General features: G+C 55.4%; 52 protein-coding genes (1 of these 52 cut by a window edge). 16 read left to right on the top strand and 36 right to left on the bottom strand.

The window, feature by feature from the left end:
- Positions 1-8: 8 nt before the first annotated feature.
- Positions 9-635 carry a TetR/AcrR family transcriptional regulator gene (locus A936_RS12545; protein ID WP_008458299.1) on the bottom strand — a complete coding sequence of 209 codons (627 nt, stop codon included), beginning with the start codon at positions 633-635 and terminating at the stop codon, positions 9-11.
- 59 nt (positions 636-694) lie between these two features.
- Here A936_RS12545 and A936_RS12550 point away from each other — a divergent pair, with 59 nt between their 5' ends.
- Positions 695-1,726 (top strand): MDR family NADP-dependent oxidoreductase, encoded by a 1,032-nt coding sequence (locus A936_RS12550; protein WP_008458300.1) that lies wholly within the window; start codon positions 695-697, stop codon positions 1,724-1,726.
- Positions 1,727-1,939: 213 nt separating this feature from the next.
- Here A936_RS12550 and trpS read toward each other — a convergent pair whose 3' ends face one another.
- Positions 1,940-2,959 (bottom strand): tryptophan--tRNA ligase, encoded by a 1,020-nt coding sequence (gene trpS, locus A936_RS12555; protein ID WP_008458302.1) that lies wholly within the window; start codon positions 2,957-2,959, stop codon positions 1,940-1,942.
- A 276-nt stretch (positions 2,960-3,235) separates the two neighbouring features.
- On the opposite strand from trpS, the gene A936_RS12560 reads away from it, so the two are divergent.
- Positions 3,236-3,907 (top strand): HAD-IB family hydrolase, encoded by a 672-nt coding sequence (locus A936_RS12560; protein WP_008458304.1) that lies wholly within the window; start codon positions 3,236-3,238, stop codon positions 3,905-3,907.
- Between the two features lie 46 nt (positions 3,908-3,953).
- Here A936_RS12560 and A936_RS12565 read toward each other — a convergent pair whose 3' ends face one another.
- The 5 genes from A936_RS12565 to A936_RS12585 all read right to left on the bottom strand — a co-directional run bounded on the left by A936_RS12565 (position 3,954) and on the right by A936_RS12585 (position 8,051).
- Complete coding sequence (locus tag A936_RS12565; RefSeq protein ID WP_008458305.1) at positions 3,954-4,994, bottom strand: TerC/Alx family metal homeostasis membrane protein; 1,041 nt, start codon at positions 4,992-4,994, stop codon at positions 3,954-3,956.
- A 129-nt stretch (positions 4,995-5,123) separates the two neighbouring features.
- A complete protein-coding gene (locus tag A936_RS12570; protein WP_008458308.1) occupies positions 5,124-5,894 on the bottom strand; it encodes an anti-sigma factor family protein in 771 nt (256 codons plus the stop codon).
- On the bottom strand, positions 5,891-6,403 hold the full coding sequence (locus tag A936_RS12575; protein WP_008458310.1) for an RNA polymerase sigma factor: 513 nt from the start codon (positions 6,401-6,403) through the stop codon (positions 5,891-5,893). The genes A936_RS12570 and A936_RS12575 overlap by 4 nt, the downstream gene beginning before the upstream one ends.
- Positions 6,404-6,423: 20 nt before the next feature.
- On the bottom strand, positions 6,424-6,966 hold the full coding sequence (locus tag A936_RS12580) for a cytochrome b (protein ID WP_008458312.1): 543 nt from the start codon (positions 6,964-6,966) through the stop codon (positions 6,424-6,426).
- Positions 6,963-8,051, bottom strand: coding sequence for a catalase family peroxidase (locus tag A936_RS12585; protein ID WP_442892848.1), 1,089 nt, complete (start codon positions 8,049-8,051; stop codon positions 6,963-6,965). The genes A936_RS12580 and A936_RS12585 overlap by 4 nt, the downstream gene beginning before the upstream one ends.
- A gap of 577 nt (positions 8,052-8,628) precedes the next feature.
- Here A936_RS12585 and A936_RS12590 point away from each other — a divergent pair.
- Positions 8,629-10,194, top strand: a complete 1,566-nt coding sequence (locus tag A936_RS12590; protein WP_008458316.1) for a methyl-accepting chemotaxis protein — start codon at positions 8,629-8,631, stop codon at positions 10,192-10,194.
- A gap of 37 nt (positions 10,195-10,231) precedes the next feature.
- Here A936_RS12590 and A936_RS12595 read toward each other — a convergent pair whose 3' ends face one another.
- Together A936_RS12595 and A936_RS12600 are read right to left on the bottom strand one after the other, a co-directional pair.
- Positions 10,232-10,948 carry a hypothetical protein gene (locus A936_RS12595; RefSeq protein ID WP_008458319.1) on the bottom strand — a complete coding sequence of 239 codons (717 nt, stop codon included), beginning with the start codon at positions 10,946-10,948 and terminating at the stop codon, positions 10,232-10,234.
- 131 nt (positions 10,949-11,079) lie between these two features.
- Complete coding sequence (locus tag A936_RS12600) at positions 11,080-11,496, bottom strand: hypothetical protein (RefSeq protein ID WP_008458321.1); 417 nt, start codon at positions 11,494-11,496, stop codon at positions 11,080-11,082.
- Positions 11,497-11,778: 282 nt separating this feature from the next.
- Here A936_RS12600 and mutS point away from each other — a divergent pair, with 282 nt between their 5' ends.
- Positions 11,779-14,340 (top strand): DNA mismatch repair protein MutS, encoded by a 2,562-nt coding sequence (gene mutS / locus A936_RS12605; RefSeq protein ID WP_008458323.1) that lies wholly within the window; start codon positions 11,779-11,781, stop codon positions 14,338-14,340.
- 68 nt (positions 14,341-14,408) lie between these two features.
- On the opposite strand, the gene rpoS is transcribed toward mutS, so the two are convergent.
- From rpoS to cysD, 12 genes are all read right to left on the bottom strand, one after another.
- Positions 14,409-15,401: an RNA polymerase sigma factor RpoS gene (gene rpoS / locus A936_RS12610; RefSeq protein WP_008458325.1), complete on the bottom strand. Its 993-nt coding sequence runs from the start codon at positions 15,399-15,401 to the stop codon at positions 14,409-14,411.
- Positions 15,402-15,457: 56 nt separating this feature from the next.
- On the bottom strand, positions 15,458-16,591 hold the full coding sequence (gene nlpD, locus A936_RS12615) for a murein hydrolase activator NlpD (protein ID WP_034809052.1): 1,134 nt from the start codon (positions 16,589-16,591) through the stop codon (positions 15,458-15,460).
- Positions 16,592-16,721: 130 nt separating this feature from the next.
- A complete protein-coding gene (locus A936_RS12620; RefSeq protein ID WP_008458329.1) occupies positions 16,722-17,348 on the bottom strand; it encodes a protein-L-isoaspartate(D-aspartate) O-methyltransferase in 627 nt (208 codons plus the stop codon).
- Positions 17,342-18,103, bottom strand: a complete 762-nt coding sequence (gene surE, locus A936_RS12625) for a 5'/3'-nucleotidase SurE (protein ID WP_008458330.1) — start codon at positions 18,101-18,103, stop codon at positions 17,342-17,344. Before surE ends, A936_RS12620 begins: the two co-directional genes overlap by 7 nt.
- Entirely contained in the window at positions 18,084-19,130 is a 1,047-nt protein-coding gene (gene truD, locus A936_RS12630) for a tRNA pseudouridine(13) synthase TruD (protein WP_008458331.1), read from the bottom strand. The genes surE and truD overlap by 20 nt, the downstream gene beginning before the upstream one ends.
- Positions 19,130-19,609 (bottom strand): 2-C-methyl-D-erythritol 2,4-cyclodiphosphate synthase, encoded by a 480-nt coding sequence (gene ispF / locus A936_RS12635; RefSeq protein ID WP_008458332.1) that lies wholly within the window; start codon positions 19,607-19,609, stop codon positions 19,130-19,132. Before ispF ends, truD begins: the two co-directional genes overlap by 1 nt.
- Positions 19,609-20,319, bottom strand: coding sequence for a 2-C-methyl-D-erythritol 4-phosphate cytidylyltransferase (ispD, locus tag A936_RS12640; RefSeq protein WP_008458335.1), 711 nt, complete (start codon positions 20,317-20,319; stop codon positions 19,609-19,611). Before ispD ends, ispF begins: the two co-directional genes overlap by 1 nt.
- A 19-nt stretch (positions 20,320-20,338) precedes the next feature.
- Positions 20,339-20,665 (bottom strand): cell division protein FtsB, encoded by a 327-nt coding sequence (ftsB, locus tag A936_RS12645; protein ID WP_008458337.1) that lies wholly within the window; start codon positions 20,663-20,665, stop codon positions 20,339-20,341.
- Positions 20,666-20,850: 185 nt separating this feature from the next.
- Positions 20,851-21,174: a DUF3561 family protein gene (locus A936_RS12650; RefSeq protein ID WP_008458338.1), complete on the bottom strand. Its 324-nt coding sequence runs from the start codon at positions 21,172-21,174 to the stop codon at positions 20,851-20,853.
- A 50-nt stretch (positions 21,175-21,224) separates the two neighbouring features.
- Positions 21,225-21,830, bottom strand: coding sequence for an adenylyl-sulfate kinase (cysC, locus tag A936_RS12655; protein ID WP_008458340.1), 606 nt, complete (start codon positions 21,828-21,830; stop codon positions 21,225-21,227).
- Positions 21,830-23,257 carry a sulfate adenylyltransferase subunit CysN gene (gene cysN / locus A936_RS12660; protein WP_008458343.1) on the bottom strand — a complete coding sequence of 476 codons (1,428 nt, stop codon included), beginning with the start codon at positions 23,255-23,257 and terminating at the stop codon, positions 21,830-21,832. The genes cysC and cysN overlap by 1 nt, the downstream gene beginning before the upstream one ends.
- An 11-nt stretch (positions 23,258-23,268) precedes the next feature.
- Positions 23,269-24,177 carry a sulfate adenylyltransferase subunit CysD gene (cysD, locus tag A936_RS12665; RefSeq protein WP_008458345.1) on the bottom strand — a complete coding sequence of 303 codons (909 nt, stop codon included), beginning with the start codon at positions 24,175-24,177 and terminating at the stop codon, positions 23,269-23,271.
- A gap of 278 nt (positions 24,178-24,455) precedes the next feature.
- Between cysD and A936_RS12670 the strand changes: the two genes are divergently transcribed.
- Positions 24,456-25,496 carry an aminopeptidase gene (locus A936_RS12670; RefSeq protein ID WP_008458347.1) on the top strand — a complete coding sequence of 347 codons (1,041 nt, stop codon included), beginning with the start codon at positions 24,456-24,458 and terminating at the stop codon, positions 25,494-25,496.
- Positions 25,497-25,527: 31 nt separating this feature from the next.
- Here the strand turns inward: A936_RS12670 and cysH are convergent, their stop codons facing one another.
- From cysH to cysJ, 3 genes are all read right to left on the bottom strand, one after another.
- Entirely contained in the window at positions 25,528-26,259 is a 732-nt protein-coding gene (cysH, locus tag A936_RS12675) for a phosphoadenosine phosphosulfate reductase (RefSeq protein ID WP_008458349.1), read from the bottom strand.
- A 133-nt stretch (positions 26,260-26,392) separates the two neighbouring features.
- Positions 26,393-28,105 carry an assimilatory sulfite reductase (NADPH) hemoprotein subunit gene (cysI, locus tag A936_RS12680; protein ID WP_008458350.1) on the bottom strand — a complete coding sequence of 571 codons (1,713 nt, stop codon included), beginning with the start codon at positions 28,103-28,105 and terminating at the stop codon, positions 26,393-26,395.
- Positions 28,105-29,910, bottom strand: coding sequence for an NADPH-dependent assimilatory sulfite reductase flavoprotein subunit (gene cysJ / locus A936_RS12685; RefSeq protein WP_008458353.1), 1,806 nt, complete (start codon positions 29,908-29,910; stop codon positions 28,105-28,107). The genes cysI and cysJ overlap by 1 nt, the downstream gene beginning before the upstream one ends.
- Positions 29,911-30,212: 302 nt before the next feature.
- Here cysJ and queD point away from each other — a divergent pair, with 302 nt between their 5' ends.
- The 4 genes from queD (at position 30,213) to A936_RS12705 (ending at position 32,822) form a co-directional block, all read left to right on the top strand.
- Positions 30,213-30,578: a 6-carboxytetrahydropterin synthase QueD gene (gene queD, locus A936_RS12690; protein ID WP_162473299.1), complete on the top strand. Its 366-nt coding sequence runs from the start codon at positions 30,213-30,215 to the stop codon at positions 30,576-30,578.
- Between the two features lie 111 nt (positions 30,579-30,689).
- Complete coding sequence (locus A936_RS12695; protein ID WP_008458356.1) at positions 30,690-31,964, top strand: FAD-dependent oxidoreductase; 1,275 nt, start codon at positions 30,690-30,692, stop codon at positions 31,962-31,964.
- Complete coding sequence (locus A936_RS12700; RefSeq protein WP_008458357.1) at positions 31,961-32,233, top strand: ferredoxin family protein; 273 nt, start codon at positions 31,961-31,963, stop codon at positions 32,231-32,233. Before A936_RS12695 ends, A936_RS12700 begins: the two co-directional genes overlap by 4 nt.
- A gap of 13 nt (positions 32,234-32,246) precedes the next feature.
- Entirely contained in the window at positions 32,247-32,822 is a 576-nt protein-coding gene (locus A936_RS12705; protein ID WP_008458359.1) for a glycerol-3-phosphate responsive antiterminator, read from the top strand.
- On the opposite strand, the gene A936_RS12710 is transcribed toward A936_RS12705, so the two are convergent.
- From A936_RS12710 to A936_RS12730, 5 genes are all read right to left on the bottom strand, one after another.
- The gene (locus A936_RS12710) at positions 32,806-33,672 is read right to left on the bottom strand and encodes an electron transfer flavoprotein subunit alpha/FixB family protein (RefSeq protein WP_008458361.1); all 867 of its coding nucleotides are present in this window, start codon (positions 33,670-33,672) and stop codon (positions 32,806-32,808) included. The two genes, A936_RS12705 and A936_RS12710, sit on opposite strands and share 17 nt — an antisense overlap.
- Positions 33,669-34,448 (bottom strand): electron transfer flavoprotein subunit beta/FixA family protein, encoded by a 780-nt coding sequence (locus tag A936_RS12715; RefSeq protein ID WP_008458363.1) that lies wholly within the window; start codon positions 34,446-34,448, stop codon positions 33,669-33,671. Before A936_RS12715 ends, A936_RS12710 begins: the two co-directional genes overlap by 4 nt.
- The gene (locus A936_RS12720; RefSeq protein ID WP_008458365.1) at positions 34,426-35,781 is read right to left on the bottom strand and encodes an MFS transporter; all 1,356 of its coding nucleotides are present in this window, start codon (positions 35,779-35,781) and stop codon (positions 34,426-34,428) included. The genes A936_RS12715 and A936_RS12720 overlap by 23 nt, the downstream gene beginning before the upstream one ends.
- A gap of 70 nt (positions 35,782-35,851) precedes the next feature.
- The gene (locus A936_RS12725) at positions 35,852-37,306 is read right to left on the bottom strand and encodes an FAD-binding oxidoreductase (protein ID WP_008458367.1); all 1,455 of its coding nucleotides are present in this window, start codon (positions 37,304-37,306) and stop codon (positions 35,852-35,854) included.
- 70 nt (positions 37,307-37,376) lie between these two features.
- Positions 37,377-38,162 carry an SDR family oxidoreductase gene (locus tag A936_RS12730; RefSeq protein WP_008458368.1) on the bottom strand — a complete coding sequence of 262 codons (786 nt, stop codon included), beginning with the start codon at positions 38,160-38,162 and terminating at the stop codon, positions 37,377-37,379.
- Positions 38,163-38,511: 349 nt separating this feature from the next.
- Between A936_RS12730 and A936_RS12735 the strand changes: the two genes are divergently transcribed.
- Both A936_RS12735 and A936_RS12740 read left to right on the top strand, forming a co-directional pair.
- Positions 38,512-39,810: an MFS transporter gene (locus tag A936_RS12735; protein ID WP_034809055.1), complete on the top strand. Its 1,299-nt coding sequence runs from the start codon at positions 38,512-38,514 to the stop codon at positions 39,808-39,810.
- 26 nt (positions 39,811-39,836) lie between these two features.
- Positions 39,837-41,315 carry an FGGY-family carbohydrate kinase gene (locus tag A936_RS12740; RefSeq protein WP_008458372.1) on the top strand — a complete coding sequence of 493 codons (1,479 nt, stop codon included), beginning with the start codon at positions 39,837-39,839 and terminating at the stop codon, positions 41,313-41,315.
- A 45-nt stretch (positions 41,316-41,360) separates the two neighbouring features.
- Here the strand turns inward: A936_RS12740 and queE are convergent, their stop codons facing one another.
- Positions 41,361-42,032, bottom strand: coding sequence for a 7-carboxy-7-deazaguanine synthase QueE (queE, locus tag A936_RS12745; protein ID WP_008458374.1), 672 nt, complete (start codon positions 42,030-42,032; stop codon positions 41,361-41,363).
- A gap of 261 nt (positions 42,033-42,293) precedes the next feature.
- Between queE and A936_RS12750 the strand changes: the two genes are divergently transcribed.
- The 3 genes from A936_RS12750 to A936_RS12760 are packed head-to-tail and all read left to right on the top strand — an operon-like array spanning position 42,294 to position 44,583.
- Positions 42,294-43,007 (top strand): nucleoside recognition domain-containing protein, encoded by a 714-nt coding sequence (locus A936_RS12750; protein ID WP_008458376.1) that lies wholly within the window; start codon positions 42,294-42,296, stop codon positions 43,005-43,007.
- Entirely contained in the window at positions 43,000-43,467 is a 468-nt protein-coding gene (locus tag A936_RS12755) for a YjiG family protein (RefSeq protein ID WP_008458378.1), read from the top strand. The genes A936_RS12750 and A936_RS12755 overlap by 8 nt, the downstream gene beginning before the upstream one ends.
- Before the next feature lie 3 nt (positions 43,468-43,470).
- Complete coding sequence (locus A936_RS12760; protein WP_008458380.1) at positions 43,471-44,583, top strand: M20 family metallopeptidase; 1,113 nt, start codon at positions 43,471-43,473, stop codon at positions 44,581-44,583.
- 139 nt (positions 44,584-44,722) lie between these two features.
- Here the strand turns inward: A936_RS12760 and eno are convergent, their stop codons facing one another.
- The 5 genes from eno to rlmD all read right to left on the bottom strand — a co-directional run bounded on the left by eno (position 44,723) and on the right by rlmD (position 52,466).
- Positions 44,723-46,027 (bottom strand): phosphopyruvate hydratase, encoded by a 1,305-nt coding sequence (gene eno / locus A936_RS12765; protein ID WP_008458382.1) that lies wholly within the window; start codon positions 46,025-46,027, stop codon positions 44,723-44,725.
- Between the two features lie 87 nt (positions 46,028-46,114).
- The gene (pyrG, locus tag A936_RS12770) at positions 46,115-47,752 is read right to left on the bottom strand and encodes a glutamine hydrolyzing CTP synthase (protein WP_008458383.1); all 1,638 of its coding nucleotides are present in this window, start codon (positions 47,750-47,752) and stop codon (positions 46,115-46,117) included.
- Positions 47,753-47,977: 225 nt separating this feature from the next.
- Entirely contained in the window at positions 47,978-48,769 is a 792-nt protein-coding gene (gene mazG, locus A936_RS12775; protein WP_008458385.1) for a nucleoside triphosphate pyrophosphohydrolase, read from the bottom strand.
- Between the two features lie 100 nt (positions 48,770-48,869).
- Positions 48,870-51,101 carry a GTP diphosphokinase gene (gene relA / locus A936_RS12780; RefSeq protein WP_008458386.1) on the bottom strand — a complete coding sequence of 744 codons (2,232 nt, stop codon included), beginning with the start codon at positions 51,099-51,101 and terminating at the stop codon, positions 48,870-48,872.
- Between the two features lie 51 nt (positions 51,102-51,152).
- Positions 51,153-52,466 (bottom strand): 23S rRNA (uracil(1939)-C(5))-methyltransferase RlmD, encoded by a 1,314-nt coding sequence (gene rlmD, locus A936_RS12785; protein ID WP_008458389.1) that lies wholly within the window; start codon positions 52,464-52,466, stop codon positions 51,153-51,155.
- Positions 52,467-52,527: 61 nt separating this feature from the next.
- Here rlmD and barA point away from each other — a divergent pair, with 61 nt between their 5' ends.
- The gene (barA, locus tag A936_RS12790; protein ID WP_008458390.1) at positions 52,528-55,284 is read left to right on the top strand and encodes a two-component sensor histidine kinase BarA; all 2,757 of its coding nucleotides are present in this window, start codon (positions 52,528-52,530) and stop codon (positions 55,282-55,284) included.
- 56 nt (positions 55,285-55,340) lie between these two features.
- On the opposite strand, the gene A936_RS12795 is transcribed toward barA, so the two are convergent.
- A complete protein-coding gene (locus A936_RS12795; RefSeq protein WP_008458392.1) occupies positions 55,341-55,913 on the bottom strand; it encodes a TetR/AcrR family transcriptional regulator in 573 nt (190 codons plus the stop codon).
- Between the two features lie 182 nt (positions 55,914-56,095).
- Between A936_RS12795 and A936_RS12800 the strand changes: the two genes are divergently transcribed.
- Positions 56,096-56,938 carry the 5' portion of an MBL fold metallo-hydrolase gene (locus A936_RS12800; RefSeq protein ID WP_008458394.1) on the top strand. The gene runs 285 nt beyond the window's last position, so 843 of the gene's 1,128 nt are visible here — the first part of the coding sequence; the start codon lies at positions 56,096-56,098; its stop codon lies beyond the right edge, outside the window.

Below are 56,938 nucleotides of genomic sequence, written 5' to 3' on the forward strand. Positions count from 1 at the left end.
GCGTGTGTTTATGCTGTCTGCCCTCTTAAGTACCCAAAAAGCAACTGAACCAATTCCCGCTTCAGCGCCGATGAACCGGTCAATCCGCGCAAGGCCGCCTGATGCACAATCCCTTCAATAGCAGCGGATAATGTCCACGCCGCTGTCTGAATATCATCGGCATTCCGTCGCGCCCCATACCGGGAAACAAGGGCGAGGTAGTACTCGTTATACTTTTTTTCAAATTCGGCGTGAGCCGAAATAGCCTCGTCGCTCCGGGGAGCTTCTTCCATCAGGGCCCGATGTAGAGCGGGATGTGCCCCATGTACCGACAGCATGCCTTCGATCAGCAGGTTGAAGCTCTGGTTCACATCCTCGGTATTTTCACTGGCAGCCTGCAGGACGTTGATAACATCGCTGAAATGCTTCTTTCTAATGGCCTCTACGAGTACAAGCTTGTTGGGAAAGTATTGGTAAAGCGACCCGATGCTGACACCCGCAAACTCGGCCACTTCATTGGTGGTGAAGTATCGCCAGCCTTTTTCACCTAAAACCTGAGTCGCAGCCTCGACGATCGCGCTCACTGTCGCCTGAGAACGCTTCTGCTTTGGGAGCTTCCGCATCCCGTTATCGCACGGCTGAATGCGAGTAGACATCACTGTGCCTCCAACTCAAAATGTGAACTCCAGGCTCACATTATACAAGGATTGGTCAGGTGCATCCTCTGCCAGCCACAAGCCGTGAACTCCGGCTCAAGGTCAGACCCACCAGCCGCCCAAAGGTTTCTGACTTTGAGATAGTCGAAGTGGCTTTACCCGTTGCACAAAACGATGAGGTTCTGGTCAGGAACCGTTATTCGCGCGTCTCCGCCTCGCTGCGCATGATGATCAGCGAGGGCGCCGAAGCCATCCCTGGCGTACCGTTTCCGGCGCTGAAGCCGGGCGACACTCTGGCGGAGGAAACGCTCGGCGAGGTCCTTTCTTCTCCCCCGGGGAGTGAACTCAGGCCGGGCGATCGGGTTCGGCATTTCATGGGCTGGCGCGAGTATGCCGCCGTCCCGCTCGCGGAGTGCGTCCGTGTTGATAGCCGAGTTTATCCGGACGTCGCGAGCCTTTCGCATGGCTCGACGGCTTATGCGGCATTGACGCGAGGCGTTGAAATCAGGCCCGGTGATATCGTCCTTATCACCAGCGCGGCCGGCGCAATAGGCTCTATGGCCGGGCAGATCGCCCGACAGCTTGGCGCTGGACGAGTGATTGGCAGCACAAGCTCCAGGCAAAAAGCCGAACGGCTTGTTAAGGAATTAGGTTACGACGCGGCGGTGATTCGGGGCCGCGGCAGCGACGTGGCACAGCTGCGTGAAGTCGCTCCGGAAGGCATTGATGTCGTGCTCGATTGCGTAGGCGGGGAACAACTGCAGTCAGCCATCGTGGCTGCACGCCCAGGTGCCCGAATTGCGATCGTCGGGGCTCTGTCGGGCCAGCTCGCTGATGCAGGAACGGGACGGGAAGCCCCCGTCGAGCTCGATTCAGTCCAGATCCTCCTGAAAAAGATCACGATACGCGGATACAGCGCTGACGACGACCCGGATGCTCACGCGGAATGGGATACGAGATTTGCAGAATGGCTTCAAACAGGGGATATCGTGTTTCCACATGTCATCGTCAATGGGATAGAGCGGGCGCCAGAGGCCATTCAGGCTATTGCGGAGGGCAGATACTTCGGCACCGTGTTTGTCGAGTTTTAGGGCTTGTCATCATGTTGCCGTAAGCATACCTGCCTGGATGCCACGTGCTATTTAAGCTTTGTGGTTTTTCAGCCCTGCAGGTACGCTTCACTGCCAGATTCTTCAAAAATTATGAGAGCGCGGGCGGTTGTATTCCACCAGCCCTTGCTCTGTCAGGCTTCACCGGCTGGCTGACTAAAGCGTCGATGTTCGCCGTCTCGCGCCCTTCTGCCGTTAAAATAGCACCGGCAGCCCCAGCGCACGTTTCACTTCGTCCGCCGTTTGCTGCGTCAGCGCTCGCGCTTTCTCACTCCCGGCTTTCAACACCTCTTGCAAATAAGGCTTATCTTCGATAAAGCGATTTCGCCGCTCTCTGATCGGCGCCAGCAGGTTTTGCAGACAGGTTTCCAGCTCGTTTTTACACTGCCGATCCCCCAGCCCACCGCGCTGATAGTGCTCTTTCATCGCCTCAACGTTCTCTTTGTCTTCATGGAAAGCATCCAGATAGGTAAACACCACATTGCCTTCAATTTTTCCCGGATCGTTGACGCGCAGATGATCCGGGTCGGTAAACATGGCGCTCACGGCCTGATGAATCTGCTGTTCGCTGGCGGAAAGGGTGAGCGTATTGCCCAGGGATTTTGACATCTTAGCGTTACCGTCAATGCCCGGCAGACGGCTGACCGGGCTGAGCAACGCTTTGCAGGGGGTTAATATCGGCGTCGGCGTCAGGCTATTCATCTTGTGCACAATTTCATTGGCCTGTTCGATCATCGGCAGCTGATCGTCCCCCACCGGCACCAGGCTGGCTTTAAATGCGGTAATATCCGCGGCCTGGCTTATCGGATAGACAAGAAAACCAGAAGGCAAAGAGCGAGCAAACCCCTTCTGGGCTATCTCGCTTTTTACCGTCGGGTTTCTTTCCAGCCGGGCGACGGTCACGATGTTCATATACAACATGGTGAGTTCGGCCAGCGCTGGCAGAGAGGATTGCAGGCAGATTGTGGTTTTCTGCGGATCAATGCCAACCGCCAGGTAGTCCGCCATCACCTGCAGAATGTTTTCGGCGACTTTCTCCGGGCGGCTGCCGTTGTCGGTTAGCCCCTGAAGGTCGGCGACCAAAATGTGCTGCTGGTGCTCATCCTGAAGCTGAACGCGTTTACGCAGTGAGCCGACGTAGTGCCCAAGGTGAAGCTGGCCGGTTGGACGGTCGCCGGTAAGAATGGTTTGCTGTAAAGCGTGTGAACTGCTCATAACTGCCTCCTGAGGCTGATAAATCTTGCCGGAGGGCGAACAGTTAAACGAAATAGCCGCCTTCCGGCGGCTATTAGAAAAGGGTGAACGAATTCCTGCCGCCTCTAAAGAGACAGCCACCAGCGGATAACGATAAGTGCGGTGTGATTTATGTTCATTCGGCTACCCTATCACATTTCGCGATGGTTTCCGTAGCGGGATTTAAAAGTTTATAATTTCCCCATCGTTCGCAAGATGCCCTCGCGACGAACAGATAAAAAGGAAAGTTGGGAATCTATGGTTGTTATGAATGATCCTTCGCCAGGCGTCCTGTCGGTTTTTGATTTTGACGGCACGCTGACCCATAGCGATAGCTTTGTCCCGTTCCTGCGGTTTGCCTTTGGGCGCAAAACCTTCGCGCGCAAGATGATGCGTATGGTCATTCCGACGCTCAAATGCCTGCGCCGGAAACTGACCCGCGATGAATTAAAAGAAATCCTGATTTCAACCTTCTTAACCGGCGTGAATGAGCAGTGGGTTAAGGATAAAGCCGAAGTGTATTGCGCGAAAAACTTCGAAAAAATGATGCGCCCGCGTGGGCTGATGGCGGTTGCCGCTGAGCTGCGTTCTGGCGCTGAAGTTACGCTGTGCTCTGCGTCTCCGGCCATCGTGCTGCTGCCGTTCGCCGAACGTCTGGGCGTGAAGCTCATCGGCACTCAGCTTGAAGTGGTGGACGGCGTGTTAACCGGCCGCATTAACGGCCATAACTGCCGCTGCGATCAAAAGATTCAGCGTCTGGAACAGATTTATGGCCCGCTTAACCAGCTGCACTTGCGCGCCTGGGGGGATTCAAGAGGGGATTATGAGCTGCTGACCGCAGCCAGGGATTACCACTGGCGCCACTTCCACCGCGCCAAATCTCGTCGTCGCTCACCTATCGAAAGATTACGCCTCGACAAACATCTCTGAGTCTCGTCATCAGGACGCCCTCGCCCGAAGGCGTCCTTCATCCTGTTCAGTTCTTACTGTCGCTTGATTCCGCTTTCGCCGGGAACATCACGCTGAGGATGATGCCCACTGCCAGCACGCCCAACACAACGTACAGGCTGGCGGTGGCCGAGATGCTGTACCCGTGGTGCCAGATATGTTCGCTGGCGTTAAGCCCGAGCTTAACGGCGATAAAGAACAGCAGCACCACCACCGCTTTTTCCAGGTGAACGAGATACTGTTTTAACGCTTCCAGCACAAAATACAGGGTACGCAAGCCAAGTATCGCAAACATCATTGCGCTGTAGACGATCAGCGGTTCACGGCTGACGGCAATAATGGCCGGGACAGAATCAAAAGCGAACATCACGTCAGACAGTTCAACCACCGCCACGCAAAGCATCAGCGGCGTAGCATACAGCGTGGCTTTTTTTACTCGCCCAACGGTGATGGCCTGGTTTTCTGGCTTCGCCAGCTCGTGGTCAACCTCAGCCTGGTTAAGCAGGAATTTGCGCCCGGCAAGCTTTGGCCAAAGAGGGAAAAAGCGTTTTACCAGCCGATAAGCCAGATGCTGAGAGTAGTCCTCAACTTCGTCCTCTCCATCGTTGCCTTTGAGCATCATCACCGCCGTCCACGCCACAATCAGCGCAAACACGATTTCAACATAAGGTCCCAGCGACAACAGCCCGGTGCCGATGGCCACAAAAATGCCTCTGAAAACAATCGCGCCGATAACGCCCCAGTACAACACGCGGTGCCGGTAGCGATCCGGAATGCCGAACCAGGCAAAAATCGCCATCATCACAAACAGGTTATCGACGGAAAGCACCTTCTCAAGCGCGTAGCCGGTGACAAACAGGCTGGCGACTTCTGCGCCGTGATGAAGATATAAAAAACCGGCAAAAAGCATTGCCACTGCAACCCAGAACACCGACCACAATGCGGCACTTTTCAGCGAGATGGGCTCGTCTTTGCGGTGCATAAAGAGGTCGATAAAAATGGCACCCACCGAAAGCGCAAGAAATACCGCTACCGTTTCGGTCGGGAAGCCAATATGTGTAGATATCATGTTTTATCCTTCAGGAATGACGGAGGCAGCTTCGGGGGATCCGAGTGCCGCCTCACTCCATTCAGGATAAGACCTTCAGGCAAAAATGGTATATTTTTTCTGACATTGGCGCATAAACCGACGCCTGCATTAAATTGCTCGCGCATCCCCCGCGTACTGCGCTACCGCCTGTTGTAACCTCGCCGTCTGGCTGTCATTGGCCGGGCTTATCATCGCGTAGTTATAGCGGCGATCGCTCCAGTACTGCGCGGTCAGGTTATCGGCCTGTCGCTCCCCTTTCCCCAGCGTAAACATGCCGGAGGGCCGGATATAATACGCCACGCGCGTGCCCTGAGCGTCCCGGTAGACCACCAGCGCCGCCGGCCCCTGCTCGGTTACCATTAAACGCCCGCCCACCAGCGTAAAACCGTAATTATCGAGGTCTGGTGCCAGCGCCCCGTTAATAAAGTAGCGACTCATCCAGTTATTCACCTCCGCGCGATCGCTGGCCACAACGTCCAGCGCTTTCACGCTGCCACTGTTCACCAGACGATAGGCCTGCACGGCATCTTCCATCGGCAGAATTTGCCGCAGAACTTCGCTGGCATGCAGCTGCCACCCGGCCACGCCGCCCATGCCGACGGAGAACAGCAGGCTAAAAGCAACGGCTAACCGCCACCGGCGAGTGCGCTGGATTTGCTGCCGCGCCCGCTGTACTTCCGAAGCAGGGGCAGAAACCTGTGGCACAAATTCGTCCAGCGAAAGACGTAAACGCCGGGCATCGGCCTGCCATTTTTTGACCTGTGCGGCCTGCTCGGGGTGCTGCTGCAAATAGTGCTCAACCCACTTTTTGCGCTCGTCATCCAGCTGCCCGTCAACCCAGGCATGGAGATCCTGTTCGTCAGGTATGCGCGATTTCATTTTAATCTCCTTAACGCCGGGGTGGATGGCGTGCCTTCATCCCATTTTTGCAGCTGTTTTCTGGCTCGGGACAAACGCGACATCACGGTTCCCAACGGAATATCCAGCGACTCAGCCGCCTCTTTATAGCTCAAACCTTCTACGCTGATGAGCAGCAGTAATGCGCGCTGCTCCACGGGAAGCTGGCTGAACATCGCCAGCATATCGTCGTTGATCAGCATCTCCTCCGTTGACGCGGCCACCGGGTGTTCATCGCCGGTAAACAGCGACAAAATACGCTGATAGCGTCTTTTTCGCCGCTCGCCGTCAATGAATTGCCGGTAGAGAATAGAGAACAGCCAGCTGCGAAGGCTTTCCCTTGCCGCCAGATTCCTCTCGCGGGTAAATGCTTTCTCAAGGCAGGACTGCACCAAATCCTCCGCGGCATGAGGATTGCGCGTGAGCCATAGGGCGAAACGCTGCAGATGCGGCAGCATTTCCCGTACTTCCTGTTCGCTCAGTTTTGACATGATTTACTCCACTGGCGATGTTAGCCCCGGCCTTTGTAGCCCGTCATACTGCTGAACACGCCATCACGCAATAGCAGCGCATGAAATAATGCGGCAGTCAGATGCAGAATTACGATGACGAACAGCAGCAGAGCAAGCCAGGTATGCAGCGGCCGAAGCACGGCATAAAGCTCAATATTTTTCGCCACCAGCGTCGGTAGCGTGATGCCAGGCCCCAGCGTCACAGGATAGCCCGCGGCAGAGAGCATGGCCCAGCCTACCAGCGGCTGGGCTACCATCAGAAGATAGAGCAGCCAGTGGGATAAATGTGCCAGCGCTACCTGAAAACCCGGCAGATTCGCCGGGAGCGACGGCGTTTTATAACGAAGGCGGAGATAAACCCTCAGGATAACCAGCAGCAGAATGGCGACGCCAAGCGGTTTATGCAATGAGTATAAAAAAGCGTGTAATGCCGACACCGTGGACACCATCCCCACGCCGATAAACAGCATTGCCACGATCATCAGCGCCATCGCCCAGTGAACGACGCGCAGCAGAGGGTGAAAATACGTCACTTTGCTCATAACCGGCCCCCTTTATTTACCTGAGCTTCTTCATGCGTGCGGCGATTGAAGGATGATGAATAAGCCGCAGAGCGCGCGCTAAGCAGCGGATCGTCTGAGCCAGAAATACCTTCCGGCAAGATCAGAGGATCGTAGTTGATGTCCCGGCAGTTGCCGTCAGCTTGATCTTGTGCGGCAGTGAGCACCAGCGTGCCTGCGTTAAGTTTTTGGTGGCTATCGGGCCAGGCTTTTGTCGCATCGTTAATCACATCGCCCTTTTCAGCCACGCTGATAATCAAATCCCATTTCAGCGGCCCCTGCTGCAGGCGCTGCTTGATGTCCTGCTGCAAGAACAAAGGATTCGCTTTGTCCTCCGCCGTCACCGGCACGCCGGGGGTTTGCGACTGCATACTCCAGCGCACGCCATGAACGTCCCCAGTTTTATTGGTAAATAAGAAGGCGTTCAGGCTGTTGTAGCTGTCACTGGCCCAGCTCGACGTCGGCACATAGCCCTTCACCCAAGCAAAAAACGGCTTTGCCTCCGGGTGAGCGCTGATAAATGCTTTCATTTTGGCTGGATCGGGTTTGCCCGTTTTAGGATCGGGAATACCCGCCATTTGCTGATCGTAGAAGCCCTGCGGCGTTGCGACACTAAAGAACGGCAGCGCGTTCATCCCGGTACGCCACTCCTGGCCATCACGGGTGATAAACTGCAGCGCCATACTGCGCACTGGCACCGCACCATCGGGCGCGTTGGGGTTACCGCCAGCAATTGCCAGGCGGCCAATGACCGGCGTATTGCCCGGCAGGAACACCGTTGCTTTCGACAGCGCGCTGGCGCTACCGTTGGAGTCAAAATATCCCACCACACAGACCCCTTTGGCATGATTGCGGCGGTAGCCGGGGTGCTCTCCTCCCGTTTTTTCCAGCGCATTAACCAGCTTGTCGGGGGATAAACGCCCCGGCGTCAGGGCCCCCCACGCCCAGGCCAACAGCAGGCAGAGGGCTAACGGAATGGCGACTATCACGGTGCCACGCAGTAAAAATTGCTGCGGGTAGCGTAAATTTTTAAACATCGCGCAGAAAGACGGACGAGGTTCTCGCATAGGATCGGCTCACAATAATGAAACGGTATTGGGTTTTGGAGCACATAGGACGAACGAAATGAGCATTTATTCCCAGGTAATTAAAAATTTTTACCGTCCGTATTCCACTATCAAAAGCAGGGGAATGATTGTTATTACTTTTTATATATTCCGGAAATGTGAACATTAAAAACACCGGTTCGGCCTTTTTCATCAATAGGTAAAAAAGTTAAACATTAAAAAAATAATAAACTTTTGTTAGCAGACGTAACGAACGTACCGAGTGAATGATTACAAGTCACCGACGCCAAGTTTAAAACATAGAAACAAAGTGAAACTTCAAACTAAAAACAACATCATTTAGCTTAGGGAGAGCAAAAATAAAAGCCATTGTTAGTTATGGAATAAAGTATTTCATCGCTACCAACACTGCGCGCATCGTTAAAAATCCGCCCTATTGACAACTTTTTGCCTGCAGATTAATTTCCTTTCCACCCTGTAAGCCAGCAAGACAACTTACCCTCCTGTATCCACTGCAGGAAAATACTCCGACAACACCATTAACATCACGCTCAATATTAATTAAAAGAGAGTTATTATGTTTAAAAACCTTTCCGTAGGTTCGCGAATAAGCGGCAGCTTTATCATTATTTTATTAACGCTGATTATGCTGACGCTGGTGGCGATTATGCAGGTAAATAAAATAAACAACGCGTTGATCGCCATCAACGATGTCAATAACGTTAAACAGCGCTACGCCGTTAATTTCAGGGGCAGCGTACATGACCGTTCAATTGCCATCCGCGACGTGACGTTGGTGCCGGCAGGCGAACTACAGGGCATTGTGGAACACATCCGCAAGCTGGAGCAGGATTACCAGGCCTCCGTTCAGCCGATGGAAAGCATCTTTGCCCAGGGCAGCGACGTGACGCCCGAGGAGCGTACTCAGTACGAAAAGATAAAAGAGGCCGAGCAGCAAACGCTCCCGCTGGTGAATGAGATTATCGCTCTTCAGCAAAAAGGCGATGTGGAGGGCGCGCGCCAGGTCATCCTCAATCAGGCTCGTCCTGCTTTTGTTAACTGGTTGGCCACCATTAACGGTTTTATCGACATGGAGACTCAGCTTAACGACACTTTGGCTAATACGGCGCGCGGTATTGCGCGAACATTTCACCTTCTGATGCTTACCCTGGCGCTGGTTGCCGTGGCGATTGGACTGCTGATCACCTGGTCAACCACACGCAAAATCACGCTTTCCCTCGGCGGTGAACCGGTTGATTTACTGCGTATGACCAACGCCATCGCCGCCGGAGATCTGACGCAAACGCCCGAGCTGCGTAAAAAAGATTCCAGCAGTATTCTGGCCTCGCTCAGCCATATGCAGAATGCGCTGCGCCAGCTGGTGCTGGAAGTTCGCCAGAACGCAGAGGGTGTGGCTAGCGCCAGCGCGGAAATTGCCAAAGGAAGTAGCTCGCTTTCTGCAAGAACGGAGAACCAGGCTGCGGCGCTACAGCAAACATCAGCGGCGATGGATCAGGTGGCGAGCACGGTGCGGAACAATGCGGAAAGCGCGCAGTACGCCAGCAAACTTGCCAGCTCTGCCGCCAGCGAAGTCACCCAGGGAAGTGAAATGGTGCAGGGGATCGTCAGTACTATGGAGGAGATCACTCAGGAATCCGTACGTATTGCGGACATTACCTCCGTGATCGAGGGGATCGCTTTCCAGACCAACATTCTGGCACTGAACGCCGCCGTTGAGGCCGCCAGAGCGGGTGAACAAGGCCGGGGTTTTGCCGTTGTCGCCACTGAAGTTCGAGCCCTTGCTCAACGCTCTTCCAGCGCCGCGAAAGAAATAAAAGGCCTGATTACCGGCTCAGTGCAGCGGGTAAACAGCGGGGCGCAGGAGATCGATCAGGCGGCGGAAACCATGATCAAGATTTTAACCACCGTCAGCCAGGTGAACAGCATTGTGAACGAAATTGCGCATAACTCAGCAGAACAGGCGACCGGCGTGAATGAGGTTGCCCAGGCCGTTGCCCAGATGGATAAAAACCTGCAGCAGAACGTCGCGCTGGTTGAGGTGACGTCCTCCACGGCAACCTCTCTCGATAGGCAATCTCGCGTTCTGCGTGAAACCGTCAGCGTTTTCCAGGTTGCCTCCTGAGCCTACAAAGTACGGGGAATCGCCATTCCCCGTTTTTTTATTTCGGGAAATTAATCACCAGGTGGCTATTGCCGTCTTTCTCGTTCAGCGAACAGCCTGGGGCTTTACCACTCGAGTCGAAAGAAACCACAGGGCCGGGACGCATATCTTTAGGGCCTTGTTCACGGCTATGGTGAAAATGACCGCCGCCGCCCCAAACCAGCGTTTTACGTGCGCCAATGGCACGCTCTTCTTTTTCTGCCGCAGCGTTCCAGGCAATATTGAGCGCCAGCCGTTTGTTCATGTATTTGATGGCTTCCATCGGCGTTTTCGGCGCAGCGCCGGGAATATGGCGGTCAATGCCGGCGACGGAAATACCCGCTTTGTGCGCTTCATAAAGTGCCCCGGCAACCTTATTTACCCAGGCCTCGCCGTGTTTTGACCAGGCGTTCATGATGAAGTTTTTTGTCGCCTCTTTGCCATGAGCCAGCGCTTCGTGAAACAAGGCGTTATCGCTGTATTTCACAAACTCTACCGCCAGCAGATCCACACCAGCCTTTTTCAACTCGGGAATGGCATGGCCGACAAATTCAGGGATCTCAAGCTGACCATGCACGTCGCCCAGGTAAGCAAGCTTGTTATCCCGGAACAGGTTAGCCAAGGCCTGAACGGGATCGTTTACCGGCGGCTTAATTTTAATATCAGGGTGGATCCTTCCGCTGGTGTTAAGAGCGGCGGGCTGAACGCGATTTGACTGACCGACTGCAGAAAACATGGTTATCTCCGATGTTGGGATGTTTTCTGATAAGTGGGTCACTGAAAATTGAGTTCCTGAAAACAGGGTCAAAAAGATGTGTCTAAACGCAACATCCGGCAACTCAAATACGTTGCCGGATCGGGCGGGATCTATCTTTTATAGTAATTATTAAGGCTTTTAATGTAGTTCATGCAGCCCATCACGCTGGGATCGGTGCTGTTGTATTTATAGTCTTTGATAATGCCTTTGCTGTCGGTAGAGATCTGAATTTTGCAGCTGTAGTTAACCGGCACAAACGTGGTTTGTGTTGTCGTGGCCTCAAACGGTTTACCGTTGACCGTACCGGTGGTCGTTTGCGGCGAAATATAAGGCTCGGCTCCCGTACTGTTCGTTATCCACGTATAAACTTTCGTGTCGTCAAACGTTTGCTGATTATCGGGGTAGCCTAATATTTTAAATGCGACGGTTTTATCCTGGCCCACGAGGCCACGCAAACCCTCATCAAGCTGTTGAAAAGAAACGCACCCCGTCACTGCCAGCACGCCCGCCAGTACCCACTTTCTCATAGACACCCTGGAATTTAACCGTTTAAACAGAATGAAGGCGAGAACGTTCGCCAAACTGCGGTATTACAGCCAGCCGCCGCTAGAACATATCAGAACAGCAACGCGTTGCGAGGCTTTCAGCAATGTCGTTTAACCGCTGTTTTCCTGCCTTTGATACTCCGTTATCATGGGCCATCTGCGGGGCGATTCCCGCGTGCAGTTTACGCCGTATTAGTGAGCAATAATGAGAACCAGAAACATCACTAACCACTTAAAATTCAACGAAATGGATATCATCACTCCATGAGTACTAGCGAAACCTTCGACGCCCACACCCCGATGATGCAGCAGTATCTGCGTCTTAAATCCGAGCACCGTGACATCCTGCTGTTTTACCGTATGGGTGACTTCTACGAGCTGTTCTATGACGATGCAAAACGCGCTTCTCAACTGCTGGATATCTCCCTGACCAAGCGCGGGGCTTCTGCGGGCGAACCGATTCCAATGGCGGGCGTGCCTCATCACGCGGTGGAAAATTACCTGGCTAAACTGGTGAACCTTGGTGAGTCCGTGGCCATCTGCGAACAAGTTGGCGATCCGGCAACCACCAAAGGGCCGGTTGAGCGTAAAGTCGTTCGCATCGTCACGCCGGGCACCATCAGCGACGAAGCGCTGCTGCAGGAGCGCCAGGATAACCTGCTGGCGGCAATCTGGCAGGACAGCAAAGGTTTTGGCTATGCGACGCTCGACATCAGTTCCGGGCGCTTCCGCCTGACCGAACCGGAAGACCGTGAAACCATGGCCGCCGAACTTCAGCGCACCAATCCGGCGGAGCTGCTGTATGCGGAAGACTTCGCTGAGATGAGCCTGATTGATGGCCGCCGTGGCCTGCGCCGCCGCCCGCTTTGGGAGTTCGAGATTGAAACCGCGCGCCAGCAGCTAAATCTGCAGTTTGGCACTCGGGACCTGACCGGCTTTGGCGTCGAGAACGCCCACCATGGGCTTTGCGCCGCCGGCTGTCTGCTGCAGTACGTCAAAGATACCCAGCGCACTTCCCTGCCGCATATCCGTTCCGTGACCATGGACCGGCAGCAGGACAGCATCATTATGGATGCAGCCACCCGCCGTAACCTTGAGATCACCCAGAATCTGTCCGGCGGCGTGGAGAACACGCTGGCCTTGGTGCTGGACTGCACCGTGACGCCGATGGGCAGCCGTATGCTCAAACGCTGGCTGCATATGCCGGTGCGTAACGTCGATGTGCTCACCCGGCGGCAGCAAACTATTGCGGCCCTGCAGGAGCGCACCGCAGATATTCAGCCTACGCTGCGTCAGGTCGGCGACCTGGAACGTATCCTTGCCCGTCTGGCGCTGCGCACCGCTCGCCCACGCGATCTGGCTCGTATGCGTTATGCCTTCCAGCAACTGCCCGCCTTGCGCGAGACCCTGTCTGACGTAAGCACCGACTACGTGCAAACCCTGCGCGAGCAGATGGGTGAATTTGTAGAGCTGCGCGAATTACTTGAGCAGGCGGTTATCGAATCGCCACCGGTGCTGGTGCGCGACGGCGGCGTTATCGCTCCCGGCTATAACGAAGAGCTGGACGAATGGCGAGCCCTGGCCGATGGCGCAACTGACTACCTGGATCGCCTGGAAATTCGCGAACGCGAACGCCTGGGCCTTGATACGCTGAAAGTGGGATTTAACGCCGTGCACGGCTACTACATCCAGGTCAGCCGCGGCCAAAGCCATCTGGTGCCGATCAACTATGTTCGCCGCCAGACGCTGAAAAACGCCGAGCGCTACATTATTCCTGAGCTGAAAGAGTACGAAGACAAGGTCCTGACTTCCAAAGGCAAAGCGCTGGCGCTGGAGAAACAGCTTTACGATCAGCTGTTTGATTTGCTGCTGCCGCACCTGGAAGCGCTGCAAAAAAGCGCTACCGCGCTGGCGGAGCTGGACGTGCTGGTGAACCTGGCCGAGCGCGCTTATACCCTGAACTACACCTGCCCGACGCTGACGGACAAGCCCGGCATTAAGCTGGTCGGAGGCCGCCATCCTGTAGTGGAACAAGTGCTCAGCGAACCGTTTATCGCTAACCCGCTAAACCTTTCCCCTCAGCGTAGAATGCTGATCATTACCGGCCCGAACATGGGTGGTAAAAGTACCTATATGCGCCAGACTGCGTTAATTGCTTTGCTGGCCTATATCGGCAGTTTTGTGCCAGCTCAGCAGGCAGAAATTGGCCCGGTTGATCGCATCTTTACCCGCGTAGGCGCTGCCGATGACCTGGCTTCCGGTCGCTCAACCTTCATGGTGGAGATGACAGAGACCGCCAACATTCTGCACAACGCGACCGAACACAGCCTGGTCCTGATGGATGAGATTGGCCGCGGCACGTCGACCTATGATGGCCTGTCGCTGGCCTGGGCCTGCGCCGAAAGCCTGGCCAACCGTATTAAGTCGCTGACGCTGTTCGCTACCCACTATTTCGAGCTGACCACGCTGCCGGAGAAAATGGAAGGCGTGGCTAACGTCCATCTGGATGCCGTGGAGCATGGGGATACCATCGCCTTTATGCACAGCGTGCAGGACGGCGCGGCGAGCAAGAGTTACGGCCTGGCCGTAGCCGCGCTGGCGGGTGTGCCAAAAGACGTGATCAAACGTGCGCGTCAGAAGCTGCGCGAGCTGGAAAGCATTTCCGGCAATGCGGCCGCAAGCCAGGTGGATGGGACGCAAATGTCGCTGCTGGCCACGGCGGAAGAGACATCCCCTGCCGTCGAGGCGCTGGAGAACCTGGATCCAGATTCTCTTTCTCCGCGTCAGGCGCTGGAGTGGATCTATCGGCTGAAGAGTTTGGTGTAGCCGTTACCAAACGGCAGGCATAAAAAAAGCGGTGATTTGCATCACCGCTTTTTTATTTGAAGAGTCGATTATTCGCGGAACAGCGCTTCGAGGTTCAGCCCCTGAGCCTGCAGGATTTCACGCAGACGGCGAAGGCCTTCAACCTGAATCTGACGAACGCGTTCACGAGTCAGGCCGATTTCACGACCCACATCTTCCAGCGTCGCAGCTTCATAACCCAGCAGACCAAAACGACGGGCCAGTACTTCACGCTGCTTAGCGTTCAGTTCGAACAGCCACTTCACGATGCTTTGTTTCATGTCATCGTCTTGCGTGGTGTCTTCCGGGCCGTTGTCTTTCTCGTCCGCGAGGATATCCAGCAGCGCTTTCTCAGAGTCACCACCTAATGGGGTGTCTACCGAGGTAATGCGCTCGTTGAGACGCAGCATACGGCTAACGTCATCAACCGGTTTATCCAGCTGCTCGGCAATCTCTTCGGCACTCGGCTCATGGTCGAGCTTGTGGGAGAGTTCACGAGCGGTACGCAGGTAAACGTTCAGCTCTTTCACAATGTGAATGGGCAGGCGAATCGTACGGGTTTGGTTCATGATTGCCCGTTCGATGGTCTGACGAATCCACCATGTGGCGTACGTTGAGAAACGGAACCCACGTTCCGGATCGAATTTCTCAACCGCACGAATCAGCCCCAGATTACCCTCTTCAATCAGATCCAGCAGCGCCAGACCACGATTGCTGTAGCGACGGGCAATTTTTACCACCAGACGCAGGTTACTTTCGATCATGCGTCGGCGGGAGGCTACATCACCGCGCAACGCGCGGCGAGCAAAGTAAACTTCTTCTTCGGCTGTTAATAATGGAGAGTAACCGATCTCTCCAAGATAAAGCTGAGTCGCATCTAGTACACGCTGTGTTGCACCCTGTGACAGCAGCTCTTCTTCTGCAAGGTCGTTATCACTGGGTTCCTCTTCTACAAGGGCTTTTTCGTCAAAAGCCTCAACTCCGTTCTCATCATATTCCGCGTCTTCGTTTAACTCGTTAACTTTCAGCGTATTCTGACTCATAAGGTGGCTCCTACCCGTGATCCCTGGGCAATACACTCAATGAATGTTTTGCCGGTTTATCGCTGCGGCAAATAACGCAGCGGGTTTACGGATTTCCCCTTGTAACGAATTTCAAAATGCAATCGTGTAGAACTGGTTCCGGTGCTACCCATGGTAGCTATTTTTTGCCCCGCCTTAACTTCTTCTTGTTCCCGGACCAGCATTGTATCGTTATGGGCGTAGGCACTCAGATAATCATCGTTGTGTTTGATGATGATTAGATTACCGTAACCGCGCAGCGCGTTACCGGCATATACCACGCGCCCTGCGGCGGTCGCGATAATGGCCTGTCCTTTACTGCCAGCGATATCGATCCCTTTGTTGCCCCCTTCGGTTGCCGCAAAGTTTTCGATGATCTTACCGTCGGTCGGCCAGCGCCAGGTTGAAATTGGCGAGCTGTTAGACGTACTGCTGACGGTAGGTTCGGTAGAGCTAACCACAGGTGCCGTCACCGGTGCTGTGACAACAGTCTCAGCTGGCTTATTGCCCGGTAACATTTTAGTAGCACTCTGTTCACCTGAATCCTCAGAATACGTAATTGTCGGTTTAGAAGCAACTACCCTGGTTGAGTTTTGTTCAACCGGCGTCGCGACGCCCTGCGCGCGGGCATCGGCGGCGGTCACCGCGTTCCCACCGGTGATTGGCGTGCCGGAGGCGTTGCCGACCTGGAGGGTTTGCCCTACTTCCAGACCGTATGGCGCCGGTACGTTGTTGCGCTGCGCCAGGTCACGGAAGTCGTTCCCGGTAATCCACGCAATGTAGAACAGAGTATCGCCGCGTTTAACGGTGTAGGTGCTGCCGCCCGCGTAGCTTCCTTTAGGGATGTTGCCGTACTGACGGTTGTAGACAATGCGGCCATTTTCAGTCTGTACAGGCTCTGACGCTACGGGCTGGGCCTGAGGCTGGCGAACCGGTTGAATTTGTGGCTGCTGCACGGGTTGAATCTGAGGTTGCTGGATCGGAGCGGACATTGTCGGTGGCTTCGTCACCAGCAGGCTGCCGGTTGAAGAGCCTGAAGAACTGCCATTGCCGCCAACGGAACTGATCGGCGCCTGGGTATTATTGTTGCTTGTACAGCCTGCCAGCCAAAGGCTGGTTAGCGTCAACATCGCCGCCCGGCGTAAAGTAAAAGTTGGGCTTCCCGCGCTCATTTATCCCCCAAAATGATAACAACCAGATATGCATAAAACACTGTAGAAAAGCGGCGTAATCCACGCCAGCTTTTGCTGAATTCGGCTACGTTACGCCGAATTGGCAGCAAAAAAACCGGATATTTCCGGGTTATGCTAATTCGCCGCGTACTAAGGGCACAAAGCGAACAGCTTCTACCGTGTCGATTAAAAATTCATCCCCGTGGCGCCGCACGCGCTTCAAAAACTGCCGGTCGTCCCCCACGGGTAAAACAAGAATGCCGCCGTCATCCAGCTGCGACAGCAGCGCAGTGGGAATTTCCGGCGGTGCCGCTGTCACAATGATAGCGTCGAACGGCGCTTTTGCCTGCCAGCCCTGCCAGCCATCGCCGTGACGGGTCGAAATATTGTGTAAATCCAGCTGCTTCAGGCGACGCCTGGCGTGCCATTGCAGCCCTTTGATACGCTCCACGGAGCAAACATGCCCTACCAGATGCGCCAGAATCGCGGTCTGGTAGCCAGACCCGGTGCCAATTTCCAGCACTTTTGACTGCGGCGTCAGCTCCAGCAGCTCCGTCATCCTCGCTACCATATACGGCTGAGAGATAGTCTGACCAGACCCAATAGGTAACGCGGTATTTTCCCAGGCTTTGTGTTCAAACGCTTCGTCGACAAACTTCTCACGCGGCACCTGTGCAATAGCCTCAAGAACCTGTTCATTCTTGATGCCCTGGGCACGTAATTGATCGAGAAGAGCCTGTACGCGTTTGCTTACCATTGCGCCTCAACTCCGGCTTTTTCAAGCCAGTGGCCAACGACTTCATGGGCGCTATGTGCGGTTAAATCGACATGCAGCGGCGTCACAGACACATAGCCTTCGTCGACGGCGGCAAAGTCGGTGTCCGGTGCAACATCCAGTTTTTCCCCCGGTGGACCAATCCAGTACACCGTGTTGCCACGCGGATCTTCCTGGCGAATCACCTGGTCTGCCGGATGACGGCTGCCGCAGCGCGTGACGCGAATGCCTTTGATTTGGTCCAGCGGTAAATCTGGAACGTTGATATTCAGAATGCGCCCGGTGCGCAGTGGCTCCCGAGCCAGCGCCCGGAGAATAGAGCAGGTGACCGCCGCAGCGGCCTCATAATGCTGATGGCCATCCAGCGAGACGGCCAGCGCCGGGAGCCCCAAATGACGCCCTTCCGTCGCCGCCGCAACGGTGCCGGAATAGATAACGTCGTCGCCGAGATTTGGCCCGGCGTTGATGCCCGACACCACAATATCCGGGCGCGGATGCATCAAAGCATTGACGCCGAGATAGACACAGTCCGTCGGCGTTCCCATTTGAACGGAGATATCCCCGTTGGCGAGGGTAAAGGTTCTAAGCGATGACTCCAGCGTCAGCGAGTTTGATGCGCCGCTGCGGTTTCTGTCCGGCGCCACCACCTGCACCTCGGCAAATTCACGCAACGCCTTCGCCAGCACCTGAATACCAGGCGCATGGACTCCGTCATCGTTACTCAGCAATATTCGCATAATCACCCGCTGTGTTCATGAGTTCCCTGACAACGCTGGTGGCAAAACTTCCCGCCGGTAACCAGAAGTTCAGCTCGACGGTGACATCATCCCACCAGTTCCAGCTCAGCTCTTTCGGCTGAACCAGCATCGCACGGCGCGCCGCTTCCACTCGCTCACGCTTCAGCAGCCCCAGCAGAATCTCTTCATCCGCCACGGATTGCTGCTCAAAAGCCAGCGCTGCATTTTGCGTTCCCCACTCGCCATCGCCCGGGAGCGAAGCGGTGATCAGCAGTTCGCCGTCATTCACTCGCTGTTGCAGGCCAGGAAGTTCTTCCGGGGTCGCCACAAACCAGCTGCCGCGCCCTGCCAATTGTAGCGCATCGCCATCAACAACTTGATTAAAGTCTGTTTTTTTCAGGCGCTGGCTAACAATCTGATTAAACAACGCGCTGCGGGCTGCCGACAACCAAAAACTGCGTTTATTTCTGTCGCGCAACGGCGCATTGCTTTCTGCCCAGCGTTTCGCCTGATGCAGGTTATTACCGCCGATGCCAAAACGCTGGCTGCCGAAATAGTTAGGCACGCCCTGCTCCGCTACGGCCTGCAGGCGCTGCTCCATCTCGTGGCGATCGCTTACCTCGCGCAGCACGAGGGTAAAGCGGTTTCCCTTCAGAGCGCCTAAGCGCAGCTTGCGGCGGTGGCGAGCAAACTCCAGCACCTGACAGCCTTCGAGCGTAAAAGCGCTCATGTCCGGCATCTCTTTGCCCGGCAGGCGAACGCAGAACCACTGTTCGGTCACCGCATGTTTGTCTTTTTGCCCGGCAAAGCTGACTTCGCGCGCATGAACTTTAAGGAATTTCGCCAGAGCATCGGCCACGAAACGTGTATTGCAGCCGCTTTTCAGAATACGCAGCAGCAGATGTTCACCGTCACCGTCCGGGCCAAAGCCCAAATCTTCGATCACCACGAAATCTTCTGGGCTGGCCTTGATGACGCCGCTGCCCTGCGGCTTGCCGTGCAGCCACGTCAGGTTTTGCATGTCCATTACTTGCCGGCCTTGTGCAGCAGCGCCACGGCTTCGCAGGCAATACCTTCGCCGCGGCCGGTAAAGCCGAGTTTCTCGGTGGTGGTTGCTTTGACGTTGACGTCATCCATATGGCAGCCGAGGTCTTCGGCAATAAACACGCGCATCTGCGGGATGTGCGGGGCCATTTTCGGCGCCTGGGCGATAATCGTCACATCTACGTTCCCGAGGGTAAAACCTTTGGCCTGAATCCGGCGCCAGGCTTCACGCAGCAGCTCACGGCTGTCCGCCCCTTTAAAAGCAGGATCGGTGTCCGGGAACAGCTTGCCAATATCCCCCAGTGCGGCGGCACCCAGCAGCGCATCGGTCAGGGCATGCAGAGCAACGTCGCCGTCGGAATGAGCCAGCAGCCCTTTCTCGAACGGGACACGAACGCCGCCAATAATAATCGGGCCTTCGCCGCCAAAAGCATGAACATCAAAACCATGTCCAATACGCATTATAAATTCTCCGTTTGGGTTAACCGCGTAAGATAGAAAGCCGCCAGGGCGAGATCTTCAGGGCGAGTCACCTTGATATTATCCGCCCGGGCGCTAATCAGTTCTGGATGAAAGCCGCAATATTCGAGGGCCGACGCTTCATCGGTAATAGTGGCACCTTCATCCAGCGCGCGCAGCAGGCAGCTGCGCAAAAGTTCGAGAGGGAAAAGCTGCGGCGTCAGGGCATGCCAAAGATCTTCACGATCAACCGTATGGGCAATCAGCCCTTTGCCTGGCTCGCCCCGCTTCATGGTGTCGCGAACCGGGGCCGCCAGAATACCGCCGACTTTGCTGCCGGTGGTAATCGCCAGCAGGTTATTCAGGTCGTCCCGGTGAAGGCAGGGGCGTGCGGCATCGTGCACCAGCACCCATTCAGCATTACCTGCGGCCTGCAGGCCAGCCAGCACGGAATCTGCACGTTGCTTGCCGCCAGTCACCACGGTGACGCGAGGATGGGTTGCCAGCGGTAAAGAGGAAAAATAGGTGTCGTTGGGGCTGAGAGCCACGATCACCTGGCCCACGCGCGGATGAGCCATCAGGCTAGCCACCGCGTGTTCGATAATCGTTTTGTCGCCGATGTGTAGGTACTGCTTAGGACATTCCGTTTGCATACGGCTGCCGATACCGGCGGCCGGTACCACGGCAATTACGTCCGGGGAGGAGTCTGCCATGCCTTTCACTTATGCTGAGTTATCGATTATTTTGCCCGGCGTTGGAGGTATTACCGTTGGCTGCGCGTTTGGAGGCATCCGGCACCAGGCGGTAGAAAGTCTCTCCCGGCTTGGTCATGCTGAGTTCGTTGCGAGCGCGCTCTTCGATCGCTTCCTGGCCGCCGTTGAGGTCGTCAATTTCGGCAAAAAGCTGATCGTTGCGAGATTTTAGTTTGGCATTGGTTGCCTGCTGCGCAGCGACATCTTCGCTGACGCGCGTGTAATCGTGTACGCCGTTTTTTCCGAACCACAGCGAATACTGAAGCCAGACCAGCAAGGCCAGCAACAGCAGCGTTAGTTTACCCATCCTGCCCCCTGAAAAACGGCACAATCATCCCACAACTTTTTCGTCGACTCCACTGCGGCAAGCCACCCTGCGCGCCAAATCGCGCCAGAATTTACCACATAACGCGAATTCATGCGCGATTGGAGCAAGTTTAGCTTAACGTTGCCCATAAATAGTCTGTTACGGTTTGACGCAGTTCGGCACGGCTAACCCATAAGCCACATGAAGAGCACGCCGAACATCAGCGCCACGGAGAGCAGCGTAGCCACACAGCTGAACAGCAGCTTGCCACGCAAGATGGAGTGCAGGGCAATCCCCACCACCACCGCGACCGGCATCAGCGCCAGGAAGAATGGCCAGGTGTAGAGGAAGAAAAAGAGCGTGTTGGGGCCATAGACCAAAAAGGGAATACCTAGCGCCAGCAGCCACGACAAAAAGCCGATAAACGCCCCGGGCAGTGACCAGGTTGTTTCCTCGACCGTCGGGCTGGGTTCAGCCTGAGAGATAACGATATTCGTGCTGTTGCGCATAACTGATTTCATAACCCTGATGGCCGGAAGCGTTGTGCTTCCGGGCGTCTTCAGCAATTGATGATATCGTCGCGACGCAGCAGGTCTAATATTTGGGCCACTAAATTTGTTACTAATTGTTCGCCGTCTAAGTGAATTTCGGCCCGCAACGGCGCCTCATACGCCGAATCAATCCCGGTAAAATTCTTCAGCTCCCCAGCCCTGGCCTTCTTGTAAAGCCCTTTAGGATCGCGCGTTTCGCAAATGGCTAACGGCGTGTCCACAAACACTTCGTAGAAACGCCCTTCCCCGGCCCGCTCGCGCACCATTTGCCTTTCAGCCCGGTGAGGCGAGATAAACGCGCTGAGCACGACCAGGCCCGCATCCACCATCAGGCCAGCCACTTCGCCAACCCGCCGGATGTTCTCCTTGCGGTCCTCATCGCTAAAGCCCAGGTCGCTGCACAAGCCGTGGCGCACGTTGTCGCCATCAAGCAAGTACGTGCTGACACCAAGTTTATGCAGCTCTTGCTCAAGGGCGCCGGCTACGGTCGATTTCCCGGAGCCGGACAAGCCGGTAAACCACAGCACCGCGCCGCGGTGCTTGTGCAAGGCTTCACGCTGCTCACGCTTCACCGGATGAGCATGCCAGACCACGTTTTCATCATGGTCGGCCATTATTTGCCTCCCAGCAGATCGCGCGCGCCCCAGTGTGGGAAGTGGCGACGCACCAGGGCGCTAAGCTCAAGCTCAAACGCGCTGTAGGCCGAAGGTTCCTGATAAACCTCTGTCTGCGGCTCGCGCACCATGCCAGCGCCGACGGTCACGTTGCTCAGTCGGTCAATGAAAATCAGCCCGCCGGTCACCGGGTTGGACTGATATTTATCGAGCACCAGCGGCTCATCGAAGGTGAGATCCACCAGCCCAATTCCGTTCAGCGGCAAACTTTCTACCACGCGCTGAGTCAGCGAGTTAATTTCAACCTGGTACTGAATATTGTCGACGCGCGCACGGGTTTTCTTCCCGGCGATTTTGATATCAAAGCTCTGGCCCGGTACCAGCGGCTGTTCCGCCATCCAGACGACATCCACTTTCGCGCTCTGCACTGCGGCCAGCGATTCCGTCGCTTCCACCAGCAGATCGCCCCGGCTGATGTCGATTTCGTCTTTCAGCACCAGGGTAATCGCTTCCCCCGCGCCGGCTTGTTGCAAATCTCCATCAAAAGTCACGATTCGGGCGATGCTGGATTCCACGCCAGACGGCAGCACTTTGACGCGCTGGCCTACGCTAACGGTGCCGGAAGCGAGCGTCCCCGCATAGCCGCGGAAGTCGAGATTAGGGCGGTTCACGTACTGCACCGGAAAGCGCATTGGCTGCTGCTCCACGCCGCGAATAATCTCTACCGTTTCCAGCACTTCGAGCAGCGTCGGGCCGCTGTACCACGGCATTTGAGCGCTGGCGCTGGCGACATTATCCCCTTCCAGCGCGGAAAGCGGCACAAAACGGATATCCAGGTCCGCCGGCAGCTGTTGAGCAAAGGTCAGGTAATCCTGCTTGATCTGCTCGAAGGTCTGCTCGCTGAACGCCACCAGATCCATCTTGTTGATCGCCACCACCAGATGTTTGATCCCCAGCAGCGTGGAGATAAAGCTGTGCCGACGGGTTTGATCCAGCACGCCTTTGCGGGCGTCGATCAGCAGGATAGCCAGGTCGCAGGTTGAGGCCCCGGTAGCCATATTGCGGGTGTACTGTTCGTGCCCCGGCGTGTCGGCAATAATGAATTTGCGTTTCTCGGTGGAGAAATAGCGGTAGGCCACGTCGATGGTAATGCCCTGCTCGCGCTCGGCCTGCAGGCCATCCACCAGCAACGCTAAGTCGAGCTTCTCGCCCTGCGTGCCGTGACGTTTGCTGTCGGTATGCAACGACGAGAGCTGATCTTCATAAATCTGGCGTGTGTCGTGCAGCAGGCGGCCAATCAGGGTGCTTTTGCCGTCATCGACGCTGCCGCAGGTCAAAAAGCGCAGCAGGCTTTTGTGCTGCTGGGCGTGCAGGTAGGCTTCGACGCCGCCTTCATCAGCGATTTGTTGTGCAATAGTGGTGTTCATCTGGCGGCTCCTTAGAAATAACCCTGGCGTTTTTTCAGCTCCATCGAGCCGGCCTGGTCGCGGTCAATCATGCGTCCCTGGCGTTCACTGGTAGTGGAAACCAACATCTCTTCGATGATCTCCGGCAGCGTCTGCGCGGTTGACTCCACCGCGCCGGTCAGCGGCCAGCAGCCCAGGGTACGGAAGCGCACCATACGTTGTTCAATCACTTCACCCGGCTGCAAATCGATACGATCGTCGTCAATCATCATCAGCATACCGTCGCGCTCCAGCACGGGACGCGGTGCCGCCAGATACAGCGGAACGATGTCGATATTTTCCAGGTAGATGTACTGCCAGATATCCAGTTCGGTCCAGTTAGAGAGTGGGAACACGCGAATACTTTCGCCTTTATTTATCTGGCCGTTGTAGTTATGCCACAGCTCAGGCCGCTGGTTTTTTGGGTCCCAGCGGTGGAAGCGATCGCGGAAAGAGTAAATACGCTCTTTCGCACGGGATTTCTCTTCATCGCGGCGCGCGCCGCCAAAGGCAGCATCAAAGCCGTATTTATTCAGCGCCTGCTTAAGCCCTTCGGTTTTCATGATATCGGTATGCTTTGCGCTGCCGTGAACGAACGGGTTAATACCCATCGCTACACCTTCAGGATTGCGGTGTACGATAAGATCGCAGCCGTAGGCTTTCGCCGTGCGGTCACGGAATTCGTACATTTCGCGGAATTTCCAGCCGGTATCAACGTGCAGCAGCGGGAACGGCAGCGTACCTGGGTAGAAAGCTTTACGGGCCAAATGCAGCATGACCGAAGAGTCTTTCCCAATGGAATACATCATCACCGGATTAGAAAATTCGGCAGCGACCTCACGGATAATATGGATGCTTTCAGCTTCCAGTTGCCGCAAGTGAGTGAGTCGTTTTTGGTCCATAACCTTCCCTTAAGCAGATGCGCCGCGGCCGTTCATCGCAGCCGCTTGAGATTTAATCTAAGGGGACTATAAGTCTTGGGCTTATTTGTTATGAAATTACGAATTGGAATGACTAGTTCCCTAAAAGAATAACGCCACGGCAAAGCTAACGACAAAATGTGCTTAACCAGTCGTTTTTTCGCGGGTTTAAGAGCAAATGAAATTGTTTAACCTGGCTCACAGTTTCATACTAACGGCGCTTAAAATTTCCGACTAATAAAGATGAATAAGGACGTACTATGTTTTCCGCATTGCGCCGCTCGGTGATTTGCCTGGCGCTGGGCGCGTGCTTTAGCTTTCCCGCAGTGGCGAAGGTCACGCAGCAGGGCGACCTTGCCGACCAGCAAACCCGCCATATCGCGACTTATTTTCCGGGCCGAATGACCGGCAGCCCTGCTGAAATGCTGGCCGCAGACTATATTCAGCAGCAGTTTAAAAGCTGGGGATACCAGAGCGATATTCGCCAGTTTAATACCCGCTATATCTACACCACGAAAGCGGGACATCAGACCTGGCATAACGTCACTACCAGCAGCGTGATTGCCGCCCGTGAAGGTAAACTGCCGCAGCAAATTATTATCATGGCGCATCTGGACACCTATACGCCGCTCAATGATAAAGACGTGGACAATAATCTCGGCGGCCTCACGCTGCAGGGCGTGGACGATAATGCTTCCGGCCTTGGCGTCATGCTGGAGCTGGCCGAGCGCCTGAAAGATATTCCTACCCGCTACGGCATCCGCTTTATTGCCACCAGTGGAGAAGAAATTGGCTCCCTGGGTGCGAAAAATATTCTGGAGCGCATGAGCAAAGCGGAGCAGGCCAACACGCTGCTGGTGATCAACCTGGACAGCCTGATCGTTGGCGATAAGCTCTACTTCAATAGCGGGGCATCAACGCCTGCGGCCGTGCGTAAACTGACCCGCGATCGCGCGCTGACGCTGGCTCATCGCGCCGGGATTCAGGCCACCAGCAATCCGGGACTGAATACGAAATACCCGAAAGGCACCGGCTGCTGTGGCGATGCTGAACCATTCGACAAGGCCGGGATCCCGGTGCTGTCCGTGGAAGCCACCAACTGGACGCTTGGGGCGAAAGACGGTTATCAGCAGCGCAGTAAAAACAAGGCATTTCCAGACGGTACCAGCTGGCATAACGCCACGCTCGACAACCTCGAGTATCTGGATAAAGCGCTGCCGGGCAGAATTAAGCGCCGCAGCCATGACACGGTTCGTATTCTGCTCCCGCTGGTGAAAGAGTTGGCGAAGGCCGGGAAGTGATTTTCCCCTCGCCGCAATGGCGAGGGGGTATTTATTCGTGCAAACCGCACTCGCGTTTCAGGCCAAAGAAGCGCGTCTCTTCTTCTGCCATGCCAGGTTCCCATTTACGGGTGGTGTGGGTATCGCCGACGGACAAATAGCCCTGATCCCAGAGCGGATGGTACTTCAGCCCGTGCTCGGTCAGGTACTGGTAAACCGTGCGGTTATCCCAGTCGATGATCGGCAGAATTTTAAAGACTTCACGCTGTACGGCCAGCACCGGCAAATTGGCGCGGCTGCCGGACTGTTCACGACGCAGGCCAGCAAACCAGGTTTGCGCCTCCAGCGTTTTCAACGCGCGGTTCATCGGCTCAACTTTGTTGATGTCGTTGTAGCGCTCAATGCCCTCCACGCCCTGCTCCCACAGTTTGCCGTAACGCGCTTCCTGCCAGGCCGGGCTTTCGGTCGCGCGGAACACCTGCAAATTCAGCTTCAGCTTGTCGGTAAGCTCGTCGATAAACTGGTAGGTTTCCGGGAACAGATAGCCGGTATCGGTCAGGATCACCGGGATATCGGGGCGCTGCTGCGTGACCAGATGCAGACACACGGCGGCCTGAATGCCGAAGCTGGACGAGAGCACAAATTCCCCAGGCAGATTTTCCAGCGCCCAGGCCACGCGCTGCTGCGCGCTAAGTTTTTCCAGCTGAGCGTTGACTTCGGCGAGCGCCATGACGCGTTCGACTTTAGGAAGGGCGTTCAGTTCGTTTAAATCAAGTACGGACATACGTGCCTCACTTAGTAATCAATGACCCTTACCCCGGCCCTCTCCCTGGAAGGGAGAGGGGGAAGCGAAGCCAGGCAATCGTTATGCTAATCCCCTCTCCCCTTTGGGGAGAGGGTTAGGGTGAGGGGAAAAACTAGTCCCACAAATCCCTGGCCGGATCGAGCACCGGGCGAATAATCCCAGCGCGTACGGTAAAATCACCAAAGCCTTCGTCGGTCTCACGTTCTTTCGCCCAGCGGCCCACCAGCTCATCAATCGAGCTGAGGATCTCCGGCTCGGTGATATTTTCGCGGTACATGCGCGGAATACGCGTCCCGATACGGTTGCCGCCAATGTGCAGGTTGTAGCGCCCAGGCGCTTTCCCCACGAGGCCAATTTCGGCCAGCATCGCGCGGCCACAGCCGTTCGGGCAGCCGGTAACACGCATCACAATGTGCTCATCCGGCACTTTGTGTTTATCCATCACCTGCTCAACTTTGGTGACAAACTCCGGCAGGAAGCGTTCGGCTTCCGCCATCGCCAGCGGGCAGGTCGGGAACGCCACGCAGGCCATTGAGTTCTCACGCTGCGGCGTAACCGCATTCATCAAGCCAGACTCGGTTGCCAGCTTCTCAATTTTAGCCTTTTCGCTTTCCGGCACACCGGCGACGATCAGGTTCTGGTTTGCCGTCAGGCGGAAATCACCTTTGTGGATCCTGGCTATCTCCAGCAGACCGGTTTTCAGCGGTCGCCCAGGGTAATCCAGGATGCGGCCATTTTCGATAAACAGCGTCAGGTGCCATTTGTCGTCAATGCCCTTCACCCAGCCAATACGATCGCCGCGGCCGGTAAATTCGTATGCGCGGGTTGGCTCAAACTTGATGCCAGCGCGGCGCTCAACTTCCGCCTTAAACACGTCAACGCCAACGCGCTCAAGGGTATATTTGGTTTTAGCATTTTTACGGTCGGTACGGTTTCCCCAGTCGCGCTGGGTTGTCACCACCGCTTCCGCTACCGCCAGAGTATGCTCCAGCGGAATGTAGCCGAATTCGCTTGCCGTGCGGGCATAGGTATTTTTATTCCCGTGCTCGATGGACAAGCCACCGCCGACCAGCAGGTTGAAGCCAACCAGCTTGCCGTTTTCCGCAATCGCGATGAAGTTCATATCGTTGGCGTGCAGATCCACGTCGTTCTGCGGCGGGATCACTACCGTAGTTTTAAACTTACGCGGCAGATAGGTCGGCCCCAGAATCGGCTCTTCGTCGGTGGTGGCGACTTTTTCTTTGTCCCACCAAATCTCGGCGTAGGCGCGGGTGCGCGGCAGCAGGTGCTCAGAGAGCTTTTTCGCCCATTCGTAGGCTTCCTGATGCAGCTCAGACTCTACCGGGTTAGAAGTACACAGCACGTTACGGTTCACGTCGTTGGCCGTCGCCAGCGCGTCCAGGCCCACCTCGTGCAGCATTTCATGCGCGGGCTTGACGTTCTTCTTCAGAATGCCGTGGAACTGGAACGTCTGGCGGTTGGTCAGGCGAATGCTGCCGTAGATAGTCTTATCTTCGGCGAACTTATCAATAGCCTGCCACTGCTGGGTGGTGATAATCCCCCCCGGCAGGCGACAGCGGAGCATCATCGCGTGACGCGGCTCCAGCTTCTGCTCAGCGCGTTCGGCTCGAATATCACGGTCATCCTGCTGATACATGCCGTGGAAGCGGATCAGCAGGAAGTTGTCGCCGTTGAAACCGCCGGTCAGGCCATCCTGCAGATCTTCTTTAATGGTGCCGCGCAGAAAATCGCTGTCGCGCTTCAGGCGTTCGGCGTCGACCAGTTTGCCTTCGACCACCAGAGGGCCAGGGTGTTTTTCACTCATTAGTAGACATCTCGCTGATAACGGCGCTCAACGCGCAGCTCACTTAAAAATTCATCTGCCGCTTCGGTGTCCATGCCACCGTGGACGGCAACCACTTCCAGTAACGCCTGCTCAACGTCCTTCGCCATACGGTTGGCGTCGCCGCAGACGTAAATGTGGGCACCTTCCTGAATCCAGCGCCACAGTTCCGCGCCTTTCTCGCGCAGTTTGTCTTGTACGTATATTTTATGCTGCTGGTCACGGGACCAGACTAAATCGATGTTCGTCAGCAGGCCGTCTTTGACGTAGCGCTGCCATTCCACCTGATAAAGGAAATCTTCGGTAAAGTGCGGGTTGCCAAAGAACAGCCAGTTCTTGCCGCCAGCGCCGTCGCTGTCGCGCTGCTGAATAAAGGCGCGGAACGGGGCGATGCCGGTGCCGGGGCCAATCATAATGACCGGGGTTTCAGGGTTGGCCGGTAAGCGGAAGTTATCGTTATGTTCAATGAACACGCGCACTTCGCCATCTTCCTCAAGGCGGTCGGCCAGGAAACCTGAAGCGCCACCGCTGCGGGCACGGCCTTCGATGTCATAGCGCACCGCGCCCACGGTAATGTGGACTTCGGTTTCAGCTTCCGCCTGCGAAGAGGCAATAGAATAAAGGCGCGGTGTGAGCGGACGCAGCAGGCCAGTCAGCTGTTCAGCCGTCAGCTCTGCCGGGGCGTAGCGCACCATGTCCACAATCGGCGTGGTCTGCGCGTAATGCTGTAATTTGGCTTTATCGCCCACCAGCTCCAGCAGCGCCGTGTTGCGGGTCAGCTGGGCGTAGTTTTCAACGATATTGCCGGTGTTGACCGTCAGCTCGAAGTGCCACTGCAGCGCTTCGCTTAACGGCAGCGTTTTGCCATCGACGGTGACGCTTTCATCGCCTTTCAGCCATAGCAGATCCGTCAGCTCTTTCACCAGCGCCGGATCGTTCTGATACCAGACGCCAAGCGCATCGCCCGGCTGATAGCGCATGCCGGAGTCGCCAAGATCGATTTCGATATGGCGCACGTCTTTATCGGAGTCACGGCCGGTAATTTTCTGGTTCACCGCAAGCGTGGCGGTCAACGGTGATTCTTTGCTGTAAGGGCTGGTGAAGATTTCGTTGCTCACGCCCGTGGCCGTCGCGGCAGCCTGAGCCGGTGTTTCGGCCGGGACGCGGGATTTCAGCAGTTCAACGATTTGGCTGCGCCATGCCTGGGCGGCAGGCTGGTACTCTACGTCGGTATCAACGCGATCCAACAGGCGCTCGCCGCCTAATTCAGCCAGTTTACTGTCGAAGTCTTTGCCTGACTGGCAGAAGAATTCATACGAGCTGTCACCGAGGCCAAAGACGGCAAACGCGGTGCCGTTCAACTTCGGTGCTTTTTTCGAGAACAGGAATTTGTGCAGGGCCACGGCCTCTTCAGGCGGCTCCCCTTCCCCTTGCGTGGAACTGACGACAATCAGCAGTTTTTCCTGGGCAATTTGTTTGAATTTGTAGTCGCCCGCGTTCACCAGATTGACGTTCAGCTTCGCCGCCAGCAGGTCGTCCCGCAGCTGCTCACTCACGCGGCGTGCGTTGCCGGTCTGCGACGCGGAAATTAGCGTAATCACTGGGACTTCTGCCGCAGGGGCCGGAGCCGCCGCGACAGCACCAGGCTGCTGGTTAATCATTCCCCAGAAATAACCGGATAACCAGGCCAGCTGAGTGGTTGAAAAATCAGTGGTCGCCGCCTGAAGGCGTGCCAGCTGGTCCGGCGTTAACGGCAGCAAAGCGCTCGGTGGAACCTGAGAAGTCATACGTATTTAGCTTCCAGTAGCAAAGGGCAAAAAAGGGCTTACAGACTGTAATGAGTCAAGGTTAACCAGCAGGTTATCAACAATTAAAGAAGGGATGGAAATAATAAATAACTAAAACGACTAATCGTTTTTTCAGGTAAATCATAGTGTTAAAAGTGATTACCTAACTACCTGATGAATATAAGATTTCAGCGCATTCACCGCTATTTACACCATGCTGCAGGGCAATGCGCCGTTTAGTTAATGCGAAAAATAGTCCATTCCGCTATCATGCGGCGGTTTTTTGAATTCCAGAGAGTCGAATGATGTCCACCACCCTGTTTAAAGATTTTACCTTCGAAGCCGCCCACCGCCTGCCGCACGTCCCGGAAGGTCACAAATGCGGTCGCCTGCATGGCCACTCCTTTATGGTGCGCCTGGAAATCACCGGCGAGGTAGATCCTTATACCGGTTGGATCATGGACTTCTCCGAGCTGAAAGCCGCGTTTAAGCCAACCTACGATCGCCTCGATCACTATTATCTGAACGATATCCCAGGGCTTGAAAACCCCACCAGCGAAGTGCTGGCGAAATGGATTTGGGATCAGATGAAACCTGTTGTGCCGCTGCTGAGCGCGGTGATGATCAAAGAAACCTGCACCGCAGGCTGCGTCTACCGCGGCGAATAAGCTAAAAAAAGTCCGGAAATCACTCCGGACTTTTCCTCTCTGCGTCCCCCATCAAGCTAATTTTCATCCCACTTTGGTAAGCTGCGACGTCGCAACTAAAAGGTGCACGGGATGGCCACTACAGATTTCGATATTATCGTCGTTGGCGCGGGGATCGCAGGCTCCTGCTGCGCGGTAGAGTGCGCGCGCGCCGGGCTAAATGTTCTGCTTGTTGAGCGGGCAGCTCAGCCGGGAGGCAAAAACCTGTCGGGCGGCAGGCTTTACACCGCCGCGTTTGATGCCCTCTTTCCTGATTTTTCTCGCGCCGCCCCACTCGAACGCTGTATCACCCATGAAAAACTCTCCGCGCTGACGGCAGAAACGTCCACGACGTTGAGTTTCCAGCACCCTTCGGCAGCGTCATACAGCGTGCTGCGTGCCCGGCTGGATCCGTGGCTGTTCCAGCAGGCTGAACAAGCGGGCGCGCAGTGCCTGACTGCGACTCAGGTCGATAGCCTGCATGTTGAAAACGGCGCGGTGAGCGGCGTGGTGATCGAAGGCGAAGTGCTGAGCGCCAAAGCCGTGGTTATCGCCGAAGGGGCCAATACCCTGCTGGCGGAACAGCACAAGCTGTTGCACAAGTTACCCGAGCACAGCGTTGCCGTTGGCGTGAAAGAAATGCTGGCGCTACCGAAAGAAGATCTCGAGAACCGCTTCTCGCTTGAAGGTAACGCCGGTGCCGCCTGGCTGTTCACCGGCGGCATCTGCGGTGAACAGCCTGCGGGCGGGTTCCTCTATACCAATCTAGATACGCTGTCTGTCGGCATTGTCTGCCCGCTATCTTCAATTCGGGCTGCCTCTGCTTCGCTTCCCGATCTGCTGGAAAACTTCAAGCAGCACCCGACGCTGCGCCCGCTTCTGCGCCGTGCCGAGCTGGTGGAATACGGCGCGCATCTGATTCCTGAATGTGGCCTGAACGGGCTTCCCGAGCGCCTGGCCGGCCCCGGCTATTTGCTGGTGGGCGACAGCGCCCGTTTCTGTATCAATACCGGTTTCACCGTGCGCGGCATGGATTTGGCGGCGTTTTCGGCAAAAGCGGCGGCGCAAACGCTGATTCAAGCGCTACAAGAAAATATCAGTGTCGATCTTCATCAGGCGTACCGCCACCAGTTGGCGTGCACTTCGCTGTGGGCGGTGCTGGAGCGCTATCGCAAAATGCCTGATTTTTTACAAACGCCGGGGCTGTTTCAGGACTATCCGCACCTGCTGGCTGAGCTGCAGCGTGATATCTTTGATCCCCAGCATTCACCGCCGCCACGGCTCAGCAGCCTGCTGTGGAAACATGCCCGCAAAACGGGTATTTCCAGACTGGTTAAAGACATTTTTCGCGGAGGGCGCAGCCTGTGAACCTGCATGAGAAACTGGCCAGAAACGCCTGGCAACCTGCGGAGAAACCACACATTGTCCCCGCAGATGATCCCGATATCGAACAGCTTACTCTGCTGGTACGAGCCTGCCCCGCCGGGCTATACCGACAGAAAGAAGACGGCAGCCTGCACATTGATACCGCCGGCTGCCTGGAGTGCGGCACCTGCCGCCTGCTGTGCGACGAACAAACCCTCAGCCGCTGGCACTACCCGCCCGCAGGCTGCGGCATCCAATTACGCTTTGGTTAATGGAGTCCAAGCTGTGTCCCTGATGTCCCTACTCAAGCAACACCCGCTGATTGCAGCGGTAAAAGATAACCAGAGCCTGCAGCTGGCGCTGGAATCCGACTGCCAGGTGATTTCCGTGCTGTACGGCAATATCTGCACCATTACCGGCATCGTGCAGCAAATTAAGAAGGCGAATAAATACGCGCTGGTGCACGTCGATTTACTGGAAGGGACATCGAATAAAGAGATTGTGATTAACTTTCTGAAACTGGTGACCCAGGCCGACGGCGTGATCAGTACCAAAGCGCCAATGGTGAAAGCGGCCAGGGCGCAGGGGTTCTTTGCCATTCACCGGCTGTTTATCGTCGATTCCATCTCTTACCACAACATCGATAAACAGGTGGCCCAGTCGAACCCGGACTGCATCGAGATCCTGCCGGGATGTATGCCGAAAGTGATGAAATGGGTCACAGAAAAAATCGACCTGCCGGTGATTGCCGGTGGCCTGGTGTGCGACGCGGAGGATGCCAACAACGCACTCAGCGCCGGGGCGTTGGCTATCTCCACCACCAATACCGGCGTCTGGCAGTTGGCTAAATATCTTCCCTGACACAGGTTTGCAGCTCGGTTAGCACCGGCAGCAGGTCATCGACGATCCCCACATCGGCGTGGCGGAAAATCGCCGCCTGCGGATCGTTGTTGATGGCAACAATGAACCGGCTGTGGGCAATACCGCTGATAAAGGCCGGTGCGCCGGAGACACCTGCCGCAATACAAACGTCTGCGGCAACCTGGGTACCGGATATCCCCAGCAGTTTGTCCATGCTGCACCAGGCGTGCATCACCGCTTCGCGGCTGGCGCCGGTTTCCATGCCCAGACAGCAGGCAATCTCCTCTACCTGCGCCATGGCTTGAGGGCTGCCAACTCCCCGTCCCACCGCCAGCACAAGCCTGGCATCGGCCAGGCCGGATTCGGCTTCATCGGCAATTGCCCGGGATTCAAGCAGCCAGGCGGGCTTCTGTGCTGCCACGGGAATCGGTACATACTCGATCTCCGGTTGCCAGGGTTTGGCTCCCGGCGCGGCGGCTACGCTCAGGCACCAGGGCTTATTGTGCAGTTGAAGCTCAGCCACCAGCGCGCCGCCATAGGCGTTTTTGCGCACCACCTGCCGGGCAAAATCCGCGTCGTTAATCGCGCTCCACGCCTCCCCTTGCAGCCGGTGAGCCAGCCGGGTGGCAAGCTCCGCGCCCTGCCAGCCAGAAGGGAATAACAGCATGTCTACTGGGGCAGACACAAAATGGGTATACAACCCCTCCAGCAGCGGCTCGCTGAATTCACTCTCCGGCAGCAGCCAGGCTTCGATATGTTCTGGTGCCATTTCACTGCACGCAATGAAATGCCCTATCTCACTGAGCGCCGACGCTTGCCTCGCTTCAGGCAGAACCAGGGCAATTTTCATGATTTCATCCTTTTACGTAGCCAGTCGCGGTAGAGGCTGCGGACCTTTTCGCGCACATCGCTGCCCTGAATAATTAAGCCGCCGCGCTGCCGCTGAGGGTGATCCAGCCCGACCAGAGGAGAGAATGCCTCCTCATGACCAGGGACTTTCACAGGCAAGACCTCAACATCCGAAGCTTTCACCGCCAGCTTTTGTCGCAGGCCAGGCGTTCTCAGGCAGTAATCTCCACGGCTTTCAATCATCAGCACCGCAGGCAGCCGCACGGTCAGGCTGCGTTTTCCTGCGCCGTGCCGCTGTTTCAGGCAAAGCTGCTGCCGTTCAGCATCGAGCGTGAAATCATAGACCTGAGTGAAACACGGCCAGCCCAGCTGTTCGGCGAGATAAAACCCCGTCTGGCCGCTGTTACCTTCGGCGCTGCGTGAGCCCATGACCACCAGAGATTGAGAATGTTGCTGCTGCCATGCGGCCAGCAAGGCAGCCACTGAGTCGGGAGAAAAAGTCAGCTCGTCATCCGGCTGCAGCCGAACGGCTCGCAGGAACCCCAGCGCTTTGAACTGGCGAAGAAAGCTGTCCGCCCGCTCGTGACCAATGCTTAAGGCGGTAAGGTTTAAGCCTTCAGCCTGACGCAGCAGTATCTCCGCGGCAGCAGCCTCATCTTCTCCCAGACAAGGGCGCGTTATCGAGGTGTCCAGGCTGCCCTGCCCGGCGGCCAGCCAGTCTTTTTCCGCCAGCATGGCGAGGTCTGGCTCGGCCTTAAAGGCTAACAGAATGTTCATGATTCACTCCCGGCGGCTGCTCTTTATTCCCGGACGCGGCCACAAGGCTCATGTTTCGCGTTTCCGGCGCCCAGAAGACGGAAACCAGCAGGCCCAGCATCAGAACCGCGCTCAGCAACAGCATGGTGTTTTGCACCCCGAAGGAGACCAGCGCCACCGGCAGCAGTCCGGTGCTAATTGCCGAACCCAGGCGGCTCATCGACGTCGCAAACCCTACGCCCAGCGAGCGAATATCCGTCGGGAAACTCTCAGCGGGGAGAACGCCGACCAGGTTGCTGACCGCCGAAATGGTCAGCGTAAAAACAAAGAACAGCAGCAGGATGAGGGTGCCGTGTTGTTCCGGCACCAGCGCCAGTGCGGTAAGGCTGAAGAACAGCACCAGAAAACCGCCGATCAGGAAGCCGCGTCTTGAGCAGCGGTGGGTCAGCACCAGGCCCGCGATCGCGCCCACCACCAGCACCACATTCAGCAACAGGCTGGCGGTCAGGCCATCCTGCATACCCAGCAGCCCGGTAATGGACGGCAGCCAGGTATAAATCGCAAACCACGGGATCACCAGGCAAACAAAGAACAGGCTATTAAACGCGGTACGCCGCCAGTATTGCCCGGAAAACAACGTGCGGAGATGGCGGGAAGTTGGCACCGCAATCTCATCGCTAATAACAACATGTTCGCCGAAGCAGCGGCGCACAATCTGATGCGCTTCGGACACCCGCCCCTGGCGAAGCAGCCAACGAGGAGATTCCGGGGTGCCCCAGCGCAAGAAAGTGATTAACAACGCAGGCAACGCGGCCGACGCCAGCAGCCAGCGCCAGGCTTCCGGCCCGCTCTCCACTAGCTGATGCCCAATGAGGCTCGCCAGCACATAACCCAGCGTCCAGACCACACTAAAAGCGCCGAGCAACACGCCACGATGTTTGCGCGGGGCAAATTCGGCCAACATGGTGTGGCCCACGGAGTAGTCGCCGCCCAGCCCGATGCCAATCAGCACCCGCAGCAGAATCAACTGCTCTACGTTACTAACGAAAAATTGTAAAAAGGAGGCCAGTGTGATGAGCACGAAGCTGAAGTTAAAGATTTTCTGACGACCAATATGATCGGAGATCCAGCCCAGCACCAGGCTGCCCAGAAACAGCCCAAACAGCGCCGAGCCGCCCACTAATCCTTCCTGAAGCGGCGTCAGGCTCATTTGCGGCGCAATCATCACCAGCGCAAAGCCAATTACGCCGAGCACGTAGCCGTCCGTCAAGTGAGCGCCGAAGGTCAGCCCGGCAATGCGTAAATGAAAGCGATTAAGCGGCAGGTCATCCATACGAACCGGTTCGGCGTGCATACTGATTCCTTTGTCGATCCGTAAATGAAGAGGTCGGCTCCTGAGAGCCGACCCGTGCGGTTATGTGCGATTATTTTTCAATCGGCCAAATCGTGCCGGTGTTCATGATGCCGTTCGGATCGTACTGATCTTTCAGGCCCTGCATGATTGGCCAGGCGGTGCCGTGCTCCAGCCTGGACCAGTGCACGCGGTGCTTGCCGATCCCGTGGTGGTGCACCATCGAGCCGCCGAGGCGAATCGTCTCTTCCACGATGATTTTGTTCAGCGGGTTGTGGTACTTGTCGATCTCCTCTTCCGGCTTGCAGCCCACCACGTTGTAGTCGTACACAAAGTACATGTTGGTGCCGTTGATGTAGCTGTGGGAAGAGTGGCCGCCCAGCATAGTGATATCACCCGCATGTGGGAACTCGTTGCGAATGCGCTCGATCACATTGTGGTAAATCTCATTAATGCAGCTCCAGCTGCCAGAAACTTCCGTGGTAAAGCCCATGTTGCCGGTTTTCAGGATCTGCACACGTTCGGCGGCCACTTTATCTGGCCCCCAGTTCAGGTTGTTGAACCAGGTTTCGATGAGCTTGCTGTCCACTTTCTTGCATTCCGGGTGGCGGGCAACAATTTCTTCGATGCCCGCGCCGGTCGCTTCAGCCAGGCGCTTAGAGCCTTCTGCCATAAAGATCAGCACGCATTTGCCGTCGGCAAAATGGGTGAAGTGCTGGGTGCCATCTTCGGCGTCATACAGGCGGGCAATCGACGGACGGTAGCCTTCCACCATCACTTCACGCAGGATGTTGAACCCGGTCTTCATGTTGTCGAGGATGTAGCCGTAGAACAGGTTGTTTTCCGGCATGTACTTGAAGATTTTTACCGTTACTTCGGTGATGTAGCAGAGCGCCCCTTCGTTGCCGATGATCACGTGGCGAATGTCCGGGCCAGCGGCACGGCGCGGCACGTTTTTAATGCGCGTGATGCTGCCGTCCGGGAACACGGCTTCCAGACCAACCACCATGTCCTCAATCGCCCCGTACAGGGTTGAGAACTGGCCGATGCTGCGGGTTGCCACAAGGCCGCCCATTTGTGCCAGCGGTTTGGACTGCGGCGAGTGGCCGGTGGTGTAGCCTTTTTCACGCAGGGCGTCTTCCAGCACTTCCAGCGGCACGCCGCACTGGGCGGTGGCCTGCATGTTTTCAATGTCGATATCGACAATCTTGTTCAGCCCCGAGCCATCCAGCACCACGGAGTTTTTCACCACCGCTTCCAGGCCGCCTTCCGTTGCGGAAGCGCCGGTTCGCGGGATACAGGTGATGTGGTTGCTGTTGAGAAACGCCAGTACGCTGGAGACTTGCTCAGTGTTCTGCAGTTTCACTACCGCGGCCGGCAGCGGCTGAGTGTACACGCCATGAATATCCGCATATTTTCTGAACCGGTCGATACTGTTTTTCTGTAATACTTTTTCATCGGTAATAACCTGCTGTGGACCAACGATTTCTTTTAATTGATCCACAATTGCTTCGCGAGATAAAGACATGACAACTCCTTCCTGACAAATAAGGGAATACGGATATAAATAAGAGAAAGCAGGAACCACCCTGCGAAAACTACCTGACTAAATAACCACCATCAACGACTAACAAATGGCCATTAACATAATCTGAAGCACGGCTGGATAAATAAACCATTGCCCCCATAAGATCCTGCGTTTCACCCCAGCGGTTGGCTGGAATATGATCCAGTACGCGCTTGTTGGTTTCCGGGTTTTTACGCGTTTCGGTAGTAATATCGGTGGCATAATAACCAGGCGCAATACCGTTCACCTGAATATTATATTGGCCTAATTCATCGCAATACGCTTTCGTTAAACCGGCCAGCGCGTGTTTTGTGGCGGAATAAGCCGGAGACCACTGGCCGCCAAGATAAGAAAATAGCGAACAGATATTAATAATTTTTCCGTGCTTTTGCGGGATCATCACTTTGGCCGCCTCGTGACTTAATTCGAACGCCGCGGTCAGGTTAATGTTGATCATCGGGTCCCAGTCGGCGCGGCCGAAATCCAGCACCTTGTTGAGCTTACAGATCCCGGCGTTGTTGACCAGAATATCCACCGAACCAAAGGTTTCCAGGCACTGGGCGATGACCTGAGCCGGGGCACCTTTCTCCGTGATATCCACGGTCATAAACGCCACTTTTACGCCTTGTTGTTCAATTAGTTGACGCGTTTCGCCTTTCTCTTCCACCACCGTTGGAATAAACACATTCGCGCCAGCCTTAGCCAGCGCCATGGCGAAGGCCTGCCCCAGCCCGCTGTTACCGCCGGTGACAATCGCCGTCTTCCCCTTGAGCGAGAAGAAGTCCAGTGAGAATTCGTTGAGTGCGCTGAGCGACATGATGAACTCCTTAAATTTTTTAAACGCAAAAAAAATGAGAAAAGCAAGCTCCCCCCGAAAGGGAAGTTACTTTTCTCATCATCTCTAGTAACTGGCTAAAATAAGTATCACAGCGGTGGGGGCATGTTGTGTGATCAACATCACAACTCATTAACAAGAGGGTTCTATCGCTAAATTATTCGCCGTGAAAACCAATATCGTGATATTTCTCACACTAAAAAAACACGCTGCATGTTAATAATCTCCGCAATTACTAGAGCCCATGAGAAAAGTAATCAGCCCTTAAAAGGGGATTGGTTACTTTTCTCTTTTTTTTGTCTTTAACAATCCTGATTACTGAGAGCACACCATGCGTGATTCAAATTTTCGCCGCTGGCTAACGCTGGCAATAATAAGTATCAGTGGTGGTGTAAGTTTTGACCTTGCTTATTTAAGGTATATTTACCAAATCCCCATGGCAAAATTTATGGGGTTTAGCAATACCGAAATAGGCTTAATTATGAGTACATTCGGAATAACCGCAATTATCCTTTATGCGCCGAGTGGAATTATTGCTGATAAATTCTCTCACCGCGTAATGATGACGCTGGCGATGATTGCCACCGGCCTGTTGGGGATTGTGATGGCTTTCTATCCGCCGCTGTGGGTAATGATCGTCATTCAGGTCGCCTTCGCCGTGACCACCATTCTGATGCTGTGGTCGGTCTCCATTAAGGCGGCTTCCCTGCTGGGGGATCATAGCGAGCAGGGAAAAATCATGGGCTGGATGGAAGGCCTGCGCGGCGTCGGCGTGATGGCGCTGGCGGTATTCACCATGTGGGTGTTTTCGCGCTTTGCGCCGGAAGATGCCAACAGCCTTAAAGCCGTTATTCTTATCTACAGCGGCGTTTATATTGCGCTTGGCGTGCTGTGTTGGTTCTTTGTCAGCGACGGCTTTACCGGCCGCACAGAAGGTGCTCAGGCAGCCAAAAAACCGGCCTTCCAGCTCAAAGATATTCTGTCCGTTTTACGGATAAGTACCACCTGGTACTGCAGTATGGTGATCTTCGGGGTTTACACCATTTATGCCATCCTGAGCTATTCCACCAACTATCTGACCGAGATGTACGGCATGTCGCTGGTGGCCGCCAGCTACATGGGCATCGTGATCAATAAAATCTTCCGCGCCTTTTGCGGCCCGCTGGGCGGCATTATTACGACCTACAGCAGAATTAAATCTCCCACTCGCGTGGTGCAGTTGCTCTCTATTGTTGGCGCAGTCGCACTAATAGCGCTGCTGGCGACCAACGCCAATCCTCAGTCCGTTGCGATGGGCATTGGGCTTATTTTACTGCTGGGGTTCACCTGTTACGCCTCACGCGGGTTGTACTGGGCCTGCCCCGGCGAAGCGAGAACGCCGCCCTATATTATGGGAACCACCGTGGGTATCTGTTCGGTCATCGGCTTCTTGCCGGACGTATTCGTATACCCGCTTGTCGGCCACTGGCAGGACACCCTGCCCGCAGAAGAAGCCTACCGCAACATGTGGCTGATGGGATTAGCCGCACTGTGCATGGTCATCGTGTTTGCCTTTTTGCTGATTCGCAAAATTCGCGCCGCCGACATCGCACAGGAAAAATTGGCATCGCTGGCCGCAACGGGCGAGTGATGAGGGAAAATTGAAGGAGAAAGGCAATGTCGAAGCAATACATCATTGGGATTGATGGTGGAAGCCAGAGTACAAAAGTCGTGATGTACGATCTGGCAGGTAATATCGTCTGCGAAGGCAAGGGGCAGCTGCAGCCGATGTACACGCCGGACGCGGATACCGCCGAACACCCTGACGACGATCTGTGGGACTCGCTGTGCCGCGCCGGGCAGGATTTAATGAGTCACTTCACAGGAGACATAAGTGCGATAGTTGGGATTGGCCTCGGCTCCATACGCTGCTGTCGCGCCTTATTAAAGGCCGACGGCACCCCAGCTGCGCCGCTGATCAGCTGGCAGGATGCCCGCGTCACCCGCCCCTACGAGCACACAAATCCTGATGTGGCCTGGGTGACTTCATTCTCGGGTTACCTGTCCCATCGCTTAACCGGCGAGTTCAAAGACAATATCGCCAACTATTTTGGCCAGTGGCCGGTGGACTACAAAACGTGGTCATGGAGCGACGACGGCGAAGTGCTGAAGAAATTTAATATTCCACGCACCATGCTGTTTGATGTTCAGATGCCGGGTACGGTCATTGGCCATCTCACAGAAAACGCAGCGAAGGCTACGGGCTTCCCGGCCGGATTACCGGTCGTTTGTACCACCAGCGATAAGCCGGTTGAAGCGCTTGGGGCCGGGCTGCTGGATGATGAAACGGCGGTGATTTCTCTCGGCACCTATATCGCGCTGATGATGAACGGCAAAGCGCTGCCAAAAGCCCCCGTGGCCTACTGGCCCATTATGTCGTCTGTGCCTGAAACGCTGTTGTATGAGGGCTACGGCATCCGCAAAGGAATGTGGACGGTAAGCTGGCTGCGGGACATGCTGGGCGAGTCGTTGATTCAGGATGCCAAAGCGCAGAATCTTTCCCCGGAAGGGTTATTGAACAAGAAAGCCGCGCTGGTGCCGCCGGGCTGTAACGGCTTAATGACCGTGCTGGACTGGCTGACCAATCCCTGGGAACCGTTTAAGCGTGGGATCATGATAGGTTTTGATTCCAGCATGGACTACGCGTGGATTTACCGCTCGATACTCGAAAGCATCGCCCTGACGCTGAAAAACAACTACGACAATATGTGCCATGAGATGGACCACTTTGCCAAACATGTGATCATCACTGGCGGCGGCTCCAACAGCGACCTGTTTATGCAGATCTTTGCCGACGTGTTTAACCTGCCGGTCAGGCGTAACGCGATCAACGGCTGCGCAAGTCTGGGAGCGGCAATCAACACCGCCGTCGGGCTGGGGCTGTATACCAGCTATGAAACCGCCGTCGAAAAAATGGTGCGGGTCAAAGACGTGTTTATGCCCGTTGAAAGCAACGCTAAACGCTATGAGGCGCTAAACAAAGGCATTTTCAGGGAGTTAACGCAGCACACTGACGTGATTCTGAAAAAATCGTATCAGGTGATGCACGGCGAGTTAGATAACACGGACTCGATTCAAAGCTGGTCCAACGCTTAACTCACGGTTTACGCCGGGTGTGATGGCTACACCCGGCTTTGCTCATCAGGCAATATTCAAATACTTGTGCGTCTGCATCGACAGGCGCCAGTTGCGCGCGATGCAGGTTTCGATGCACAGACGCGTCGCGTCCTCTTTTTGGCTAATAGGCTGCAACGCGATGATGCGGCTTTTCTCATCCGTCAACGTAGCCAGCAGTTCGTCCAGCGCTTCGACGTCACGCATACGCCCAACCGGGTGCTTAATTTCATCCGCGCGCTCCAGCGCCTGGGAGAGAATGTCGTACCCGCCGCGCATGTTCACCTTCGGGGAAACCGTCACCCAGGTATTTGCCGTGCAGCGCACTTCATGCGTGCCGCTGGTTTCTATCTGGCAGCTAAACCCGTTTTTCTCGAGCAAATCTGTCAGCGGCGTGAGGTCGTGAATGCACGGCTCACCGCCGGTAATCACCACATGCCTCGCGGTATAGCCCTGGCGGCCAATCACGGTAAGTAGATCTTCGGCGCTTGCCGCGCCCCATTTATCGCTTTCTTTAGTTTTGGCCAGGATGCTGAACAGCGACACTTCACGATCCGCGAGCTTATCCCAGGTATGTTTGGTATCGCACCAGGCGCAGCCTACCGGGCAACCCTGCAGGCGAATAAAAATGGCGGGCACGCCGGTAAAATAGCCTTCCCCTTGCAGGGTCTGGAACATCTCGTTAATCGGGTACTGCATAATCATCTCAGTCATAGTCACAAAAAGTAATTATCGCAGAACTGGCGATGGAGATCATGCGAAAGCGGCTGCACCACGGCGATACCTGATGCCCATGCCGCGCAAACATTCTCTATTCTCACGGTTACTGTGTGCCAGTTCTCAACTTTCTTATGGTGATTAAACGTTCGTTCCTCATGTTGATCGTCGTCATAACAGCACGTATTGCTAACTTCTAGCATCCCTCTGGCTTTCCCCTTAAATTACATAAGGAAATGATAAATGGATGATTCTTCTGTTCCCGGACAACAAAGAGTTGGGCCCGCCGCCTGGTTTAGCCTGCTGTTTGCGATGGTCTTTTTTTCTGGCCTGTTAGGCGGAAAAAACTGGTACGGGGTGTTTGACTTCACCACGCTAAACGGCGCCTTTGGCAAAGTGGTCAGCGGCGTTAACCCGGCCGGAGAATCGCTGGATGTTGCCAAAAGCGCCTTCCGCGGCAACGGCGGGTATGGCGCAATGGACGGTTTTCTCTTCGCTTTCGGCCTGATTCCCGCCGTGATGTTTGCGCTGGGCATGATTAACGTGCTGGAACACTACGGCGCACTGCGGGCCGCAAGAAAACTGCTGACCCCTCTCCTTCGTCCCCTGATGGGCGTGCCCGGTGCCACGGGCCTTGCGCTAATCGGCAGCCTGCAGAGTACCGACGTTGGCGCGTCACTCACCCGCGTGCTTGCCGATGAAGGCCAGATTACCGAAAAAGAAAAAACCGTGTTCACTATGTTCCAGTTTTCCGCTGGCGCCATGATCACCAACTTTTTCTCTTCCGGGGCCGTGCTCTTCACGCTGATCGCCGTTGACGGCAGCCAGGCCGTGCCAAGCTCTATCGGCATGTGCGTCGCCGTGATGTTCATGATGAAAATCGTAGGGGCAAACATGATGCGCCTGATCCTGAACGTCACAGAACGGAAAACAAAAACGGAGGCGCAACATGGCTGATGCAGCAAAACCGATGATCACCGATGTCTTTGTTGCCGGCGCGCGCAAAGGCTGGACCATCGCCACAACCAGTACGCTACCTAACGTGTTGATGGCATTCATTATTATCTATGCGCTTGAGCTGACGGGCGCGCTGCAGGGCATGGCGTGGCTGTTTGGCCCGGTAATGAAACTCTTTGGACTGCCCGGTGAAGCCGCAGCGGTGCTCATCGGCGGCTGGATGTCGATGGGCGGCGGCGTAGGCGTCGCTATCAGCCTGTTTGAAAGAGGCATTCTCAGCGGCGAACACCTGGCGATTCTCGCACCGGCCATCTATTTGATGGGCTCTCAGGTGCAGTACGCCGGGCGTATCCTCGGCGTGGTCGGTATTCCGGCGAAACGCATTCCTCTGATGATAGCCCTTTCCGTACTCAACGCATTTTGCGCCATGCTGATCATGCGCGTGCTTATTTTGGAGTAACCCATGGATCTGAAAAAGTATCTTCAAGAGTTAAAAAGCGTCGTGAATATCGACTGCGGCACCGCCACCGTTGCGGGCGTGGAAGAAGTCAGCCGTATCTTTCAGCAATGGTATCTGTCAGAAAACTGGCACTGCGACAGCGTCGACCTGGGGAACAAAGTAGGGCCGGGCTTGTTCGCCACGAATAAGCCTGACGCCACACAGTACGACGTTTTGCTGGTGGGGCATATGGATACCGTCTTCCCGCCGGGAACCGTCTCAGAGCGCCCTTTCAGCATTGAAGGCGACCGCGCCTATGGACCAGGCGTGTCAGACATGAAAAGCGGGTTGTTATCTATTCTTTGGGCTCTACGCGGCCTGGACAAAGCCGATCTTGATCGGTTAGCTATCGCCGTGGCCATGAACCCGGACGAAGAAACGGGTTCAGCCCATTCATACGAATGGATAGGCGGCATAGCAAAACGCAGCCGCTGCGTGCTGGTATGCGAGGCGGCAAGAGCCGACGGCTCTCTGGTGAAAGCCAGAAAAGGCATGGCCCGTTACCGCCTGACTTTTAAAGGCGTAGCCGCCCATGCGGGCAACGATCCGGAAAAAGGCCGTTCTGCGGTGAAAGCGCTCGCCCACGCGGTGCTGGCAATCAGCGATCTGGCCGATATGACGAAGGGTACCACGTTGAACACCGGCGTGATTTCCGGCGGCGTTGGGGCGAATATCGTGGCGGATCGCGCGGAGATGATTGTCGATCTCCGCTTCAATGATAACGACGAATATCTGCGGGTTAACGAGGCCGTTAAGTCGTTCCGCCACCGCCAGTTCGAGCCTGATGTGTTAACCATCGTCGAACAGCAGGCACAAACGCCCGCGATGTCCCCTTCTGCTGAAACGGAAAAGCTGATGAAGCTGGTGGAAAAAGCCGGTCAGGCTGTCGACGTGGAAGTTCGCTGGCAGGCGGTGGGCGGCGGCTCAGACGCCAACCACACGGCGGCCCTGGGCGTACCTTCCCTGGACGGGTTTGGCCCTGTCGGCGCGGGTTTCCATTCCCCTTCCGAATATCTGGAGCTGAACAGTATCGAGCCTCGGGTCCGTCTGCTGCGCGAAGTGATCCGTTCGCTGTAAAAGCAGAATTTTATCCGCATGAGGTTTGTCATCAGCCTGAAGGCCGGTAAGATCCCGGCCTTGTTCATTTCGTAAAAACCAAAGACGAAAAAAAACCCGCCGAAGCGGGTTTTTCAAAGTCTAAAGCAGCAGTAAGAACTTACTGACCTTTAACTTCTTTCAGACCGTTGAACGGTGCTGGGGTGCCCTGTGCAGCCAGAGCTTCTTCGATACGAATCAACTGGTTGTACTTAGCAACACGGTCAGAACGGCTCATAGAACCGGTTTTGATCTGGCCAGCAGCGGTGCCCACAGCCAGGTCAGCGATGGTCGCATCTTCGGTTTCGCCAGAACGGTGAGAGATAACCGCAGTGTAGCCAGCATCTTTCGCCATTTTGATCGCAGCCAGAGTTTCGGTCAGGGAACCGATCTGGTTGAATTTGATCAGGATGGAGTTAACGATGCCTTTTTCGATACCTTCTTTCAGGATCTTGGTGTTGGTTACGAACAGATCGTCACCAACCAGCTGGATTTTGTCGCCCAGCACTTTGGTCTGGTATGCGAAACCAGCCCAGTCAGATTCGTCCAGACCGTCTTCGATAGAAACGATTGGGTAATCTTTGGTCAGGTTTTCCAGGAAGTGAGTGAACTCTTCAGAGGTGAACGCTTTGTTGCCTTCGCCAGCCAGAACGTATTTGCCGTCTTTATAGAACTCAGACGCTGCACAGTCCATTGCCAGGGTAACATCTTTGCCCAGCTCGTAGCCTGCTGCTTTAACCGCTTCAGCGATAACAGCCAGCGCTTCTGCGTTGGAACCCAGGTTAGGCGCGTAGCCACCTTCGTCACCCACAGCAGTGTTCATGCCTTTGGACTTCAGCACTTTTGCCAGGTTGTGGAACACTTCAGAACCGATACGTACCGCTTCTTTCAGAGTTTTCGCGCCAACAGGCTGAATCATGAATTCCTGGATATCAACGTTGTTGTCAGCGTGCTCGCCGCCGTTGATGATGTTCATCATTGGCAGAGGCATAGAGAATTTGCCTGGGGTGCCGTTCAGTTCAGCGATGTGAGCGTAAAGCGGCAGGCCTTTAGAGGCAGCAGCAGCTTTAGCCGCAGCCAGGGAAACAGCCAGAATGGCGTTTGCGCCAAACTTGGATTTGTTCTCGGTGCCATCCAGATCGATCATGATCTTATCGATGTTAGCCTGGTCTTTAGCATCTTTGCCAAGCACAGCTTCAGCGATCGGGCCGTTAACCGCAGCAACAGCTTTCAGTACGCCTTTACCCATGAAACGAGATTTGTCGCCATCGCGCAGTTCCAGAGCTTCACGGGAACCGGTAGAAGCACCTGATGGTGCAGCTGCCAGACCAACGAAACCGCCTTCCAGGTGAACTTCGGCTTCAACAGTCGGGTTACCGCGGGAGTCGATGATTTCACGACCGATCACTTTCACAATTTTGGACATAGTAGGTTTTCCTCAAGTCACAACGTTAAACTAAAACTCCAGACAAACAACGCGCGAAAATGTCGCGCGTTGCCGTTCTAACTCTGCTTACTTCGCCTGGCGTTTCTGGTACTCACCGGCGGCTTTCACGAAGCCTGCAAACAGTGGGTGCCCGTCACGCGGAGTCGAAGTGAATTCCGGGTGGAACTGGCAGGCAACAAACCATGGATGATTTGGCACCTCGATGATTTCCACCAGTTGGTCATCACCGGAACGACCTGCAACACGTAAACCAGCTGCTTCAATCGGTTTCAGCAGCATGTTGTTGACTTCGTAGCGATGGCGATGGCGTTCAACAATAGTTGGCTCACCGTACATCTGGCGAACCAGGCTACCGTCGGTCAGCTGGCACTGCTGGCCGCCGAGGCGCATGGTGCCGCCCAGATCGCTCTTCTCGCTGCGCACTTCAACATTGCCTTCTTCATCGCGCCACTCGGTGATCAACGCCACCACAGGGTACTTACAGTCTGGCACAAATTCAGTGGAGTTGGCGTTATCCATGCCCGCCACGTTACGGGCGAACTCGATAAGCGCAACCTGCATACCCAGGCAAATGCCGAGGTACGGGATGTTGTTTTCACGGGCATAGCGCGCGGTGGCAATCTTGCCTTCAACGCCGCGGTAGCCGAAGCCGCCAGGGATCAGAATCGCATCCAGACCTTTCAGCAGCTCAACGCCACGGGTTTCAACATCCTGTGAATCAATCAGCTTGATGTTCACGGTCAAACGGTTTTTCAGCCCGCCGTGTTTCAGCGCTTCAATCACCGACTTATAGGCATCCGGCAGTTCAATGTACTTGCCGACCATACCGATAGTGATTTCGCCCGTTGGGTTGGCTTCTTCATAGATAACCTGTTCCCATTCTGCCAGATTGGCTTCCGGCGCGTTCAAGCTGAATCGTTTACAAATATAATCGTCCAGCCCCTGGGATTTCAACAGGCCTGGAATTTTATAGATAGAATCGACGTCTTTCAGAGAGATTACCGCTTTCTCTGGAACGTTACAGAACAATGCAATCTTCGCACGTTCGTTGGCCGGTACAACGCGGTCAGAACGGCAGATCAGCACGTCTGGCTGGATACCAATGGAAAGCAGTTCTTTTACGGAGTGCTGAGTCGGCTTGGTTTTCACTTCACCGGCTGCGGCCATGTAAGGCACCAGCGTCAGATGCATGTAGAGCGTGTGCTCACGGCCCACTTCTACCGCCATCTGGCGAATCGCTTCAAGGAACGGCAGGGATTCGATGTCACCGACGGTGCCGCCGATTTCAACCAGCACCACGTCGTGGCCTTCGCCGCCTTCCAGAATACGTTCTTTAATGGCGTTGGTGATGTGCGGGATAACCTGCACGGTCGCGCCAAGATAGTCACCACGGCGTTCTTTACGCAGGACGTCAGAGTAGATACGGCCAGTGGTGAAGTTGTTGCGGCGGCTCATCTTGTTACGGATGAAACGCTCGTAGTGACCCAGATCCAGGTCGGTTTCAGCGCCGTCTTCGGTAACGAACACTTCCCCATGTTGAATAGGGCTCATGGTACCCGGATCGACGTTGATGTACGGATCGAGTTTCATGATGGATACGTTGAGGCCACGGGCTTCAAGAATAGCTGCGAGGGAGGCTGCGGCAATGCCTTTACCCAGAGAGGAAACGACCCCGCCGGTCACAAAAATATAGTTCGTTGTCATGCTGAACCTGAGAAGTTAGGTTTAAAGACGATGGAATAACCAGGACGGGAAAGTAGTATACCCGAACAGCATGGGCGCCACAAACATTCATTCTGTTCCCCGGAAATCAATCCGGCCCCACAGTCAGGCTAAGAAAATAGCCCTTCCGTGAGAAATGTTTTTGACGCAAATCAATCGCTTGTTAAATAAAAAGCGCTAAAAAGTGCAGCTGATAGCAAAAACGCTTTAGATTTCAGTTTCCTGGCGTTTCACTTCTTGCCAGGCTTTTTCCATAATTTCCAGCCCGGCCTGCTCCATGGTTAACCCCTGAGCGGCGACAATCGCCTCCACTTTTCGGAAACGAGCCTCGAATTTTCGGTTAGCTTTTTGTAACGCCACCTCAGCCTTGGTGCCCAAATGGCGGGCCAGATTGACGGTGGCGAACAATAAATCACCCACTTCTTCTTCCAGCTTTGCCTCGTCGACCACGGCCTGCTGGGCTTCAAACATGACTTCGTCGATCTCTTCGTGCACTTTATCCAGCACCGGGCCAAGCGTCTTCCAGTCAAAGCCGACGTTTGAACAGCGTTTCTGGATTTTTTGCGCTCGCATCAACGCGGGCAGCGCCTCTGGGATGTCGTCCAGCGCCGAGTGTTGTGCCTTCTGCGCGCGCTCTTCAATTTTGATTTGCTCCCACTTCGCCAGCACTTCACCGCTGGTCGCGGCGTCGCCGTCAGCAAAGATATGCGGGTGGCGGCGCTCGAGCTTGTCGCCAATCTCCTGGCAGATATCTTCAAAATTAAAGCGCCCTTCTTCCTGCCCCATCTGGGCGTAAAACACCACCTGGAACAGCAGGTCACCCAGCTCGCCGCGCAGGTCGTCAAAATCTTCACGATTAATGGCGTCGAGCACTTCATAGGTTTCTTCGAGCGTGTAAGGTGCGATGGTGGCAAAGGTTTGCTCGCGATCCCACGGGCAGCCGTTTTCAGGGTCACGCAGACGCTGCATGATCCCGAGCAGGCGGTCGATTTGAGTCATTGTAATTCCTTGTTTTTTTTACCCTCACTAGCCCCCTCCCCCTAAAAGGGAAAGGGGGCTGGATCGAGTAGAATTGTTCTTAGGGGCGAGGGGCAATCAATTAGCCGTGCAGCCTGCGGGCATCGATAATGTCCGGCACCTGGTTGAGTTTGCCCAGCACGCGGCCAAGCACCTGCAGGTTATAGATCTCGATAGTCATATCGATGGTGGCAAGCTGCTGTTTCGTGTCACTGCGGCTGGCCACGCCAAGCACGTTGACCTTTTCGTTCGCCAGAATCGTGGTGATGTCGCGAAGCAGGCCGCTGCGGTCGTTCGCCGTGACGCGCACCACCAGCGAATAACCGCTGGAGTAGCTTTCCCCCCAAACGGCATCGACGATACGTTCCGGCGCGTGGGATTGCAGCTCGGCCAACTGGTCACAGTCGGCACGGTGAATCGAGATCCCGCGCCCCTGGGTAATAAAGCCGACGATTTCATCCCCCGGAATCGGCTGGCAGCAGCGGGCGATATGGTGCATCAGATTCCCTACGCCCTCAACGACCACACGACCATTGTCTTTACTGCGCGACTGCGGCGGCGAATAGCTTTTTTGCGTCAGCTGACGTAGCGCGGCGGCATCCTGCTCCTCGGCGCTTGGCTTATTAAACTGCGCCTGCAGGTAGTTGCTCATCTGGTTGAGGCGGATGTCGCCCCCGCCGATGGCCGCCAGCAGCTCTTCAATTTCGTTGAAGTTGTAGCGCGGCAGCAGCGTTTTCTCTGCTTCCTTCAGGCTGATGCCCAGATGCTCAATTTCGTCGTCCAGGATCTGGCGTCCGGCAAGAATGTTCTTGTCCCGGTCCTGTTTGCGGAACCAGTTGTGGATCTTCGCACGCCCGCGGCTGGTAGTGATGTACCCGAGGTTAGGGTTCAGCCAGTCGCGGCTAGGGTTCGGCTGCTTCTGGGTGATGACCTCGATCTGGTCACCCATTTGCAGCTGATAGGTAAACGGCACGATGCGCCCGCCAATTTTCGCCCCGATGCAGCGGTGCCCGACATCACTGTGAATATGGTAGGCAAAGTCCAGCGGCGTCGAGCCAGCAGGCAGGTCAACCACGTCCCCTTTCGGCGTAAACACATACACGCGGTCGTCAAAGACCTGGCTGCGGACTTCGTCAAGCATTTCGCCCGAGTCGGACATCTCTTCCTGCCAGGCGATAAGCTTACGCAGCCACGCAATGCGGTCTTCATGGCCGGAACTGCCGCTGCGCGCATTGCCTTCTTTGTACTTCCAGTGCGCGGCCACGCCCAGCTCAGACTCTTCATGCATCTGCTTGGTGCGGATCTGAATCTCTATGGTTTTGCCGTTCGGACCAAGCACCACGGTATGAATAGACTGGTAGCCGTTCGGTTTAGGGTTTGCGACATAGTCGTCAAACTCATCCGGCAAATGGCGGAAGTGAGTATGCACTATCCCCAGCGCCGCGTAGCAATCCTGCAGGCGCTCGGCGACGATACGCACCGCACGCACGTCAAACAGCTCGTCAAACGCGAGGTGCTTTTTCTGCATTTTGCGCCAGATGCTGTAGATGTGTTTTGGTCGGCCATAAACTTCAGCCTTTACGCCCTCTTCTTTCATCGAAGAACGTAATGTGCCGACAAAGTCGTCGATGTACTGCTCGCGATCGATCCGGCGTTCGTGCAGCAGCTTCGCGATACGCTTATATTCTTCCGGGTGCAGGTAGCGGAAACAGTAATCTTCCAGCTCCCATTTGAGCTGGCCAATACCAAGGCGGTTCGCCAGCGGGGCGTAAATGTTGGTACATTCTTTGGCCGCCAGTACGCGCTCATCTTCCGGCGCATCTTTCACTTCACGCAGATGGGCGATACGTTCCGCAAGCTTGATGACCACGCAGCGGAAATCATCCACCATCGCCAGCAGCATGCGGCGAACGTTATCCACCTGGTCGGAAGAAACGGAGTCGTTATGGGTCGCTTTCAGGTGGCGGATCGCGTCCATGTCGCGCACGCCGTGAATCAACGTCACCACCTGCTTGCCGACGCTTTCCAGCATCACTTCTTCACTGACTACGCCAGCATCCGCCAGCGGGAACAGCAGCGCGGCACGCAGCGTATCGTTGTCCATGCTCAGCATAGAGAGGATTTCGACCATCTCCACGCCGCGCCACAGCAATAATTCAGCGTCAGGATGACCTTTGGTCTGGCGTTCACAATACGCCCAGGTTTCGGCTAAGCGTTCACACGATTGCTGGTTGGAAATCCCGAGGCTTGCAATCCATTTTTCGGGCGCAAATTCGCCAGCTTTGTTGAGATGTGCACTTCTTACCGCAACCATTATCCTCTCCTGTTGGGCTAACGCTCAGGCCAATACGCCTGATTAACCCTTTCAATTACGCTCAAAGAGCGCCATAGACTCCAGATGCCCGGTGTGGGGGAACATATCGAGCATGGCCAGTCGTTTAATGTGGTACCCGGCGGCCAGCAACGTTTCGCTGTCGCGCGCAAGCGTGGTGGGGTTGCAGGAAACGTACACCACGCGGCTCGGCGCCAGTTTGATGACGTGCTGCATAACACCCGCCGCACCGGCACGCGCCGGGTCGAGCAATATTTTAGTAAATCCTTGTTGCGCCCAGGGCTGACGCGTCACGTCATCTTCCAGGTTTTCATGGAAGAATGTCACGTTTTTCAGCGCATTACGCTGAGCATTATATTCACCTTTCGCCACCAGCGCAGCAACGCCCTCGACCCCCACGACCGCGGTGGCTCGTTTTGCCAACGGCAGGGTGAAATTCCCCATTCCGCAGAACAAATCTAGCACCCGATCCTCAGGCTGCACCTCCAACCACTCGATCGCCCGCGCCACCATTTGCTGATTCACCGCGTCGTTAACCTGGATGAAATCTCGTGGACTAAAGGTTAAGCGTAGCCCGTCTGAATGATACCAGGGCTCTTCCTCGGCCAGGGATTCCAGACTGTCGCTGTCCGGGGCGAGGAATAACGCCACCTGATGGGAATGCGAAAACTGTTCCAGTTTTTCCCGATCGTCTTTGCTGAGCGGGGCCAAATGGCGCAGCACCATCAGCGGCCCACCGTCGGCCAGAACCAGTTCCACGTGCCCTAACCGGTGCACGATACTTAATTCAGACAAGCACTGGCGTAAAGGATTCAGTAATGCTTCAAGCCGGGGCGCCAGGACGGGGCAATGATGAATATCCACCAGCGCTTTATCGCTCGCCTTACGAAAACCCATCTGTAAGGTTTGCGTGCGGGGCAGATAATTCAACCCCAGCCGCGCGCGACGCCGGTATCCCCATGCCCCGGCAGAAATAATTTCATCCACCTGACGAGGCTGTTCGCGCTCGCCCATCATCCGCCCAAGCGCCTTTGATTTTGCCTCTTGCTGCAGCGCCACGCTCGCGTGCTGCTGCTGGCAGCCGCCGCAAACCCCAAAATGCGGGCAACGCGGCTTCACCCTTTCCGGGCTGTCGTTTAAACGGCGCTTTACCTCAGCCTGAGCGTAGCTACGCTTATCTTCGGTAATGCGAACCTCAACCTGTTCGCCGGGCAGTGCCCCACGAATAAAGAGCGCTTTGCCTTTGTGGCGCGCGACGCCCTGACCGAATGGATCGAGGTCGGTGACGGTCACGGTAAGTAATTCACGATTCGTATCGCGTCGCTTTGCAGAGTAGAATTGCGCCATGATGTAAGTAGATGTGTTCTCAAATGTCACTGTTGCTTTTATTGTCCCATATCGGAACCCCATGACCAACTACAGCCTGCGCGCACGTATGATGATCCTGATTCTGGCCCCGACGCTGTTGGTCGGTTTGCTGCTCAGCATCTTTTTCGTTGTCCATCGTTACAATGACTTACAGCGTCAGTTGGAAGATGCCGGCGCCAGTATTATTGAGCCCCTGGCGGTCTCCAGCGAATACGGTATGAACTTCCACAGCCGGGAGTCGATTCGCCAGTTAGTCAGCGTGCTGCACCGCCGCCATTCGGATATCGTGCGGGGCATTTCAATTTACGATGACAGTAACAAGCTGTTCGTCACCTCTAATTTTCAGCATAACGCCGCTCGCCTGAAGCTGCCCGACGGGGAAAAGCCCCCGAAAGATCTCACCGTCACCCGCGCGGGCGACATTATGATCCTGCGAATGCCGATTATTTCCGAAAGATACTCACCGGATGAGTCCGCTGAAACCAACGTCAAACAAAGCAACAGCACCCTCGGCTACGTCGCCATGGAGCTGGATCTCAAATCCGTTCGCCTGCAGCAATACCGCGAAATCTTTATCTCCACTTTGATGATGCTGTTCTGTATCGGCATTGCGATGCTGTTTGCCTATCGCCTGATGCGAGACGTGACCGGGCCGATCCGCAATATGGTAAATACCGTGGACCGCATTCGCCGCGGGCAGCTCGACAGCCGCGTGGAAGGGTTTATGCTGGGCGAGCTGGATATGCTGAAAAACGGCATTAACTCGATGGCAATGTCGCTGACGGCGTATCACGAAGAGATGCAGCACAACGTCGACCAGGCCACATCCGATCTGCGTGAAACCCTTGAGCAGATGGAAATTCAGAACGTGGAGCTCGATCTTGCCAAAAAGCGGGCTCAGGAAGCCGCCCGTATAAAATCTGAGTTTCTGGCAAATATGTCCCACGAGCTGCGAACGCCGCTCAACGGCGTTATTGGCTTCACTCGTCTGGCCTTAAAAACCGACCTGACCCCGACCCAGCGCGATCACCTCTACACGATTGAACGCTCGGCCAATAACTTGCTCACCATCATTAATGACGTGCTGGACTTCTCCAAGCTCGAAGCGGGCAAGCTGCTGCTGGAATCCATTCCCTTCCCGCTGCGCAACACGCTGGATGAAGTGGTAACTCTGTTGGCACATTCCGCCCACGACAAAGGCCTTGAGCTGACGCTAAACATCAAAAATGACGTGCCGGATAATGTGATTGGCGACCCTCTGCGCCTGCAGCAGGTGGTCACCAATCTGGTGGGTAACGCGATTAAATTCACCGAAACCGGCAACATCGACCTGCTGGTGGAAAAAAGGGCGGAAGGGAACAACAAAGTTCAGATTGAAATGCAGATCCACGACACCGGCATCGGCATTCCTGAACAGGAACAATCGCGTCTCTTCCAGGCCTTCCGCCAGGCGGATGCCAGTATTTCCCGCCGCCACGGCGGCACCGGGCTGGGGCTGGTGATCACCCAGAAGCTGGTGAATGAAATGGGCGGTGATATCTCCTTCCACAGTAAACCGAATCGGGGCTCAACGTTCTGGTTCCACATCAGCCTGGATCTTAACCCGAACGCCGTAAACGACAGGCAAGTGCTGGACAAACTGGCAGGTAAACGCCTCGGCTACGTCGAGCCGAACGCGACCGCCGCGCAGAGCACCCTGAATTTGCTGCAAAATACGCCGCTGGACGTCGTGCACAGCCCGTCCCTCACCGGACTGCCCGATGAGCACTACGATATTCTGCTGTGTGGCATTCCCGTCACCTTTACAGAAACGCTCACGCTGGCAAACCCTAAGCTCGCCAAAGCGGTCACCATGGCAGATTGCCTGATTCTGGCCTTGCCCTGCCATACCCAGGTCGGTGCAGAAGAGCTTAAGCGCCAGGGCGTGGCGGGCTGCCTGTTAAAACCGATCACCTCTACGCGCCTGTTCCCGATGCTGCTTGAAAGCTGCCCGAAAGCTAATCTGGCTCTGCCGTTCGTTGAACATAGCGATAAGCTGCCGATGGCCGTCATGGCGGTGGACGATAACCCGGCCAACCTGAAGCTGATCGGCGCGTTACTCGAAGACAGGGTTCAGCAAGTTGTGCTGTGTGAAAGCGGCACGCAGGCGCTGGAGCGCGCCCGACAAATGAACATCGACATTATCCTGATGGACATTCAGATGCCGGAAATGGACGGCATCCGCGCCTGCGAGCTGATTCGCCAGTTGCCGCATCACCAGCAAACCCCGGTGATTGCTGTTACCGCCCACGCGCTGGCGGGGCAAAAAGAGAAACTCATGAGCGCCGGCATGAACGACTATCTCGCCAAGCCGATTGAAGAAGAAAAGCTGCATCGCCTGCTGATGCGCTACCATCCGGGCAATATCGGCCAGCTTCCCGTTCAGCAGGAAGACCCCGTCCCGCCGGCAATTAATATCAATAAGACGCTGGACTGGAACCTGGCGCTGCGGCAGGCCGCCAACAAAGCCGATCTCGCCCGGGAGATGCTTGACATGCTGCTGGCGTTTTTACCGGAAGTGAGAAATGTTCTCGAAGAACAGCTGGTGGGCGACAAGCCCGAAGGATTAATTGATATTGTGCATAAACTGCACGGAAGCTGCAGCTACAGCGGTGTCCCTCGGATGAAAAAACTCTGCCAGACGCTCGAGCACGAGCTGCGTCACGGCGTAGCACCAGAGGAGATGGAGCCTGAAATTCTGGAGCTACTGGACGAAATGGATAATGTCGCGCGGGAAGCGAAGAAGTATCAGATTTGAGCTTAAATCGGATGCGAAGAGGGATCCCGCACGCCCTCTTCGCTTTTACAAAAATGTTAGCCTTTAGTCATGCCGCGCCACATCACGTCAAAGCCGGCAGATTTGTATTCATCCCTGCGTGAAGGATCGCGTCCGGCAAATTCCATCGTGGTTTCGGCCAGGCCAAAGAAAATAGCGTCGGCAAATGCCGACTCAATGCCGGTCAGCGCCTCGTTGGTGATACATTCCTTCGACAGGTCACGCAGATCCGGGTAAGCAAGGTAAACCATTTCCAGCGTTTCGGACGTGATCTTGCCGGAAACCGCCAGCTGGCGCATCGCTTTACGCGCATTCATATTCACCAGCCCCCAGTCGATGTAATTCCCCCACACCGTCCTGGTACGCTCTTTGCTTGAGGCATGTCGATCGTAGGTCTTCATCAGCTCGTTGCCAAGATCTTGCTTATGATGAAGATAAACGGCGTTCAGCAACTCGTCTTTAGTCGGGAAATAACGGAACAATGTCCCTTCGGCAACGCCCGCCTTTCTGGCAATTAAAGAGGTCGCCGCCCCTAATCCCAGTTCCGCTATCGCATCGGTTGCCGCATCGAGTAATGCTAATCGTTTATCTTCACTTTTTGGACGAGCCACGGTTCCTCACAAGCCAGTTATCTGAGTGGATAGGATTTCAGCCATCGGGATCGCCGCGATCGCTGAATGTCATGTTCTTTATCATACCGTAAATTTTGTTGACGGTTGACCTTGCCTGCTTATAATGAGTGTTTACTCACTCAATAGCAATATAACCCGCACAGTTTCTACGAGAATTCTTTATGGCTGCCGCGCAATCTGGCAAGCGTTCGTTAACCCTAAAATTCATGGTCGTGATTATGTTATTAGGCCTTACTGCCACTAGTGCTGCGCTGTTCCCGATGACTGAATTTGGCAAACTGCCGCAGGGCAGCCGCCTTGAACGCATCCAGCAATCCCCCCAGTACCGCGACGGCAAGTTCCACAATCAGCAGGACACGCCAATGATGACCGACAAACGCGGTCGCATTGCGGCGCTGTGGGATTTCTTTTTCGCCCGGCCAGATACGGTAAAACCCGATCGTCCCCTGCCGCTGATCAAAACCGATCTGGCAAAGCTTGATAAACAGCAGGATCTGGTGGTGTGGCTGGGCCATTCCTCCTGGTTTATTCAGCTTGGCGGCAAACGCATTCTTATCGATCCGGTGTTCAGCCACTATGCCGCCCCGTTCGCCTTTCTGAACAAAGCGTTTGCGGGCGATTATCCGTGGCGAGCGGAAGATATGCCGGACATAGACACTTTGATCATCTCTCACGATCACTGGGATCACCTGGACTACCCCACGCTGCGGGCGCTTAAGCCAAAGATTAAGCAGGTAGTCACCCCGCTTGGCGTTGGCGCACATTTTGAAGCCTGGGGCTTCGATCCCGCGCTTATCCACGAACTGGACTGGCAGGAAAAAGTCGCCATTGACGATGAATTAACGATTCACGCCCTGCCGGCACGCCACTTCTCTGGCCGCGGGTTAACCGGCAACAAAACGCTGTGGGCAAGTTTTATGTTCGTCACGCCGCAGCGAAAAGTTTATTACAGCGGCGATTCCGGCTACGGCCCGCATTTCAAACAGATCGGTGAGCAATTTAGC

Origin of the sequence: Enterobacter sp. Ag1 (assembly GCA_000277545.1) — a bacterium.
Taxonomy (GTDB): Bacteria; Pseudomonadota; Gammaproteobacteria; order Enterobacterales; family Enterobacteriaceae; genus Cedecea.

Excerpts from the sequence above, each read along its gene's own strand:
- A936_RS12545 (WP_008458299.1), bottom strand. The coding sequence starts at position 635 with ATGTCTACTCGCATTCAGCCGTGCGATAACGGGATGCGGAAGCTCCCA.
- trpS (WP_008458302.1), bottom strand. The coding sequence starts at position 2,959 with ATGAGCAGTTCACACGCTTTACAGCAAACCATTCTTACCGGCGACCGT.
- A936_RS12560 (WP_008458304.1), top strand. The coding sequence starts at position 3,236 with ATGGTTGTTATGAATGATCCTTCGCCAGGCGTCCTGTCGGTTTTTGAT.
- A936_RS12565 (WP_008458305.1), bottom strand. The coding sequence starts at position 4,994 with ATGATATCTACACATATTGGCTTCCCGACCGAAACGGTAGCGGTATTT.
- A936_RS12570 (WP_008458308.1), bottom strand. The coding sequence starts at position 5,894 with ATGAAATCGCGCATACCTGACGAACAGGATCTCCATGCCTGGGTTGAC.
- A936_RS12575 (WP_008458310.1), bottom strand. The coding sequence starts at position 6,403 with ATGTCAAAACTGAGCGAACAGGAAGTACGGGAAATGCTGCCGCATCTG.
- A936_RS12580 (WP_008458312.1), bottom strand. The coding sequence starts at position 6,966 with ATGAGCAAAGTGACGTATTTTCACCCTCTGCTGCGCGTCGTTCACTGG.
- A936_RS12585 (WP_442892848.1), bottom strand. The coding sequence starts at position 8,051 with ATGCGAGAACCTCGTCCGTCTTTCTGCGCGATGTTTAAAAATTTACGC.
- A936_RS12590 (WP_008458316.1), top strand. The coding sequence starts at position 8,629 with ATGTTTAAAAACCTTTCCGTAGGTTCGCGAATAAGCGGCAGCTTTATC.
- A936_RS12595 (WP_008458319.1), bottom strand. The coding sequence starts at position 10,948 with ATGTTTTCTGCAGTCGGTCAGTCAAATCGCGTTCAGCCCGCCGCTCTT.
- A936_RS12600 (WP_008458321.1), bottom strand. The coding sequence starts at position 11,496 with ATGAGAAAGTGGGTACTGGCGGGCGTGCTGGCAGTGACGGGGTGCGTT.
- mutS (WP_008458323.1), top strand. The coding sequence starts at position 11,779 with ATGAGTACTAGCGAAACCTTCGACGCCCACACCCCGATGATGCAGCAG.
- rpoS (WP_008458325.1), bottom strand. The coding sequence starts at position 15,401 with ATGAGTCAGAATACGCTGAAAGTTAACGAGTTAAACGAAGACGCGGAA.
- nlpD (WP_034809052.1), bottom strand. The coding sequence starts at position 16,591 with ATGAGCGCGGGAAGCCCAACTTTTACTTTACGCCGGGCGGCGATGTTG.
- A936_RS12620 (WP_008458329.1), bottom strand. The coding sequence starts at position 17,348 with ATGGTAAGCAAACGCGTACAGGCTCTTCTCGATCAATTACGTGCCCAG.
- surE (WP_008458330.1), bottom strand. The coding sequence starts at position 18,103 with ATGCGAATATTGCTGAGTAACGATGACGGAGTCCATGCGCCTGGTATT.
- truD (WP_008458331.1), bottom strand. The coding sequence starts at position 19,130 with ATGGACATGCAAAACCTGACGTGGCTGCACGGCAAGCCGCAGGGCAGC.
- ispF (WP_008458332.1), bottom strand. The coding sequence starts at position 19,609 with ATGCGTATTGGACATGGTTTTGATGTTCATGCTTTTGGCGGCGAAGGC.
- ispD (WP_008458335.1), bottom strand. The coding sequence starts at position 20,319 with ATGGCAGACTCCTCCCCGGACGTAATTGCCGTGGTACCGGCCGCCGGT.
- ftsB (WP_008458337.1), bottom strand. The coding sequence starts at position 20,665 with ATGGGTAAACTAACGCTGCTGTTGCTGGCCTTGCTGGTCTGGCTTCAG.
- A936_RS12650 (WP_008458338.1), bottom strand. The coding sequence starts at position 21,174 with ATGCGCAACAGCACGAATATCGTTATCTCTCAGGCTGAACCCAGCCCG.
- cysC (WP_008458340.1), bottom strand. The coding sequence starts at position 21,830 with ATGGCCGACCATGATGAAAACGTGGTCTGGCATGCTCATCCGGTGAAG.
- cysN (WP_008458343.1), bottom strand. The coding sequence starts at position 23,257 with ATGAACACCACTATTGCACAACAAATCGCTGATGAAGGCGGCGTCGAA.
- cysD (WP_008458345.1), bottom strand. The coding sequence starts at position 24,177 with ATGGACCAAAAACGACTCACTCACTTGCGGCAACTGGAAGCTGAAAGC.
- A936_RS12670 (WP_008458347.1), top strand. The coding sequence starts at position 24,456 with ATGTTTTCCGCATTGCGCCGCTCGGTGATTTGCCTGGCGCTGGGCGCG.
- cysH (WP_008458349.1), bottom strand. The coding sequence starts at position 26,259 with ATGTCCGTACTTGATTTAAACGAACTGAACGCCCTTCCTAAAGTCGAA.
- cysI (WP_008458350.1), bottom strand. The coding sequence starts at position 28,105 with ATGAGTGAAAAACACCCTGGCCCTCTGGTGGTCGAAGGCAAACTGGTC.
- cysJ (WP_008458353.1), bottom strand. The coding sequence starts at position 29,910 with ATGACTTCTCAGGTTCCACCGAGCGCTTTGCTGCCGTTAACGCCGGAC.
- queD (WP_162473299.1), top strand. The coding sequence starts at position 30,213 with ATGATGTCCACCACCCTGTTTAAAGATTTTACCTTCGAAGCCGCCCAC.
- A936_RS12695 (WP_008458356.1), top strand. The coding sequence starts at position 30,690 with ATGGCCACTACAGATTTCGATATTATCGTCGTTGGCGCGGGGATCGCA.
- A936_RS12710 (WP_008458361.1), bottom strand. The coding sequence starts at position 33,672 with ATGAAAATTGCCCTGGTTCTGCCTGAAGCGAGGCAAGCGTCGGCGCTC.
- A936_RS12715 (WP_008458363.1), bottom strand. The coding sequence starts at position 34,448 with ATGAACATTCTGTTAGCCTTTAAGGCCGAGCCAGACCTCGCCATGCTG.
- A936_RS12720 (WP_008458365.1), bottom strand. The coding sequence starts at position 35,781 with ATGCACGCCGAACCGGTTCGTATGGATGACCTGCCGCTTAATCGCTTT.
- A936_RS12725 (WP_008458367.1), bottom strand. The coding sequence starts at position 37,306 with ATGTCTTTATCTCGCGAAGCAATTGTGGATCAATTAAAAGAAATCGTT.
- A936_RS12730 (WP_008458368.1), bottom strand. The coding sequence starts at position 38,162 with ATGTCGCTCAGCGCACTCAACGAATTCTCACTGGACTTCTTCTCGCTC.
- A936_RS12735 (WP_034809055.1), top strand. The coding sequence starts at position 38,512 with ATGCGTGATTCAAATTTTCGCCGCTGGCTAACGCTGGCAATAATAAGT.
- A936_RS12740 (WP_008458372.1), top strand. The coding sequence starts at position 39,837 with ATGTCGAAGCAATACATCATTGGGATTGATGGTGGAAGCCAGAGTACA.
- queE (WP_008458374.1), bottom strand. The coding sequence starts at position 42,032 with ATGCAGTACCCGATTAACGAGATGTTCCAGACCCTGCAAGGGGAAGGC.
- A936_RS12750 (WP_008458376.1), top strand. The coding sequence starts at position 42,294 with ATGGATGATTCTTCTGTTCCCGGACAACAAAGAGTTGGGCCCGCCGCC.
- A936_RS12755 (WP_008458378.1), top strand. The coding sequence starts at position 43,000 with ATGGCTGATGCAGCAAAACCGATGATCACCGATGTCTTTGTTGCCGGC.
- A936_RS12760 (WP_008458380.1), top strand. The coding sequence starts at position 43,471 with ATGGATCTGAAAAAGTATCTTCAAGAGTTAAAAAGCGTCGTGAATATC.
- eno (WP_008458382.1), bottom strand. The coding sequence starts at position 46,027 with ATGTCCAAAATTGTGAAAGTGATCGGTCGTGAAATCATCGACTCCCGC.
- pyrG (WP_008458383.1), bottom strand. The coding sequence starts at position 47,752 with ATGACAACGAACTATATTTTTGTGACCGGCGGGGTCGTTTCCTCTCTG.
- mazG (WP_008458385.1), bottom strand. The coding sequence starts at position 48,769 with ATGACTCAAATCGACCGCCTGCTCGGGATCATGCAGCGTCTGCGTGAC.
- relA (WP_008458386.1), bottom strand. The coding sequence starts at position 51,101 with ATGGTTGCGGTAAGAAGTGCACATCTCAACAAAGCTGGCGAATTTGCG.
- rlmD (WP_008458389.1), bottom strand. The coding sequence starts at position 52,466 with ATGGCGCAATTCTACTCTGCAAAGCGACGCGATACGAATCGTGAATTA.
- barA (WP_008458390.1), top strand. The coding sequence starts at position 52,528 with ATGACCAACTACAGCCTGCGCGCACGTATGATGATCCTGATTCTGGCC.